Annotated in this window: 44 protein-coding genes and 2 pseudogenes (1 of these 46 running past the window's edge); 22 read left to right on the top strand and 24 right to left on the bottom strand. The window is 72.9% G+C overall.

Translation table 11 applies throughout. The features are described 5' to 3' along the window. Positions 1 to 1,319 carry the 5' portion of a sodium:solute symporter gene (locus ACFC1X_RS12205; RefSeq protein WP_376351699.1) on the bottom strand. 250 nt of this gene lie to the left of the window's left edge, so 1,319 of the gene's 1,569 nt are visible here — the first part of the coding sequence; it begins with the start codon at positions 1,317 to 1,319; the stop codon falls past the left edge of the window. A gap of 172 nt (positions 1,320 to 1,491) precedes the next feature. Between ACFC1X_RS12205 and ACFC1X_RS12200 the strand changes: the two genes are divergently transcribed. Further along, complete coding sequence (locus ACFC1X_RS12200) at positions 1,492 to 2,427, top strand: MurR/RpiR family transcriptional regulator (protein WP_376351696.1); 936 nt, start codon at positions 1,492 to 1,494, stop codon at positions 2,425 to 2,427. Between the two features lie 12 nt (positions 2,428 to 2,439). On the opposite strand, the gene ACFC1X_RS12195 is transcribed toward ACFC1X_RS12200, so the two are convergent. The 10 genes and pseudogenes from ACFC1X_RS12195 to ACFC1X_RS12150 all read right to left on the bottom strand — a co-directional run. Beyond that, positions 2,440 to 4,284, bottom strand: coding sequence for a Na+/H+ antiporter NhaA (locus ACFC1X_RS12195; protein WP_376352169.1), 1,845 nt, complete (start codon positions 4,282 to 4,284; stop codon positions 2,440 to 2,442). Between the two features lie 22 nt (positions 4,285 to 4,306). Beyond that, on the bottom strand, positions 4,307 to 5,512 hold the full coding sequence (locus ACFC1X_RS12190; protein ID WP_376351695.1) for an alanine--tRNA ligase-related protein: 1,206 nt from the start codon (positions 5,510 to 5,512) through the stop codon (positions 4,307 to 4,309). 317 nt (positions 5,513 to 5,829) lie between these two features. Next, on the bottom strand, positions 5,830 to 6,444 hold the full coding sequence (locus tag ACFC1X_RS12185; protein ID WP_376351692.1) for a dihydrofolate reductase family protein: 615 nt from the start codon (positions 6,442 to 6,444) through the stop codon (positions 5,830 to 5,832). Positions 6,445 to 6,474: 30 nt separating this feature from the next. After that, complete coding sequence (locus ACFC1X_RS12180; protein WP_376351689.1) at positions 6,475 to 8,475, bottom strand: hypothetical protein; 2,001 nt, start codon at positions 8,473 to 8,475, stop codon at positions 6,475 to 6,477. A 152-nt stretch (positions 8,476 to 8,627) separates the two neighbouring features. Then, positions 8,628 to 11,765 carry a discoidin domain-containing protein gene (locus tag ACFC1X_RS12175; protein ID WP_376352166.1) on the bottom strand — a complete coding sequence of 1,046 codons (3,138 nt, stop codon included), beginning with the start codon at positions 11,763 to 11,765 and terminating at the stop codon, positions 8,628 to 8,630. An 84-nt stretch (positions 11,766 to 11,849) separates the two neighbouring features. Next, positions 11,850 to 12,746, bottom strand: a complete 897-nt coding sequence (locus ACFC1X_RS12170; protein WP_376351686.1) for a GNAT family N-acetyltransferase — start codon at positions 12,744 to 12,746, stop codon at positions 11,850 to 11,852. An 80-nt stretch (positions 12,747 to 12,826) separates the two neighbouring features. Then, positions 12,827 to 13,534 carry an ABC transporter ATP-binding protein gene (locus ACFC1X_RS12165; protein WP_376351683.1) on the bottom strand — a complete coding sequence of 236 codons (708 nt, stop codon included), beginning with the start codon at positions 13,532 to 13,534 and terminating at the stop codon, positions 12,827 to 12,829. Between the two features lie 7 nt (positions 13,535 to 13,541). Next, positions 13,542 to 14,948 carry an ABC transporter permease gene (locus ACFC1X_RS12160; RefSeq protein ID WP_376351680.1) on the bottom strand — a complete coding sequence of 469 codons (1,407 nt, stop codon included), beginning with the start codon at positions 14,946 to 14,948 and terminating at the stop codon, positions 13,542 to 13,544. Between the two features lie 65 nt (positions 14,949 to 15,013). Further along, positions 15,014 to 15,643, bottom strand: coding sequence for an FtsX-like permease family protein (locus ACFC1X_RS12155; RefSeq protein ID WP_376351677.1), 630 nt, complete (start codon positions 15,641 to 15,643; stop codon positions 15,014 to 15,016). Between the two features lie 70 nt (positions 15,644 to 15,713). Continuing rightward, positions 15,714 to 16,289 (bottom strand): annotated as a pseudogene (locus tag ACFC1X_RS12150) (ABC transporter permease); the annotation flags it as partial. Between the two features lie 134 nt (positions 16,290 to 16,423). On the opposite strand from ACFC1X_RS12150, the gene ACFC1X_RS12145 reads away from it, so the two are divergent. Both ACFC1X_RS12145 and ACFC1X_RS12140 read left to right on the top strand, forming a co-directional pair. Next, positions 16,424 to 17,086 (top strand): response regulator transcription factor, encoded by a 663-nt coding sequence (locus ACFC1X_RS12145; protein WP_376351674.1) that lies wholly within the window; start codon positions 16,424 to 16,426, stop codon positions 17,084 to 17,086. Next, on the top strand, positions 17,077 to 18,282 hold the full coding sequence (locus ACFC1X_RS12140) for an ATP-binding protein (protein WP_376351671.1): 1,206 nt from the start codon (positions 17,077 to 17,079) through the stop codon (positions 18,280 to 18,282). Before ACFC1X_RS12145 ends, ACFC1X_RS12140 begins: the two co-directional genes overlap by 10 nt. Before the next feature lie 42 nt (positions 18,283 to 18,324). Here the strand turns inward: ACFC1X_RS12140 and ACFC1X_RS12135 are convergent, their stop codons facing one another. The 3 genes from ACFC1X_RS12135 to ACFC1X_RS12125 form a co-directional block, all read right to left on the bottom strand. After that, positions 18,325 to 18,726 carry a hypothetical protein gene (locus ACFC1X_RS12135; protein ID WP_376351668.1) on the bottom strand — a complete coding sequence of 134 codons (402 nt, stop codon included), beginning with the start codon at positions 18,724 to 18,726 and terminating at the stop codon, positions 18,325 to 18,327. A gap of 32 nt (positions 18,727 to 18,758) precedes the next feature. Beyond that, positions 18,759 to 19,598: a DUF4397 domain-containing protein gene (locus ACFC1X_RS12130; RefSeq protein WP_376351666.1), complete on the bottom strand. Its 840-nt coding sequence runs from the start codon at positions 19,596 to 19,598 to the stop codon at positions 18,759 to 18,761. Between the two features lie 78 nt (positions 19,599 to 19,676). After that, positions 19,677 to 20,324, bottom strand: coding sequence for a sigma-70 family RNA polymerase sigma factor (locus tag ACFC1X_RS12125; protein WP_376351663.1), 648 nt, complete (start codon positions 20,322 to 20,324; stop codon positions 19,677 to 19,679). A gap of 161 nt (positions 20,325 to 20,485) precedes the next feature. On the opposite strand from ACFC1X_RS12125, the gene ACFC1X_RS12120 reads away from it, so the two are divergent. From ACFC1X_RS12120 to ACFC1X_RS12095, 6 genes are all read left to right on the top strand, one after another. Then, positions 20,486 to 21,481: a MerR family transcriptional regulator gene (locus ACFC1X_RS12120; protein WP_376351660.1), complete on the top strand. Its 996-nt coding sequence runs from the start codon at positions 20,486 to 20,488 to the stop codon at positions 21,479 to 21,481. A gap of 117 nt (positions 21,482 to 21,598) precedes the next feature. Beyond that, positions 21,599 to 22,846 (top strand): NAD(P)/FAD-dependent oxidoreductase, encoded by a 1,248-nt coding sequence (locus ACFC1X_RS12115; RefSeq protein WP_376351657.1) that lies wholly within the window; start codon positions 21,599 to 21,601, stop codon positions 22,844 to 22,846. A gap of 112 nt (positions 22,847 to 22,958) precedes the next feature. Continuing rightward, positions 22,959 to 23,669: an SDR family NAD(P)-dependent oxidoreductase gene (locus ACFC1X_RS12110; RefSeq protein WP_376351654.1), complete on the top strand. Its 711-nt coding sequence runs from the start codon at positions 22,959 to 22,961 to the stop codon at positions 23,667 to 23,669. Next, a complete protein-coding gene (locus tag ACFC1X_RS12105; protein ID WP_376351651.1) occupies positions 23,666 to 24,901 on the top strand; it encodes a lycopene cyclase family protein in 1,236 nt (411 codons plus the stop codon). Before ACFC1X_RS12110 ends, ACFC1X_RS12105 begins: the two co-directional genes overlap by 4 nt. Next, positions 24,898 to 25,632, top strand: a complete 735-nt coding sequence (locus ACFC1X_RS12100) for a methyltransferase domain-containing protein (RefSeq protein ID WP_376351648.1) — start codon at positions 24,898 to 24,900, stop codon at positions 25,630 to 25,632. The genes ACFC1X_RS12105 and ACFC1X_RS12100 overlap by 4 nt, the downstream gene beginning before the upstream one ends. Positions 25,633 to 25,682: 50 nt before the next feature. Then, the gene (locus ACFC1X_RS12095; protein ID WP_376352163.1) at positions 25,683 to 27,233 is read left to right on the top strand and encodes an FAD-dependent oxidoreductase; all 1,551 of its coding nucleotides are present in this window, start codon (positions 25,683 to 25,685) and stop codon (positions 27,231 to 27,233) included. On the opposite strand, the gene ACFC1X_RS12090 is transcribed toward ACFC1X_RS12095, so the two are convergent. The 5 genes from ACFC1X_RS12090 to ACFC1X_RS12070 all read right to left on the bottom strand — a co-directional run bounded on the left by ACFC1X_RS12090 (position 27,182) and on the right by ACFC1X_RS12070 (position 33,497). After that, positions 27,182 to 28,189, bottom strand: coding sequence for a DUF5914 domain-containing protein (locus ACFC1X_RS12090; protein ID WP_376351645.1), 1,008 nt, complete (start codon positions 28,187 to 28,189; stop codon positions 27,182 to 27,184). The genes ACFC1X_RS12095 and ACFC1X_RS12090 overlap by 52 nt on opposite strands. Further along, positions 28,186 to 29,181 (bottom strand): phytoene/squalene synthase family protein, encoded by a 996-nt coding sequence (locus tag ACFC1X_RS12085; protein WP_376351642.1) that lies wholly within the window; start codon positions 29,179 to 29,181, stop codon positions 28,186 to 28,188. The genes ACFC1X_RS12090 and ACFC1X_RS12085 overlap by 4 nt, the downstream gene beginning before the upstream one ends. Further along, positions 29,168 to 30,745: a phytoene desaturase family protein gene (gene crtI, locus ACFC1X_RS12080; protein ID WP_376351639.1), complete on the bottom strand. Its 1,578-nt coding sequence runs from the start codon at positions 30,743 to 30,745 to the stop codon at positions 29,168 to 29,170. The genes ACFC1X_RS12085 and crtI overlap by 14 nt, the downstream gene beginning before the upstream one ends. Next, positions 30,742 to 31,887 carry a polyprenyl synthetase family protein gene (locus ACFC1X_RS12075; protein WP_376351636.1) on the bottom strand — a complete coding sequence of 382 codons (1,146 nt, stop codon included), beginning with the start codon at positions 31,885 to 31,887 and terminating at the stop codon, positions 30,742 to 30,744. The genes crtI and ACFC1X_RS12075 overlap by 4 nt, the downstream gene beginning before the upstream one ends. Positions 31,888 to 31,988: 101 nt before the next feature. Next, positions 31,989 to 33,497, bottom strand: a complete 1,509-nt coding sequence (locus ACFC1X_RS12070) for a cryptochrome/photolyase family protein (protein WP_376351634.1) — start codon at positions 33,495 to 33,497, stop codon at positions 31,989 to 31,991. A gap of 168 nt (positions 33,498 to 33,665) precedes the next feature. Here ACFC1X_RS12070 and ACFC1X_RS12065 point away from each other — a divergent pair, with 168 nt between their 5' ends. Next, a complete protein-coding gene (locus ACFC1X_RS12065; protein WP_376351631.1) occupies positions 33,666 to 34,232 on the top strand; it encodes a DUF4383 domain-containing protein in 567 nt (188 codons plus the stop codon). Positions 34,233 to 34,292: 60 nt separating this feature from the next. On the opposite strand, the gene ACFC1X_RS12060 is transcribed toward ACFC1X_RS12065, so the two are convergent. Beyond that, a complete protein-coding gene (locus ACFC1X_RS12060) occupies positions 34,293 to 35,528 on the bottom strand; it encodes a hypothetical protein (RefSeq protein WP_376351628.1) in 1,236 nt (411 codons plus the stop codon). After that, positions 35,510 to 36,748, bottom strand: a complete 1,239-nt coding sequence (locus tag ACFC1X_RS12055) for an endo-1,3-beta-xylanase (RefSeq protein ID WP_376351625.1) — start codon at positions 36,746 to 36,748, stop codon at positions 35,510 to 35,512. The genes ACFC1X_RS12060 and ACFC1X_RS12055 overlap by 19 nt, the downstream gene beginning before the upstream one ends. A 259-nt stretch (positions 36,749 to 37,007) precedes the next feature. Between ACFC1X_RS12055 and ACFC1X_RS12050 the strand changes: the two genes are divergently transcribed. The 5 genes from ACFC1X_RS12050 to ACFC1X_RS12030 all read left to right on the top strand — a co-directional run bounded on the left by ACFC1X_RS12050 (position 37,008) and on the right by ACFC1X_RS12030 (position 43,155). Beyond that, entirely contained in the window at positions 37,008 to 38,288 is a 1,281-nt protein-coding gene (locus tag ACFC1X_RS12050) for an extracellular solute-binding protein (protein ID WP_376351622.1), read from the top strand. 82 nt (positions 38,289 to 38,370) lie between these two features. Beyond that, on the top strand, positions 38,371 to 39,318 hold the full coding sequence (locus ACFC1X_RS12045; RefSeq protein WP_376351619.1) for a carbohydrate ABC transporter permease: 948 nt from the start codon (positions 38,371 to 38,373) through the stop codon (positions 39,316 to 39,318). Positions 39,319 to 39,345: 27 nt separating this feature from the next. Continuing rightward, the gene (locus ACFC1X_RS12040; protein ID WP_376351616.1) at positions 39,346 to 40,263 is read left to right on the top strand and encodes a carbohydrate ABC transporter permease; all 918 of its coding nucleotides are present in this window, start codon (positions 39,346 to 39,348) and stop codon (positions 40,261 to 40,263) included. A 26-nt stretch (positions 40,264 to 40,289) separates the two neighbouring features. Next, positions 40,290 to 42,017, top strand: a complete 1,728-nt coding sequence (locus ACFC1X_RS12035; protein ID WP_376351613.1) for a glycoside hydrolase family 43 protein — start codon at positions 40,290 to 40,292, stop codon at positions 42,015 to 42,017. A gap of 97 nt (positions 42,018 to 42,114) precedes the next feature. Further along, positions 42,115 to 43,155: a LacI family DNA-binding transcriptional regulator gene (locus ACFC1X_RS12030; protein ID WP_376351610.1), complete on the top strand. Its 1,041-nt coding sequence runs from the start codon at positions 42,115 to 42,117 to the stop codon at positions 43,153 to 43,155. Positions 43,156 to 43,165: 10 nt separating this feature from the next. Here ACFC1X_RS12030 and ACFC1X_RS12025 read toward each other — a convergent pair whose 3' ends face one another. Next, positions 43,166 to 44,857: an RICIN domain-containing protein gene (locus tag ACFC1X_RS12025; RefSeq protein WP_376351607.1), complete on the bottom strand. Its 1,692-nt coding sequence runs from the start codon at positions 44,855 to 44,857 to the stop codon at positions 43,166 to 43,168. Positions 44,858 to 45,067: 210 nt separating this feature from the next. On the opposite strand from ACFC1X_RS12025, the pseudogene ACFC1X_RS12020 reads away from it, so the two are divergent. The 7 genes and pseudogenes from ACFC1X_RS12020 to sbnA form a co-directional block, all read left to right on the top strand. After that, positions 45,068 to 47,398 (top strand): annotated as a pseudogene (locus tag ACFC1X_RS12020) (AbfB domain-containing protein); the annotation flags it as partial. A 54-nt stretch (positions 47,399 to 47,452) separates the two neighbouring features. Next, positions 47,453 to 47,896 (top strand): AbfB domain-containing protein, encoded by a 444-nt coding sequence (locus ACFC1X_RS12015; RefSeq protein WP_376352160.1) that lies wholly within the window; start codon positions 47,453 to 47,455, stop codon positions 47,894 to 47,896. 141 nt (positions 47,897 to 48,037) lie between these two features. Further along, positions 48,038 to 50,563 carry a Pls/PosA family non-ribosomal peptide synthetase gene (locus ACFC1X_RS12010; protein WP_376351604.1) on the top strand — a complete coding sequence of 842 codons (2,526 nt, stop codon included), beginning with the start codon at positions 48,038 to 48,040 and terminating at the stop codon, positions 50,561 to 50,563. Beyond that, positions 50,563 to 53,034, top strand: coding sequence for an amino acid adenylation domain-containing protein (locus tag ACFC1X_RS12005; RefSeq protein ID WP_376351601.1), 2,472 nt, complete (start codon positions 50,563 to 50,565; stop codon positions 53,032 to 53,034). Before ACFC1X_RS12010 ends, ACFC1X_RS12005 begins: the two co-directional genes overlap by 1 nt. A 25-nt stretch (positions 53,035 to 53,059) precedes the next feature. Next, positions 53,060 to 54,091 carry a TauD/TfdA family dioxygenase gene (locus ACFC1X_RS12000; RefSeq protein ID WP_376351598.1) on the top strand — a complete coding sequence of 344 codons (1,032 nt, stop codon included), beginning with the start codon at positions 53,060 to 53,062 and terminating at the stop codon, positions 54,089 to 54,091. Next, complete coding sequence (gene sbnB / locus ACFC1X_RS11995) at positions 54,088 to 55,158, top strand: 2,3-diaminopropionate biosynthesis protein SbnB (protein ID WP_376351595.1); 1,071 nt, start codon at positions 54,088 to 54,090, stop codon at positions 55,156 to 55,158. Before ACFC1X_RS12000 ends, sbnB begins: the two co-directional genes overlap by 4 nt. A 41-nt stretch (positions 55,159 to 55,199) precedes the next feature. Then, complete coding sequence (sbnA, locus tag ACFC1X_RS11990; protein ID WP_376351592.1) at positions 55,200 to 56,219, top strand: 2,3-diaminopropionate biosynthesis protein SbnA; 1,020 nt, start codon at positions 55,200 to 55,202, stop codon at positions 56,217 to 56,219. Here sbnA and ACFC1X_RS11985 read toward each other — a convergent pair. Both ACFC1X_RS11985 and sigK read right to left on the bottom strand, forming a co-directional pair. Then, positions 56,200 to 56,976 carry an anti-sigma factor gene (locus ACFC1X_RS11985; RefSeq protein WP_376351589.1) on the bottom strand — a complete coding sequence of 259 codons (777 nt, stop codon included), beginning with the start codon at positions 56,974 to 56,976 and terminating at the stop codon, positions 56,200 to 56,202. The two genes, sbnA and ACFC1X_RS11985, sit on opposite strands and share 20 nt — an antisense overlap. Further along, positions 56,973 to 57,584 carry an ECF RNA polymerase sigma factor SigK gene (sigK, locus tag ACFC1X_RS11980; RefSeq protein ID WP_376351586.1) on the bottom strand — a complete coding sequence of 204 codons (612 nt, stop codon included), beginning with the start codon at positions 57,582 to 57,584 and terminating at the stop codon, positions 56,973 to 56,975. Before sigK ends, ACFC1X_RS11985 begins: the two co-directional genes overlap by 4 nt. Positions 57,585 to 57,671: the final 87 nt, after the last annotated feature.

Genomic DNA, 57,671 nt, shown 5'->3' with positions numbered 1-57,671 from the left:
GCCACGACGGAGTCCACCTCGTTGGCGCGGGTCACCAGCCGCCCGAGCAGGAACGCGCCGAGCAGCGCGCCGTAGGTGTAGCCGGCGATGGTCAGCCCGGTCAGGTAGACGTTGCCGGTGCTCGCGCTGAACGCGCACGCGAAGACGGCCATCAGGGTCGCCCACACCAGCGTCATCCAGCGGGCGAGCCGCAGCAGTGACTCCTCGGACGGGGTGCTGCGGAAGAAGCTGTGGATGATGTCGGCGACCGTCGAGTTCGACATGGAGTTGAGCGCCGAGGACAGCGAGCCCATCGCGGCGCCCAGGATGCCGGCCACCAGCAGCCCGGAGACGACGACGGGCAGCCCGTTCAGGATGAACTCGGGGTAGAGGTTGTCCGAGCTGGACAGGCCCAGCTCCGAGAACGACCTGCCCTGGTTGTACGACCACAGCAGCGCGCCGACGAGGGAGAACGCGGCGAACTGGATGACGACGAAGACACCCGAGGCGATCATGGCCTTCTGGCCCTCGCGCAGCGTCCGGGTGGCCAGCACCCGCTGCACGATCAGCTGGTCGGAGCCGTGGCTGGCCATGGCGAAGATGGCGCCGCCGATGATGGCGGTGGGCAGGGCGAACGGGCTGGTGAGGACGTGCGCCAGGCCGAAGTCGGTGTCGAAGAGCGCGAACCGCCCGGCGTCCCAGGCGCGGGCGTAGCCGTCACCGCCGACGTGGGCGGACAGCACCGCGACGGCGAGGATCGCGCCGCCGAGGTAGAGGCCCATCTGGATGGCGTCGGTCCAGATGACCGCCTTGATGCCGCCCAGGTAGGTGTACACCACGGTGATCAGCGTGAGCACGATGATGATCACCCGGTAGCTGGCGTGCACGCCGAACTCGTCGAGCAGCAGCTTGATCGGGATGGCGGAGGCGAACAGCCGGACGCCCTCGGCCAGGAGCCGGGTGAAGACGAACGTCACCGAGGCGAGCCCCTGCAGCTTCAGCCCGAACCGGTCGCCCAGGTACTGGTATGCGCTGACGAACCCGCCGCGCTTGTAGAGGGGGATCAGCACGGTGGCGACGACGACGCGTCCGATGACGTATCCCAGGGCGAGTTCGACGTTGCCGAAGCCCTGGCCGCTGTAGGCGCCGCCGGGAACGCTGATCACGGTCAGGACGCTGGTCTCGGTGGCGACGACGGAGAAGGACACCGTCCACCACGGCATGTGGCCTTCACCGACGAAGTAGTCCTTCGCCGACTTCTGCTTGCCGGCCTTCCGCAGGCCGATCCAGGCGATCCCGATCAGATAGACCACGATCACGACGAGGTCGAGCTGGCGCACGCTTGCTCCTAGACACTGGCCGGTGGGGTCGCCGGCGTGGGGAGAGGGCCGTCCGAGTATGGGAATGCCGCACTCCGGATGTCAATAAGTAACGGCTGTTCGGACCGTACGTAAATTTTTGACCAACCCGGGTGGCCCCATTAGCCTGTGTCCACCACACTCAGGAGGGGCCATGGTCCGCCAGTCCTCGTCCGGCGCGCCGGAGCAGTCCGCACAGGACGCCCCGCTCGCCGACATCCTCACGCGAGTCCGTGCCGCCCTGCCCTCCCTGGCCCCCTCCGAACGCCGGGTGGCCGACGCCGTCCTGGCCGCCCCGGGGCAGGTCGCCGAACTGTCCATCAACGCGCTGGGGGAGCGGGCGGACACGTCGGCCGCCACCGTGATGAGGTTCTGCCGCACGATCGGCACCGGCAACTACCCCCAGCTGCGCCTCGCGCTGGCCGCCGCCGCCGCACGCGAACACGCCCTGGGCGGTGAGCGTCCGGAGCGCGGCGGCACCGACATCAGCCCGACGGACACGCTGGACCGCATAGTCGGCAAGATCATCTACAACGAGGTCCGGGCCCTGGAGGACTCCGGCGCCGGACTCGACATCGAGGCGCTGGGCCGTGCGGTCGACGCGGTGGCGGGGGCCCGCAGGGTCGACATCTTCGGCGTCGGGGCCAGCGCGTTCGTCGGCCAGGACCTGCATCAGAAGCTGCACCGCATAGGCCACATGGCCTTCATCTGGAGCGACCGGCACGCCGCACTCACCGCGGCGGCGCTCCTGGGGCCCGGCGACGTGGCGCTGGCCGTCTCCCACTCGGGCGAGACCGAGGACACCACCGAACCCCTCCAGGCCGCCGCCGAACGCGGAGCCACCACCATCGCCCTGACCAACGACCCCGGCTCCACGCTCGCCACCGGCGCCGACCTCGTACTGACCACCTGCGCCCGGGAGACCCCGTTCCGCTCCGGCGCGACCGTCAGCCGCATCGCCCAGCTCGCCGTCGTCGACTGCCTCTTCGTCGGCGTGGCCCAGCGCTCCTACGACGCGTCGACCGCCGCCCTGGAGAAGACCTACGGCGCCGTCCAGCGCCGCCGCCGCCCGGCCCGCCGCGGCACCTGACCGGACGTCACCTCATCCGCCGACCAGGGCCCTCCGCCGGGCTTGTTCGACCGCCCGCTTCAGGGCGTCGATGTCGAAGGCGCCGCGGTGGCGCCTGCCGTTGACGAAGAAGGTCGGCGTGCCCGACACGCCGCTCAGGTCCGCCGAGTCCACGTCCTCGGCGACCCGCCGGGCGCCCCGGCGCCGCGCCAGGTCCTCGCGGAACACCTCCATGTCCAGGCCCAGTTCGCGCGCGTGCCGCAGCAGATCCCGCTCGCCCAGCTCGTCCTGGCGGTCCAGCAGCAGGTCGTGCATGTCCCAGAACCTGCCCTGCCGCGCGGCCGCCTCCGACGCCTCGGCCGCCGCCTGGGCGTTCGGATGCACGTCGGTCAGCGGCAGATGGCGCCACACGTAGCGGACGTCGGTCTCGCTGCCCAGCAGGTCGCGTACCGCGCTCTCGGCCCGGCCGCAGTACGGGCACTCGAAGTCGCCGTACTCCACCAGGGTCACGGCGGCGTCCGCGGGACCGCGCACATGGTCGTGGCGCTCGTCGACGGCCACCCCGAGATCCGTCAGCGGTTCGGACGTGCCGAGCAGGGCCCGCGTCCGCCGCGCCGCGGGCAGGAGGCCGATCACCCCGGAGACCGCCCAGCTGACCGCGAACGAGCCGATCAGCGTGGCGATGATGCCGATGCGCGCCTGGTTCAGCTCCTCCCCCTCGAAGGCGAGCGCGGCGATCAGCAGCGACACCGTGAAGGCCGCCCCCGCGATCGATCCGGCGGCGGTGACCGAGCCCCAGCCCACGTTGGGCCGCAGCCGCCGCCCCGACAGCAGCTGCGCGCCGGCCATGGAACCCACCACGCCGACGATCTTCCCCACCACGCAGCCGCACAGGATGCCCAGCGTGACGGGCGAGGTGAACGCGTCGGCCAGCCGCGCGCCGCTCAGCTCGATCCCCGCGTTGGCCAGGGCGAACAACGGCACGATGCCGAAGCTCACCCAGGGCAGGAACCGCTGTTCCAGCCGCTCGTTCGGCGAGATCGCCGAGGCCAGGCCCCGCGCCGCCGAACGCTGCAGCTCGGGCGTCGGCTGCTCCCGGAACAGCCGGAACAGACGGCTCGCCCGCTCCAAATCCCCACGGGGCGCCGGGTAGGCGATGACCAGGGCCCCGACCGCCAGACCCGTCACGACCGGATCGACCCCGGCCTCGTGCAGCGCCACCCACACCACCACGGCCAGGAAGGCGCAGAACAGACCGCGACCGGCGTCCGCCAGCCGCAGCACGACGACGATGACCAGCAGCGCGCCCAGGGCGACGAGGAGGGCCGGGACATGGATCTCGTCGCTGTAGAAGACGGCGATGACGAGCAGCGCCACCAGGTCGTCGACGACCGAGATGGACAGCATGAACGCCCGCAGCGAGGCCGGCAGCCGATGGCGCAGGACGGCCAGGATGCCCAGCGCGAACGCGGTGTCGGTCGACATGGCCGTGCCCCAGCCGTGCACCGAGTCGTGCCCCGCGTTGATCACGACGTAGATCACGGCCGGGACCACCATGCTGCCGAGGCCGGCCACCGCGCTCAGCAGCACCCACCGCCGGTCCCGCAGTTCCCCCATGTCGAACTCGCGCCGCGCCTCCAGCCCGACCACGAAGAAGAACAGGCTCATCAGCCCCGCGTTGATCCACTCGTGGACCGTCAGCGACAGGTGACGGGTGTCGAAGCCGACCGTGAAGTGGGCCTGCCACACGGCCTCGTAGGAGTGGAAGTCGATGTTGGCCCACAGCAGCGCCGCGACGACGGCCACCAGGAGCAGGGCCGCGCTGCCGGTCTCCGTCTGCACGAAGGTGCGCCAGCGGGTACCGCTCCTGGTGGACATCTCCTGCGCTGTCGCGTGGGGCTCACTCTCGCTCACGCGGGCGATTATGGCCGCCCGGGACCGGTTCCTCGCGCAGGCTCGTCACCAGGTCGCGCGGCAGTCCGTGGGTGTCGTGGAGGTAGTGGAGGTCGTCCTCTCCCAGCGGGCCGCGGAAACGGGGCCGGGAGAGCACGTTCCGGCCGCGCTCCAGGAGCCCGCGGAAGCGGCGTTCCTCCTCCAGCAGCAGTCGCCGTACGGTCTCGGGGTCCCCCTCCTGCCGGAAGTGGTCCAGGGTGTGGGAGACCAGCTCCTCCGGGAGGTCACCGAGGCCGCGCGACGGATCGTCCCGCCACAGCACGGTGAGGACGCGTCGCACGAGGCGGCGCAGCACGTACCCGCGGCCGGTGTTGGCCGGGCGTACGCCGTCGCCGATGATGACGACGGCCGAGCGCAGGTGGTCGACGACCAGCCGCAGCGACGGTTCGTCCAGCGGCCACAGGGACGGCACCAGTCGCCGCCACGGGTCGAAGACGTCGCACTCGAACACCGACGACCTGCCCTGGAGCAACGAGGAGAGGCGTTCCAGGCCCAGGCCGGTGTCGATGTTGCGCTGCGGGAGCGGCACCAGGCTGCCGTCGTCCAGGCGGCGGTGACGCATCATCACGTGGTTCCACACCTCGACCCAGCGGTCGTCGCGGGTGGGTGTCGACCGGGGCGGTGTGTCACCGGTCCACAGGAAGATCTCCGAATCGGGCCCGCACGGGCCGACCGGACCGTTGGACCACCAGTTGTCCTCCACCGTCAGCTCCACCGGCACACCCCGCTCCTGCCACAGCCGGAGCGAGTCGGTGTCCGGGCCCACCTGGTCCCCGCCGCCGTACACCGTGGCGTGCAGCAGACCCGGATCGATGCCCAGGCCCTCGGTGAGCAGCCGGTGGGCCCAGTCGAGGCTCTGCGAGCTCTCGTAGTCGCCCAGGGACCAGGTGCCGAGCATCTCGAAGACCGTCAGATGCGTGCTGTCGCCGACCTCCTCCAGGTCCGTGGTGCGCAGACAGCGCTGGACGTTGACCAGCCGCCGGCCCAGCGGGTGCGGACGGCCCTCGAGGTACGGGGTGAGCGGATGCATGCCGGAGGTGGTGAACAGCACGGTGTCGCCCGGCGGGGGCAGCAGGGTCGAGCCGGTGATCCGGCGGTGGCCGTGTTCCTCGTAGTACTCGACGAACGTGCGGACGATCTGCTCGGTGTCCATGGAGGTGACTCCTTCGCTGCGAGGCGGGAGGCACCGGAGAACGGGACCGTGCGAGCGGGGCGGCGAGGCGAGGGGCCGGAACGCCACGAGACCACCGACGGGCCGTTTCCGGTCGCCGGTGGGAAAGGGAGAAGGTCAGGCGGCGGCGGCCGGCGAGCTGGTCGCTCGCGCGGTCGCGAAGGTGCTTCGGCCGATGACGTTCATGCGGACGACGGTAGCGCCCGCCGCCGCTCGGTGCACGCGAATATCCGCGGGACGGCCGAGACGCGTGGGACGGCCGAGACGCGTGGGACGGTCGAAGGCCGGGTCGGTCGGCGTCAGAGCACGTCGTAGGTCAGGTGGGTCGCGGTCGACGTCGGAGTCACGCTCCGCTGTACCAGCGAGCGTGGGGCCCGGCCGGGGAACAGCGGCGTCCCGGCGCCCAGCACGACGGGTGCCAGGTGCAGCGTCAGCGAGTCGACCAGTCCCGCGTCCAGCGCCGAACCGATCAGGGCGCCGCCGCCCATGAGGACGGCGTCGAGGTCCCGCCCGGCGGCCGCCGAGGCCGCCTCGGCACGCTCGCGCGCGGTGGCCACCGCGTCGGCCAGGCCGGTCGTGACGAAGGTCCAGTCGAGGCCGGTGAGGCGCACCGACTCCGGTCGTGAGCCGGTCACGACGACGAACGCCGGCTTGCCGACCTCGCCCGCGCCGTAGCCGGTCGTGTCGTCCCAGCCGCCGGGTCCGTCGACCACGTCGAAGAGGTGGCGGCCGAGGACGACCGCACCCGACCGGGCGGTGGCCTCGCGCAGGATCCGGCGGTCGTCGGGATCGTCGGAGAACGCCCAGGTGTGCAGGGGCTCGCCGCCGGTGCCCAGCCCGTTGTCCGGGCCGGGGTCGGGTCCGGTGACGAAGCCGTCGAGGGAGACCGAGATGTCCGCGATGATACGTGTCATGTCAGGGTGGACCCGTGCCGCCGGCAGAACTCATCGGTCGCCGTCGCCGGTGAGGGCGGCCAGGTCCTCGCCGGTCCGCAGCAGGCCCGTGACCTTGGCCTCCGCCTCCCGGGGTGCCCGTACCGCCAGGGTCCGGTCGTCGCTCTCGGCCGTGACGTCACCGGTCACGCGCAGGCCCGTCACGGCCCGGCTGCCGGCGGCGAGGACGTACCAGTCGCCGTCGGGGGAACGCCAGTGGGTGTCGGCCACCACGTGCTGACCGAACCGGCTGCACGCCGCCGTCCCGCGGGCCCGTACCACCGGCTGGGCGGCGTCGCCGGTGCGCAGGTCCACGGAGACCTCGTCGGTGCCGCGCCACGTGACGGCGCGGGCGCAGGACCACACGGCGCGTCCGGCGTCCTGGGGGAGTCGCTGGTCGGCGAAGTCCCAGAGGTTGACGGCGCGGACCGGCTCGCCCTCGTCGGAGAGTCCGTCCAGGCCGCACGCCAGCCGGGACCAGGCCACCAGGGCGGCGCTCCCGGTGGCCTCCCTGGGCTGGCGGGCCGGGGGAGTGCCGGCACCGGGCAGCGGCGTGTAGGTGAGGTGCGCGGGGGAGAGACCGCCCCGGTCGGCCAGGAGGAACGAGTGGTCCTCGACGATGCGGGAGGACGACCGCAGTTGCAGCACCGTGCGCCGCTCGCAGGACCCGCCCGCCGGTGTCACCGGCACCGGCTCGGTGACACCGTCCGCCGAAACGTCGAGGTCGCGTGCGGCGTCGTCCGGGCGCAGCAGGTCACGGGTGCCGGCCTCGGCGATCCACGGGGCCAGCAGGTACCTGGCCGCTCCGTCGCGTTTCGTCACGGCGACCGCGGCGGCGGTGGTGACGTCCGCGTCGTCGACCCGCGCCACGGACAGGGCGGCGGGCTCACCGCCGGAGGCGTCCGGCTCCGTGTACCGGGCCAGCCGTCGGCCGTCGTGGAGGAGGACGACCGTGCGGGCGTCCACCTCGCCCGCGTAGAGCAGTTGTGGGGAGCCGGGCGGAGGATCCGTCGGGGTGCCCGGGGCGAAGGAAACGTTTGTGTTCCCGCGTGGTGGGCGCGACCAGGTCTCCAGGGCGCGGGTGAGCAGCGCGGCGTCGTCGGCCCGGTCGCCGCGGGCGGGCCAGGCGGTGAAGTCCACCCGCGAGGTGTCCGCCCACAGCGCGGGGTCCGTGCGGCGCAGGTCCTGTGCGGCGGGTGCGTAGGCGGACCGCGCGGCGTCGGACCCCGCCACGTCGGAGCCCTCGGTGTCCTGGTCGGTGGTGGCGACGAGCGCCGTCGCGGTGACGAGTGCGGCGAGCACCAGCGCGCCTGCCAGCCGCGTCCGCCGCCTGCGGCGCAGCAGGTCCGTCGGCTGCGCCCGCACGGTGCACGCGTCGAACTCGCTGGGGCCCGCGGCCGACAGCACACTCGCCGCCGCGGCACCGTTGCCGAGGTCGAGCCGGTTCGCGGCGCGCAGGGCCCCGGCCGGATCGTCGGCGCCGGCGGCCCGCAGCATCTCCAGCACTTCCGGCTCGGGCAGCCCGTCCACGTGCCGCAGGACGAACGCGCCCCGGGTGGCCGGTTCCGCGCCGGACAGCACCCGGCCCAGGGCCATGTCGTCGGCGTTGCCCGACCTGGGAAACAGCCGCAGCCCCAGCACGATCGGCAGCCGGCGCGGCGGCCACACCGCCGCCGCCCGGCCCGCCCAACTGCCCGCGCGCCGCCCGTCCTTGAGCGCGGCGCGCAGGACGGCCACGCGCAGGTCGTTGCCGATGAGGGCCGCGACCGGCTCGGCACCGCCGCGCGGAGCCGGCACACCGGGCGCCGGCCGTGCTCCACCGCCGGTCCGGGGCAGTGCCCGCTGGGCGAGGGAGTGGGCCCTGAGGACCCTGCGGTGTCTGCCCAGCGAGGCCGGCAGCACCAGGTACGCCAGGCGTACGAGGCCGCCGTACTGCTCGACCAGCACGGACTCGGCCCTCTGAACACGCCTTGAGGCCGGGCGACTTCTCTCACGGAACCGACTGACGGGCATAAGCGGTGCCCTCCACGACCGAGGATCTGCTGTTGCTGATCTCTCAAACGAGTGAATCGCGTGATGGTCACACGACGGTCGTGACCCGGCTTCACCCGAAGGGGGTCGGCACGGCGTTCCTGGGCGGCGTCCTTCCCGTCACCCGGTCCTCCTCAGTTCACGGAGAGCCGCACCAGCCCTTCGTGCGCGTGGGGCGTCCCGTCCACCGTCACCGCGACGTAGCGGGCCGAGCCCCGGTACGCGACCGCGCGCACCCGCCCGTGACCGGTCAGCGTCCCCACCCGCCGGTACCGCACGCCGTCGGTGCTGAACTCCACGCGGGCCGCCGGGGCCGCGCCGGTCCTCCACTCCGCCTCCACCCGGCGCACCTCGGTGCTCGCGCCGAGGTCGACCACCATGCGGCCGTCGCGGCCCGGCCGCCACGCCGTGTCGGGGGCACCGTCGACGGCGGCACCCGGGCTGGACATCCCCGGCGGCAGCGGATTGGTCGGGAAGGTGTTCCGGCCCAGGGCGTGGTCGTCGTGCGGGTAGGGCCGCGCGCCGCGCAGCGTGACACGGACCTCGTGCCCGTTGCGCACGTTCGTGACGGTGCTGCGCCCCTGGGCCTCGATCCGCACCCGGCAGCGGGGGCCCGACAGGTGCAGGGTCGCCCCGTCACTCACCCTGACCCGCAGCCCCGGCGGCAGGCTCCTGCCCGAGAGCGGGACGAGCGTGAACCGGGGCGGGAGCAGCAGCGCGGACGCCGCGTCCAGGCGCGCGGTGTAGCCGAGGCCCTGCCGGGTCACCGTCTGCTCGCCCTCGTACACGTGCCGGTGCCGCCCCTCCTGCGGCACCTCGACCCCGGTGTCGACCGCGTCCGCCGACAGGTTGAACAGGCTCAGGTGATCGTCCACGAGGGCCGCGCGGACCCGGGCGTCCTCGGCGACGGGGGCCGGCCGGCCCGCCAGCGCGCGCAACTCGGCGGGGGACGCACCGCAGTGCCCCTCGATCACGAGAGCGTCCCGCGCCCCTTCGGCCGGCACGATCGTGTCGCCGTACACGGCCACCGTGTGCTCGCCGTCGCCGCCACGGACGACCAGACCGGCGCGGCCGTCGATGTCGAGCCAGCCGCCCTCGCTGCGCAGCGCCGGGGCCGGTCCGGTGGCCAGGTCCGTCCACCGCTCGCCGTCGGACGAGCCCTGGATCAGGTAGGAGCGTCCGGCGGCCGCCTCCCAGCGCAGGGTGACCCGGTCGACCGCACGGGCGGCGCCGAGGTCCACCGCCCACCAGCTGTCCGCGCGCTTCCTGTCCTCGCGGGAGACCGCCCAGCGGGTGCCGGCGTCGCCGTCCGCCGCCAGGTCGGCGGTCATGCCGGCCGACTGCGAGGAGGCCGTGGCCGCCTTGCCGCGCGCGAGGTCGTCGGTGCCGTCCCCGGCGCGGACCTCGACGGCGTACAGCGAGTACCCGTACGTCGGGTCGGGCCGCACGCCCAGCATCCTGATGTGGCGCACCGTCGCGGCCGGGAAGGCCAGTTCGTCGACGCGTCCCTTCGCCGTGGGCGAGGCGTCCTGCGCGCGGACCGTGGCCGAGCCCTCCGCGAACCGGTAGGTGCGGCTGCCGTCCAGGCCGGCCACACCGGGCATCGTGAGGTTGTGCACCTCCAGCCGGGAGCCGCCCGCTCCCGCCGCGTCGGAGGCGTGGACGACCCCGCCCGAAGGGAGTGTCGCGTATCCCGCGAAGCCCTCGCCCAGCCGCAGCACCGTGGCGCTGCCGTCGAACCCGTCGCGCAGGGCGGTGTGCACCCGCACCTGCCTGCCGGTGACCTTCGCGGACGTCGAGGGCAGGAACATCGGGGTGCCGCCGCTGAGCCGGAACAGCCAGTCGTCGTGCCCGGGCTGCCAGCCGAACTTGACGAACCCGGGCTTCGTCACCACGCCCGCCCAGGCGGCGGGGGACTGGTGGGAGACCAGACCCGGGCCGGTCCCGAAGTCGGTGACGCCCGCCGCGTGCGCGAACAGCTCCTCGCGCGACATCGGGCGCACCCCGCGGCCGGCGGTCGGCCACACGTGCAGCAGATAGCTGATCGCGAGCTCCGCGCGTGCCTCCGGCTCGTACTTGGGCTCGCCCGAGAACTTCGCGAGCCGGTACTCCGGCGGATACTTCTGGTACGCCTCCAGCCGCTCGGCCAGGTCCGCCTCCGCGCGGGCCGCCGCCCGGTCCCCGGCCACCCGGGAGAGGAAGGCCAGCGGGATCACGTCCCTGCCGTACAGGTGCTCCCGGTCGTTCACCATGGGCATCAGCGGCTCGCCCGCGTCCGACATGACACCCAGCAGCGTGCGCCACAGCGGTTCCGCGTTGGGCTGCCTGGTCAGGACCTCGGGCAGCGGCTCGCCCGCCGCGAGGAAGTGCGCGGCGTTGCGGCCCGAGGTGCGCCACATCTCCGCCTGGTAGTGCGGCCCGAACGAGCCGTGGTTCTCCACGATGAAGGTGTCGTACGTGTTGTGCGCGGTGTTGCGCGAGACCGGGACGCCGTCCACGCGCGCCGGGTTGGCCAGGTCGGCGGCGGGCAGCCCGCCCTCGTTGCGCGACCAGGTTCCGTAAGCGGTGGCCCAGTCGGCCCGGCGCCGGTCGTCCGGTGCCCAGGCCAGCGCCGGGGCCAGGGTCTGCGCGTACAGGCCCATCTCCTCCAGCTTGGTGTCACCGGCGTACCCGCCCTCGAGGCCGTTCGGGGTCCAGTCCCCGGAGGCCGGGTCGTCGCCGGTGCCCAAGGAGTGGGTGTACGCCGCCTGTTCGCGGGTGATGGTGTCGACCGCGGCGCGCGTGCCCGCGTCCAGCTCGTCCCAGAGCAGGCGCGCCGCGAGGATGAAGTACGACTGGAACGTGGTGTCGAAGAACAGCGTGCGGCCCCACTCGGTGCCGCCGGTGAGCCGGTTGGAGGAGGCGAAGTGGCGCAGGGTCGCCAGGGTCCGCCGCCTGAGGGTCTCCCGGTCGACGCCGGCCTCGCGCTCGTCGAAGGTGCCGTGCGTGAGCAGCACGGCGTGTCCGAGGACGACGGCGAAGCCGAAGTACTCGTCCGTGTAGGTCCCCTTGGCCTCGTCCCACTGCGTCTCGGACCAGCGGGTGTGCCTCAACAGGACGCGGTGGTACGTGGCGGCGACGTCGTCGGGCGGATCGACGGACCGGGCTGCGGCGGAGCCGGAGGCGGCGGCCGAGGGCGTGTCCAGCGCCGGCTGGAGCGCGGCCGCGGCGCCGGCCACGCCGAGCAGTTGGAGCAGGAGCCTGCGGCCGACAGGGAGGGAAACGGGGCCCATCATGGTCCTTCTTCACCAGGCGACAACGTTGTCAACGAGGGTCATCCTTGAACGGCCCGGAGAGGCGTGTCAATGGTCGTGCGTTCATCCGTCCCGGCGGAGGCGGGGTGCGGGAGCGTCCGGGTGGGAGAGGTCGTAGCCGGTGAAGTCGGCGTACGGCAGGTATCCGATGCGCCGGTAGAGGGCGTTGCTGGTGAGGTTGGCGGGGTTGGTGAACAGGACGACGTCCGTCGCGCCCGCGGTGAGCGCGGCCCGGGTGACCTCGACGGTCACGGCGCCGGCGTAGCCGCGGCCCCGGAGCCGGGCCGGGGTGTAGACGGGGTCGATGCGGACCTGGCCGCCGACCAGCGGGTTGACGCCCGCCATGGAGACGGGCGTGCCGTCCGGGGCCTCCCAGTAGGTGTACCGCTTCTCGGCGAAGCGGGTGCCGGCCCAGGAGGCGGCGTCTATGGAGACGGTTTCCCCGACGTCCGCGGCGAACTCGCGGCACCAGCCCATGAGGTGTTCGTGCTCGTCCTCGTCCACCGACCGGCCCCGGCCCGCCGGCGGCGGCTCCGGCGGCGTGAGCGTGCCCAGGCGGTGGAGCCGGCCCCGCCAGCTGTGCGCGGACGCGGCGCCGGTGTGCCGCTGCCAGGCTTCGGCGAACGCGGTGGCGGTGTCGTGGTCCGCGGTGACACGGGTGACGGAGAGACCGAGGCCCGTCAGGTGGGTGGCGAGGACCTCGGCCTGCTCGGGGGAGAGGGCGGTGAGGGTGAGGCGCCGGGACGGGAGGCGGTAGAAGGCCGCGTGGACCTCGCCCCCCGCCTCCAGCAGGCCGAACACGACGGGTTCGGTGCCGAACACCTCCGCGCCCCAGGTGCGCATCTTCTCCAGCGTGGTCAGCGGCGTGGTGTGCAGGGCGGGGCGTGAGCGCAGGAAGTCTCCGGCGCGGGCGAGGAATTCGTCGAGGTCTTCGGTGACGTGCCAGTCGTCCGGTCGCATGCTTCATGATCTCCGACGTACCCCGGTCCGGGCGAGTACTTGTCCGAAGTACGGTCTCCGGGCGCTCGGAAACCGTTCTCTCAGGGCCGGTTCACCTGTTCCGTCAGCCTGCCCTTGCGCAGGGTGAGGACGCGGTCGGACTGGGCGGCGAGCCGCTGGGAGTGGGTGACGACGACCACGCACTTGCCCTGTGTGTGGGCGAGTTCGCGGAAGATGTCGATGACGCCCTGCGCGGTGTCCTCGTCGAGGTTTCCGGTGGGTTCGTCGGCGAAGAGGATGTCGACGTCGCAGGCCAGCGCGCGGGCGATGGCGACGCGCTGCTGCTGGCCGCCGGACAGCCGCAGTACGTTGCGCCGGGCGGTGTCGGCGTCCAGGCCGACGCTCTCCAGCAGGCGCAGGGCCCCGGACCTGCGGCTGCCCGTCGCGGGCCGGACACCGGTGATCTCCATCGCGGTGGTGACGTTCTGCAGGGCGGTCATGTAGGTGAGGAGGTTGTACTGCTGGAAAACCGTCGCCGCGTGCTTGTTGCGGTAGCGGCCGAGGCCCAGCTCGGTGAGGTCCCGGCCGTCGAAGCTGACGGTGCCCTTGGTCGGGGCGTCGAGTCCGCTGGCGAGGCTGAGCAGGGTGGTCTTGCCGCTGCCCGAGGGGCCCAGGACGGTGTGGAAGGTGCCGCGGTCGAAGGCGCAGTCGATGTTCTTGAGGACGGTGGTCCGGCGGCGCTGGTCCGCGTAGGTGTGGCTGACGCCGTCGAGCCGCAGGACGGGTCGGGTGGTGGTGGCCCGGGTCATGGTGAGGTCACTTGCCTTTCGTGAGGATGGCCCGCAGGCTGAGGCGCAGGACCGCGGCGGCGGGGAGGGCGGTGGCCAGGAGGGCGATGCCGAGGCCGACGCCGCCCACGGTGGCGAGGTCCGCCCGGTCGAGACGTACGGTGATCCGGTCGATGGGGTCGGCGTTCTCGACCGGCTTGTCGTCGGGGTCGAGGCCCTGGTCGAGGCCCGTGCTGCCGGGGGGCGGCGCCTCCCAGGAGTCGATCTTCCGCTGGGCCGCCGCGGCCTCCCGGCCGAGCAGCGACTGGCCCGCGTACTGCGTGAGGGCACCGGTGAACAGGGAACTCAGGCCCACGGCGACGGCGGCCACCACGACCATCTCCAGCGCCTGCTGGACGACGAGTTTGCCCTTCTTCTCGCCCATGGCCAGGAGCACGCCGTACTCCCTGCGGCGCTGCTTGACCGCGAGGTCGACCAGCAGGGCGAGAACGGCGGCGCCCGCGACGCCGATCAGCCACATGGCGAGGGTGGCGGTGGAGCCGATGCTCTTGAGCGGGCCCGTCATCTGCCGCAGGGCCTTGTCGTTGGCGTCGAGCGCGAACCCGTCGAGCGCCGGCCCGGCGACGGTCTTGGCCTCCTTCTTGAAGCCGCTCAGGTCGTCGGCGTCGCGGAGGAGGAAGGTGGCCTCGGCGACCTGGAGGGAGCCGCCCCCGGAGTCCTTCGCGGCCCCGTCGCCGCCGGAGTTGAGGCCGGCGAAGGCGCCCACCGACGCGTAGAGCATGTTGGCCGGGTTGACGCCGTACTCCGGGTCGGGTTCGGAGGCGGGCCGGGGGTCACGGTAGATCCCGGCCACGGTGAAGTCGGCCGAGGACTTGCCGTCGTTGCTGCCCAGCGTGATCCTGCCGCCGACCCGCAGCCCGTTCTTCCGGGCCAGCCGCTCCTCGATCAGCAGGAGCTTGTCGTCCTTGTCGGCGGCCGTCAGGTGCCGCCCGGACAGGAGCCGGAACCTGCCGCTGCGGAAGTCGGCCCGCAGCGAGGAGTCGAGGACGCCCACAGTCGCCGTCCCGCCGGGCCCCATGCCGCCCTGCGCGCCCTCGGTGACCAGCTCGGCGTCCCCCTTGAGGATGCCGCGGTCCCACATCGAGTAGGTGTACTTCCGCACCTGCGGCAAACCGCCCAGCTCGTCCACGGTGGACGCGTCGATCCGCGGTGCCTGGAAGCCGCCGCCGCTGCCGCTCAGGTCGTCCAGGTCCATCCCGAGGCTGACCTCGGCGCCCACGGAACGCGTGGCCTCCCGCCGGGCCTGTGCCGTCGCGTCGTTGATCAGCACGCCGGCCAGCACCATCACGGAGATGACCAGGAAGGTGCACAGGGTGATCAGAGTCCTGCCCTTGCGCGCCCACAGGCTGAGGCCGGCGCGTTTGACGAAGTTCATGAGGTTCGGTTCTTCCCGTGGGTATCGGTGTCGGAGCCGCTGTCGGGCTCGGTGCTGTGCGGTGGCTATGCGTCGTCGGTGAGGATGGAGCGCGGGTGCAGGCGCAGGATCCCGATGCCGGGGACGACCGTGGCGACCAGGGAGATGCCCAGGGCGATGCCGGCGACCCCGCCGACGTCGGAGAGTTCGACGCGGGTCACGGGCGGGTCGACCGTGGTACGCGGTGCCCCGGTACGGGCGGCGGGCTTGTCCGCCCCGCCGGGCAGGAGGGCGTCACCGGTTCGCGGGCCGGCCGCGAGAGCGATCTGGGCGGCGAGGAACACGGCGGGCAGGGCGACGGCGGTCACCTCCACGACGTGCTGGCCGACGAGCCTCCACTTCCGCTCGCCCATCGAGAGGAGCACCCCGAGTTCGGCACGGCGCTCGCGGGTCTGCGACAGCACGACGAGGCCCAGGACCAGCGCACCCGCCAGCGCGATCAGCCAGACGATCAGCTCCGCGAAGGTGCCGACGCGCTGGACCGGCCGGACCTGGTCCCGATACGCCTTGTCGTTGACGCGGAACTCGAAGGCGCCGGCGCCGAGGAGCCGTTCGGCCTCGGCGTGGAGGTGTTCGGCCTGTTCCGGCGACCCGATCCGGTAGACCGCCTCGGTGACGTCCGCCGTACCGCCGCCCAACTGCCGCACCGTGCCCACGGGAACGTAGACCGTGTTGCCGGGCAGTTCCCGCCGGTGTCCACCGGGCCGGGTCGGGCGTCGGATCCTTGAACACCCCGACGATCGTGGCGGACGTGGTGCGCTCGCCGTCGGCCGACCGCACCCGCACGGTGTCGCCCACCGTGAGGCCGTTCCGCTGGGCGAGTCGCTCCTCGACCAACGCGACGCGGCGGCCGGCGTCCCGTGGTGTGATGGCGCGACCCGCCGTGATCCTGGCCGAGCCGTAGGAGAAGGGCAGCAGCAGGCCGGAGTCCCGCACGCCGTCGAGTGCCAGCAGGGGCCGTTCCTCGCCGTTCCCGGCGCGGGTGCCACCGGGCGCCGGCACGTCGGACTCCAGGGGGGAGAAGCCGCTGGCCGCGGCCGCCGACGGGAGCAGCGGGTTGTAGCGGCGCACCACCTCCGAGGAACCGAGCCGGTCCGCGAGGCCCGGGGTGAGGCCCTTGCCCCGCACGGTCACGTCGACGCCGATGACGCGCCCCACCTCGGCCTCCTGCCGGGCCGCGGCGCCCTGGAGCAGGAACCCGCCCAGCAGCAGGGTGCAGACCACCAGGAAGATCCCCAACAGGGCGGCGGTCCTGGACTTCCGGACCCGCAGGCTCGTCCCGGCGCGCTTGACGAAGTTCATGGGGAGGAGGAGAACAGGCGGCCGTTCGCAGCCGGATAAGCGCGTTACAGCGGCATAAGCGCCGAGCCCGATGGTCTGCCCGAGGCGTCCCCGTCCTTATCCCGGTGCAATGGTGACCTTGCTTTCATGGGCGCATGAGAGTTCTGGTAGCCGAGGATCACCGCGTTCTCGCCCGCACCGTCGCCACCGGCCTGCGCCGGCAGGCGATGGCCGTCGACGTGGCCGGCTCCGGGGACATGGCCGAGCGGATGTGTCTGCACACCGACTACGACGTGCTGATCCTCGACCGCGATCTGCCCGTCATGACCGGCGACGAGGTGTGCCGGCGGCTGCGCGCGGCCGGCGACGCGCCGCCGATCCTGATGCTGACCGCGGCCGGGGAGATCGCCGACCGGGTGTACGGCCTCACCGCCCTCGGCGCCGACGACTACCTGCCCAAGCCGTTCGACTTCGCCGAACTGGTCGCCCGCGTGCGGGCGTTGAGCCGCCGTGTGCCCAAACCCCCACCCGTGGTCCTGCGCCACCAGGGCATCAGCCTGAACCGGACGCGCCGGGAGGTGTCCGTGGAGGGCCGGTCGCTGGACCTGACGCCGAAGGAGTTCGCGGTCCTGGAACTGCTGATGGCCGCGACGGGCGCACCCGTGCCGCACGGCGAACTCGTCCGCACCGTCTGGGACGAGCATCTCGACCCGCGCACCAGCGCGGTCCGCGCCACCGTCAGCAGGCTCCGCGGCAAGCTCGGTCCCGCGGCGCTCATCACCGTGGACGACGGACAGGGCTACCGGCTGTGCGACTGAACCCCGTCCGCCGGTACCGGGCCCGCCTGAGCCGCATCCCCTTCCGCGCCCGCCTCGCCACGGCCATCGGCGCCCTGGTCCTGCTCGCCGGCGTGGCGCTGCTCGCCTTCGTGGTGCTCCTCGTGCGCTACGGGACGGCCGAACAGGTCGAGGGCATGGAGATCACCTACGGCAACACCCTGACCGGCGGCGCCTCCTCGGCCGGACCGATGCGGCCGACGGGCAGCACGCCCCACCGGGTCCGCGCCGACGGCGACGTCGCCATGGTCCGGAAGATCGACCAGACGGTGCAGGCCGTCCAGGACACCGCGCTGCGCCAGATGGTGCTCTGGTCGGCCGTCGGCCTGCTGTTCACGGCACTGCTGGCCGGGGTGCTCGGCTGGTGGCTTGCGGGACGGGCCCTGCGGCCGGTCGTCTCCATGACGGACGCCGCGCGCCGCATCAGCGAACAGAACCTCGACCAGCGCCTGGCCCTGACCGGCCCCGACGACGAACTCCACCGCCTCGCCGACACCTTCGACACCATGCTGGACCGGCTGGAGCGTTCCTTCGAGAGCCGGCGCCGATTCGTCGCCAACGCCTCCCACGAACTGAAGACCCCCCTCGCCGTCCAGCGCACCAGCATCGAGGTGGGCCTGGCCGGACCGCTCACCGACGATCTCGCCGAGGTCCGCGACGACCTGCTCGCCGCCAACCGCGAGGCCGAACAGCTGATCAACGCACTGCTGCTGCTCGCCCGCAGCGACCGCGGCCTGGACGAGACGGAGAGCGTCGACCTGGCGGACACGGCCCGGCTCGTGACCACCGGACACGCCGAGCACGCCGCACGCGGCGGCGTGACCCTCGCCGTCACGGCGGACTCACCGCTGGTCGTCGTGGGCAACCCGCTTCTCCTGCGTCATCTCCTGACCAACCTCGTGCGCAACGCCATCCAGTACAACCACACCGGCGGTCACGTGCGGGTCCGACTGGACGGCCGCTGCCTGACGGTCACCAACACCGGCCCTCGTATCCCCGCCGAGCACGTCACCGACCTCTTCGAACCCTTCCGCCGCCATGCCCAGGACCGTACGGCCACCACGGGCCACGGACTGGGCCTCTCCATCGTCCGCTCCATCACCCAGGCCCACGACGCCCGGCTCACGGCGGAACCCGGCCCGGAGGGGGAACTGGCCGTCGGCGTGCGCTTCCCGTGACCGGCGGCGGGGACGTGCCCCCCTGCCGCGGGCCGACCGCGCTCACCGCTTCCGCCACCACCGGACGACCGCCGCCCCGGCGAGGAGCCCGAGTGCGGCTCCGACGGTGCGGCGCCCACGGGTGCGGGGTCGGGTGGGGTGTCGCGCGGTGGATGTCGTGTGCGGGTGACGTTGCGCGTCCACGGGTGCCGCGGGTGCGGGTGCGGCGGGTCCGTCCGCCTCGGACAGGCCCTGGGCGATGCGCTGCCACACGCGTGCCGGAGGGGCGCTCGGGAGGTCCGGCTCCTCGACTCCGCGTGCCGCCATGACGACGCGGGTCATGAGGTGCAGTTCCTCCCGGCAGCGCCCGCACGCGGCGAGGTGCTGGAGGGCGCCGACGTCGTCGTGCGTGACGTCGTTTCCGAGTGCCAGTTCCACCAGATGTGCGGGGTCGACATGTGGCACCGCTGCCCTCCTGCCGGTGTGCCGGGGCCGGTTCACCCACGGTGCTCCGTGGCCCTGCGGATCACCAGGACGCCGGTCAGGGTGACCATGCCCGTCACGGCCGCCCAGGCCAGCCACTGCTCCGAGGAGTTCGGGGTGAGGCCGGCGGCGTTGGCGCCCGAGTAGCCGCCGCTCGGTGAGGCTTCCGTGGTGTCGAGCGTCTGGGTCGCCAGTGCCAGGTTCTTGTCGGCCGCGCTGCCCCAGGCGTAGGCGACGTTGCTCGTGCCGTTCTTGAGGTTCAGGTCGGCCGGGCCGATCGCCACGGTGTCGGTGCCGGCGAGCACCACATCGGCGGAGACCGTACCGGCGTCGACCACGGCGGTGTCCTGCTTCGGGTTCTCCAGTCCCTTGAACACCGGCTGACCGTCCGCGCGGACGTCCACGGCGGGTGCGGCGGCGACGTGGCGTACCGTCAGCCGCGACTGGCCGTCGTCGACCGCGGAGACGTCGTTGGTGAAGGCCGTCAGCTGGGGTGTGCCGTCGGCGGACAGGTGCGCGGCGATGGTGGCGTTCGCTCCGGCGGGTACCTTGACCTCCTTCTCGATGGCCGGGGTGCCGTCGGGGCCCTGGCCGGCCTCGAAGACCTGGATGTTGTAGGTGCCTGCCTTCAGGGACTGCGGGTCGGTCACCGTGCCGGGCTTGAAGTCGCCGAGCAGCTCGTCACCGTTGGCGTAGACGTCGACGGTGAGTCCGGGAACGCCGTGGAAGACGGAGACCATGGCCGAGTCGTCACCGCCGCCCGCGGGTGCGGACACGGCGGGTGCGGCGGCGGTGAGGGCCAAAGCGCAGGCTCCGGCCGACGCGCCGAGGATGAGCGGGATTCGGGAAGCCATGAGGATCATCCCTTCTTCGAGAGTGGCGCCCGTCGGGGCGGTCTCGTTGATGGCTCGTATCTGGTTCGGGCACGGGCGTCACGACGGATGCGCCGTGCGGTGCGGTTTCTCTTCGCGGGCCGCCGCCGCGTGCTCGTCGGCCCGGCCCTGCTCGATCCCCTCGCGCAGCCGGTGCAGACCGCGGCGGGTGTGGCTCTTGACCGTGCCCAGCGGCGTGCCGGTGCGCTCGGCGATCTGGGCCTGGGTGAGGTCCTCGTAGAAGGCCATGCACAGGACCTCACGCTGGCCCCGGGGCAGCCGCGACAGCGCGTCGACCAGCAGCACCCGGTCCAGGACCTCGTCCACGCCCGCGTCGTGGCGGTGCCCGTCGGCGTCGTACGCCACCGATTCGACCAGGGCGAGGCGGCGTGTCCTGGCCGCCAGCGCGTCGACGATCTTGCGGCGCGTGATGCCGACCAGCCAGCCGCCGAGCGGCCCCCGCTCCGGGCGGTAGCCCGCCCGTCCGCGCCAGGCGCCGATGAACACCTGCTGCGTCACGTCCTCGGCCTCGTGGGGGTCACCGAGCGAGCGGCTGGCCAGGGTGTGGACGAGTGAGCCCCAGCGCCGGTAGACGGCCGCGAAGGCGATCTCGTCGGACGCGCACAGACCACGGGCCAGCTCCTCCTCGTCCGGCGGGCTCGCCGGCGTGCCGGCGGGGACGTCGGAGTGTCGCGCTTTCGTGCTCATGACCTGTTCCTCCTGCCGTCTGCGCTGTCCGAGGCGGAGAGCCACCCGCGCGGCGGGTTCCGGACGGTGTGGGATTCGTTGGCAGCAGCCCTTGGAAAACAGTCTTGTGAGAGCGAACGACGCACACAACATGCGTCGTTTATGCGTCGTAAGATGGGAACATGCGTCTGAACAGGGACGATGAGACGGATGCCGAGGCGGATGCCCGGCGCGGTGGCGGGCTGACCACCGGCGAGGTGGCACGGCGTCTCGGGGTGGCGCCGACCACCGTCCGGTCGTGGGACCGCCGCTACGGGCTCGGTCCCGCCGCGCACACCGGCGGCCGGCACCGCCGCTGGACCGCCGACGACCTCGCCCGGCTGGAACGGATGTGCGCGCTGACCGCGACCGGGCTGCCGCCCGCCGAGGCCGCCCGCCTGGCCCTCGGCGAAGCCGCCCCCGACACGCCCCCGCGCCGGACCGCTCCCCGGCCGCCGCCGCCCCCGGAACGCAGCCGCGCCGGCACCGGCATGCGGCTCGGCGACGTACGCCAGGAATGCAAGGGCATCGCCCGCTCGGCCCTGCGACTCGACGCCGCCGCCCTCGACAAGCTGCTGGAGGACGCGATCGAGGAGCACGGCCTGGTCGCGGCCTGGACGGAAGTGATCATGCCGACGCTCCAGGCCGTCGGACGCAAGTGGGAGACCGCGGGCGAGCGGTACGTCGAGGTCGAGCACTTCCTGTCCTGGCACGTCTCCGGCGCCCTGCGCCGCCACGCGCCGCCCGTGGTCGCCGACCGGCCCGGCGCCACCACCGTGCTCGCCTGTGTGCCCGCGGAGAACCACACGCTGCCCCTGGAGGTCCTGGCCGCCGCGCTCGCCGAACGGGGCCTGCCGGTCCGCATGTTCGGCGGTGCCCTGCCCGTCGAGTCGCTCGTGGCCGCCGTACGCCGGACCGGACCGGCCGCGGTGGGGCTGTGGGCGCAGTCCCGCACCACGGCCAGCCGGCCGCTCGCCCAGCACGTCTCGGCGATCGAGTGGGGCGTGCGCGGCGCCCGCAGGAAGCCCGTGGTGCTGACGCTCGGCCCCGGCTGGGCCGGGCAGACCTCACCGGGGCTGCCGCACCCGCCAGGCCTGTCGGAGGCCGTCGCGGTGGTGGAGTCGGTCGTACACAGGTGACGTCGCTCGTCCTCTCGGGTACCCGACGGCGGTGCCGCCTGGCCTCACCGGGCGGAACGTGCTCGGGTGGATCCGGTCTCCCGACGGGCGGAGGCCGGTGTCGAAGGAGGGGTGCGCATGACGACTCACCACCACGGGACTCCGGACACGGTCGTCGTCGGAGCGGGGCTCGCCGGTCTGGCCTGCGCGCTGGACCTGTGCCGGGCCGGACGGCGGGTGGCGCTGCTGGAGGCGTCGGACGGGGTCGGCGGCCGGATGAGCACGGACCGGCGGGACGGGTTCCTGCTGGACCGCGGGTTCCAGGTGTTCAACACCTCCTACCCCCAGGTCAAAAGGCGCCTCGACCTGCGCGCCCTGCGACTGCGGCCGTTCACCCCGGGCATCGTTGCGCACACCCCGGCCGGTGCCGTCCGCCTCGTTGATCCGACCCGGCGTCCGCGGGCGGCGGGAACGCTGCTGCCCGGGAAGGTGCTGGACGCCCGTGACCTGGCCGCCCTCGCCGCGCTCACCGCCCGGGACACCCTGCTCCCCGCCGGTCTGCTCAAACGGGGCCCGGACCGGTCCACCGCCGACGCCCTGACCCGCGCCGGAGTCTCCGACGCGGTGGTCACCGACATCCTGCGGCCCTTCCTGTCCGGGGTGTTCCTGGAGGACCGGCTGGAGACCTCCGCGCGCTTCTTCCACCTCGTCTGGCGCAGCATGGTCAGGGGCACCCTCTGTCTGCCCGCCGGTGGAATCGGCGCCGTCCCCGCCCAGTTGGCCGACGGCCTGCCCGCAGGAGTTCTCCGGCTGGAGACGCCCGTCGAGGCGGTCACCGACTCCGGAGTACTCCTGACGGACGGCCGGGAACTGCGGGCCCCGTCCGTGGTGGTGGCGACGGACGCCGCCACGGCGGCACGTCTGCTGCCGGGCCAGGAGGTCCCGGAGACCCGGACCGTCACCACCTACTACCACGCCGCGCCCCGCACACCGCTGGCCGAACCCACGCTGGTCGTGGACGGCACCGGCGAGGTACTGAACACCTGCGTGCCGACCGAGGTCGCGCCCACCTACGCACCCCCCGGCACCGCGCTGGTCTCCACCTCCGTCCTCGGCCCCGACCGCCCCGGAGCGGACGGGACCGTCCTGCGCCGCCTGGCCGAGCTGTACGGCACCGACACCGGCGACTGGACACCGGTCGCCACGTACACCGTCCGGGGTGCACTGCCCGCCATGACGCCGCCGTGGCCGACGAGCCGCACGACGCGTGTCTCCGAGGGCCGCCACGTCTGCGGCGACCACCGGGCGACCGGCAGCGTGCAGGGCGCCCTCGCCTCGGGCACCCGGGCCGCCCGGGAACTGCTCGCCGACCGGGCCGGCGACTGACCGCCGACCGGACGGCACCCGCCGCATCCACCACGGGCCGGGACACGGAATACCCGGACGACACCGACGACGGGCGAGACCGCCGCCCTGACCCTGCGATCGGGAGTGGACAGTGAACCTCGACGGCGCGCGCGTGCTGGTGGCCGGTGCCACCGGCGTCCTCGGCGGTGCCCTCACCGCCGAACTCGGGGGCCGCGGAGCGCGGCCGGCACTGGCGGGACGCGACCCCGCGCGGCTCGCGGCGGCCGCACGCGCCCACCCGGGCGCCCCGACCGTCACGTTCGACGCCTACGACCCCGCGTCCTGCGCCCGCGCGGTCGACGACGCGGCGAAGGAACTGGGCGGGCTGGACGCCGTCGTCACCGCCTTCGGGTCGGTGGCCTTCGGCCCGGCGGCGGAGGTCGGCGACGAGATCGCGGAGCACCTGACGGCCGTCAACGTCCTCGCGCCCACCGCCTTCTTCCGCGCCGCCTTCACCGTCCTGGGTCCCGGCTCGGCGATCGCCGCCTTCACCGGGATCGTCGCGCGGCGCCCCCAGGCGGGCATGGCCGACTACAGCGCCTCCAAGGCGGCGCTGAGCGCCTGGCTCGACGCGGCCCGCCGCGAGGTACGGGCCGGCGGCATCCGGGTCCTGGAGGTCCGGCCGGGACACCTCGACACGGGCTTCGCCGACCGGCCCGTCGCGGGCACGGCCCCGCCGATGCCGGCCGGCGGCGACCCGCACCGGGTCGTGGCGGCCGTCGCCGACGCGCTGGCGGCGGACGCCGAACTCGTCCGCACCGACCCGGACGGAACACCCGTCGTCGAACGGCGCACCAGGTGAACCGGCCCGCCCCCGCGCCCGACGCGACGTCGGACGTCGTCATCGTCGGCGGCGGTGCGGCCGGACTCAGCCTCGCGCTCCGGCTGACGGCCCCCGCCTCCCCGACCGTCACCCTCGTGGAGGCCCCGGACGGCCCACTGCGTCCCCCCGAACGGACCTGGTGCTACTGGGACCACGACACCCGCGACACCGATGACTTCGAGGAGGCGATCGGCGCCTCCTGGTCCCGGCTGCGCGTCCACGGCACCGACGGCCGCGCCGTCACCGTCGACCCTGCACCCCTGCGCTACCGCATGCTCCGGTCCACGGACTTCGAACGGCTGGTGCACGCGCGGCTGGCCCGTTCCCCCGGCGTACGGGTCCTGCGCGCGACGGCGGACACGGTGCGCAACACCGCCGACGGCACGGCGGAGGTACGCTGCACCACCCCCGACGGCGGCACCCGGCTGCTCCGCGCACGCCAGGTGTTCGACTCCCGCCCCAGGCCCGCCCTGCCCCCGGCCCGGACTCAGCTGGCGCAGCACTTCCGGGGCTGGTTCCTGCGCACCGACGCCCACCGGTTCGACCCCGGCGTGGCCGACCTCATGGACTTCCGCGTCCCGCAACCGCCGCACGGCCTCGCCTTCGGCTACGTACTGCCCCTGGCACCGGACCGCGCGCTCGTCGAGTACACCGAGTTCTCCCGGACCCCGCTGACCACCGAGGCGTACGAGGCGGCGCTGGCCCACTACACCCACGACGTCCTGAAACTCGGCGCGTTCACCGTGGAGTCGGCGGAGCAGGGAGTCATCCCGATGACCGACGCGCGCTTCGCCCGCCGGGTGGGCCCCGCAGTGTTCCGGATCGGCACCGCGGGCGGTGCCACCCGGCCCGCGACCGGCTACACCTTCGCCGCCGTGCAACGGCAGAGCCGCGCGATCGCCGCGGCCCTGCAAGAGGGCCGTGCCCTCGTGCCGCCTCCGCACGGACGGCGGGCCCTCGCCATGGACGCGGTCCTGCTGCGGGCCCTGGACACCGGCCGGATCAACGGCCCCGACTTCTTCACCGGCCTCTTCCGGCGGATCCCGCCGCACCGGCTGCTGCGCTTCCTCGACGGCGACACCACCCCCTGGGAGGAATGGGGCATCGGCCTGCGCACCCCCGTGCGCCCGATGCTCCGCACCGCCCTCGAACTCCCCTTCCTGCCCCGGCGCCCGCACGGCACCCCACGAACCGGAGACAACCACCGATGACACTCCTGCGCGACCACGACCTGGCACGCGCCTTCGACCACGCCTCGCACACCTACGACCGGCTCACGGCCCTCAACCCCGGCTACCGCACCGACCTCCTGCGCTCGGCACGCCGACTCCAACTGCCCCGCGCCGGCGCCGGCCTGCACGTCCTGGACCTCGGCTGCGGCACCGGTACCTCCACCCGGGCCCTGCTGCGGGCCGCACCCCGCGCCCGGATCACCGCCGTCGACGCCTCGGCGGGGATGCTGCGGCGCGCCCTCGCCAAACCCTGGCCGGCCCGCGTCCGTTTCCGGCACCTGACCGCCGAGGAAGTCGTCACGACCGGCGAGGGACCGTACGACGCGGTCTTCGCCGCCTACCTGTTCCGCAACGTCACCGACCCGGACGGCGTCCTCGCCGCGGTCCGCACCCTGTTGCGGCCGGGCGGCCGGCTCGCCGTCCACGAGTACAGCCTGAGCGGCTCGGCCGCCCACCACGCCCTGTGGACCGCCGTCTGCCGGGGTCTGATCATCCCCGCGGGCACCCTGAGCGGCGACCGCGCCCTGTACCGGCACCTGTGGCACAGCGTCGTCCACTTCGACACCGCTCCCGCCTTCACGGCGCGCCTCACCGACGCCGGGTTCACCGGCGTACGCGCGGCCCCCGTCGCCGGCTGGCAGACCGGCCTCGTGCACACCTTCCTGGCCCGCAACGGTGTCGCCGCCCGACCGCTGGAGGTGGCCCGGTGAGCGCCGCCCGGCCGGCGGCCCGGCGCGGACGCGACCGCAAGGCCGAGATCATGATGCCCGCGCCGGGCCGGGCCCGCTTCGACCCCGGGGACGCCCCGGCGGTCGCCGTGGTCGGCGGGGGAATCGCCGGACTGGCCGCGGCCACCCTGCTGGCCGAACGCGGCGCCCGCGTGACCCTGTACGAACGCGAGGACACGCTCGGCGGCCGGCTCGCGGGCCGGCCCACCCGCCTCGCCGACGGGTCCGCGGCCACCATGAGCCGCGGCTTCCACGCCTTCTTCCGCCAGTACTACAACCTGCGCGGCCTGCTGCGGCGGACCGACCCCGGGCTCGACCGGCTGCGCCCCCTGCCCGACTACCCGCTGCGGCACAGCGGCGGGCTGACCGACAGCTTCGCCCGGGTCCCGCGCACCCCGCCGCTCAGCGCGCTCGGCTTCGTCGCCCTGAGCCCCACCTTCGGCTGGCGCGACCTCGCCGCCATGGACGCCGGGGCCGCGCTGCCGCTCCTCGACGTGCGCGTGCCCGAGGTCTACGACCGCTTCGACTCCACGAGCGCCACGGAGTTCCTCGAACGCGTCCGCTTCCCCGAGGCCGCGCACCATCTGGCCTTCGAGGTGTTCTCCCGCAGCTTCTTCGCCGACCCGCGGGAACTGTCCGCCGCGGAACTGCTGCTGATGTTCCACATCTACTTCCTCGGCTCGGCCGAGGGCCTGCTCTTCGACGTGCCGGACGAGCCGTTCCCCCAGGCCCTGTGGGACCCGCTCGGCGCCTACCTCCAGCGCCTCGGCACCGACCTCCGCACCGGCACATCCGTGCGCGGCGTCCACCCGGACGACGCCGGGGGAGTGGAGGTGCGCACCGACGACGCCCTGGACCGGTACGACGCCGCGGTGCTCGCCCTCGACCCCGGAGCCCTGCGCGGACTGACCGCCGCGTCACCCGGGCTCGGCACACGGACCTGGCGCGAGGACATCGCCTCGCTCGGCACCGCACCGCCCTTCCTCGTCTCCCGGCTCTGGCTGGACCGGCCGGTCCACGCCGACCGCGCCGGGTTCCTCGGCACCAGCGGCTACGACGGACTGGACAACATCAGCGTGCTGGAGCGCTACGAGGGCGAGGCCGCCCGCTGGGCCGCCCGGACCGGAGGCTCGGTGGTGGAACTGCACGCCTACGCGGTCCCCGCCCACGCCCACCCCGAGACCGTGCAGAACCGCCTCCTGGACAGCCTGCGCCGGGTCTACCCCGAGACACGGCGAGCCCGGATCGTCGACGCCCGGCACGAATGGCGCGCGGACTGCCCCCTCTTCCCGGTCGGCTCCTACTCCCGGCGGCCCACCGTCCTGACCCCCCACCCGAACGTGACGCTCGCCGGCGACGCCATCCGCTGCGACCTGCCCGTGGCCCTGATGGAACGCGCGGCCACCACCGGATTCCTGGCGGCCGGAGTGCTCCTCGCGGGCTGGGGGGTGCGGGGCCAGGTGCTGTGGACCGTGCCCCGGGCCGGCCGGTCACCCGTACTGCGGGCGCTCGGCCGGGCCGGGAACCGCGCTCAGCCCGGGAACCGGCCCGTGCTGCGCAGCGCCCACCGCCGCTCCGCGTAGGCGAGGTCGTCGCGCCACAGCCGCCCGGCCGTCCGGCGCATCAACGGCCGCAGCACCGGCGCGGCGGCCCGCGCGAGCGCGAAGCCCCGCCGGTCGGAGGCCGCGACGACCGCCTCGACGACGGCGGTCCGCGGACGCGCCGCCCCCTCGGCGGTCAGCGGCGTGGCATGGGTCTCCACGACGGACGTGGACCCCTCACCCTCCGTGATCCGCATGACGACCGTGCGCGGCTCCGGCGCGGTGAACTCCGCCCGGACCGGCACCACCAGACGGCCCGTCACCCGGAACGACACGTCCACGACGAACGCGTCGTCCGCGTCGCCCAGCGGCGGCCGGGCCACCGTCAGGTCCACGAACGAGTACGGGTGGAACCACGAGCCGTGCCACGGATCGAGCCGGTTGGCGACCACGTCCTGGGGCTCGCACCGCCCCACCGCCGTGAAGACGGCGTCCACACCGCCGTCCGGCGCGGGCCGTTCCGGGACCACGGGACGCTCCGAGGGCTCCTCGCCGCCGACCGCGTCCAGCCGGACCCACACCAGGACTCCGTCGTCGTGGACCGGGAACGGCTCCCAGCCGGCGAACGGCCCGCCGTCCAGGGCCAGTCCGTGCCAGTGGCACACCAGCGTCCCGCACACCACCCGGCTCTCCCGCAGGGGAGCGCCCAGATGCGGGCACGCCCCGGGGCCCGCGCGCAGCTCACCGGTGTCCGAGCGCCACAGCACCACCTCGGTGCCGCCCACGGTCCTCCCGCAGGGGCGGCCACCGGTGCGCACGTCCCGGGAGGCACCGACGACGAACCAGTTGCCCGAGGGACGCGCCGAGGCCCGTTTGAGGGCGTCGTCGATCAGTGCCGGGCGCGCCTCCCGCCAGGTCGGGGTCTGGGTCGCCCAGTCCGACCGGCCGCGCCGCCGCAGCGGCGGGGTCCAGCCCGCCCGGTCCGCTCGGTCACTCACTGCACGGGTCCTTTCGTCCGGGGCGCCGCGTCGCCCGTCCGCGGCGCCGGGTGCGTGCCGCGGGCACGTCGGCGCGCGCGTACGACGCCCACCACTCCGGCGGCGGCCGTGGCCGCGCGACGCCCGCGCGAGACCACGGCACGGCGGTGCACCACGGTGTAGTCCTGCTCCGCGATCGCGTCGAGAATCCCGCCGTAGAGCGTGAACGCGGTGCGGATGCAGGGACGCACCCGTGGATCGAGCATGGCGATGCCCGGCTCCGCCGCCCGGTACACCTCCCGCGTCATGGCCTCGGCGGCGACGAGCGCCGCGCGGATCCGGGGGTCCCTGCGTCCCGTGCGGCGGCTCCACTCCAGCAGCGGCCGGTCCACACCGTGCGCGGCGAGCAGGTCGGCCGGCAGGTACACGCGGCCCCGGTCCAGGTCCTCGCCGACGTCCCGCAGGAAGTTGGTGAGCTGGAAGGCGACCCCGAGGTCCGCCGCGTGCGGGGCGGCCTCCTCGCGGGGGACGACCGTGCCCAGCACCGGCAGCATCTGGAGGCCGATCACCGCGGCCGAGCCGTGCATGTAGGCGCGCAGGTCGGCGTAGGTCGGGTAGTCCGTGACATGCAGATCGCTGCGCATCGACACGAGGAAGTCGGCGAACAGCGAGTGCTCGATGCCGTGCCGTGCGGCGGTGTCGGCGACCGCCCGGACCACCGGCTCGGTCCCCTCACCGGTCCGCAGCCCGTGCGCGAGGTCGCTCTCCAGGACCCGCAGCAGCCGGTCGCGTTCCGTCGGTGTGCGGTGCCGGTCCAGGTCGTCGACGATGTCGTCGGCCCAGCGGGCGAAGCCGTACAGCGCGTGCACGCGGGCGCGGCGCTCCAGCGGGAGCAGCCGGGTGGCCAGGAAGTAGGTCTTGCCGTGACGGGCGTTGAGCCGTCTGCACAGGGTGTAGTCGGCGCGCAGGCCGGGATCGGTGATGTGCGCGGCATCCAGTTCACGACGGGCCATGGGAGCCTTCCGCGGTCGGGGTGACATCGGCACGCTCGGCTCGTGGCGCCGTACGGGGGTGCACCGTACGGGCGGCGGCACGGGCCCCGCCGGTGACCCGTGCGGCGGCGAGCTTGCCACTGATCAGTACGGTCGGCACGCCCACGCCCGGGGTGGTGCCGCAGCCCGCCAGTACGACGTTGTCCACGCCGTGCACCAGGTTGCGGGGGCGGAACGGGCCGGTCTGGGCGAAGGTGTGGGAGACCGAGAAGGGGCTGCCCGCCGCGTGCCCCTGTGCCGCCCAGTCCAGCGGGGTGACCAGCAACTCCTCCTGGACACCGGCCGCGAACCCGTCCAGTCCCCGCCGCTCCAGCTCGGCGACCAGGCCGTCCCGGTAGCGGGGACCCAGGTCGCGCCACGCGGCGGCGGAGGGCCCCACCTCGGTGTTCGGGCACGGCGCGAGGACGTAGTGGAGGTGGCGGCCCGGCGGTGCGAGGCCGGGGTCGTGTGCCGTCGGCCGGGTGATCAGCAGGGACGGGTCGCTCATCAGCCGCCCCGTGCGGGTCAGTTCGTCGAAGGTGGCTTCCCAGGCGCCGCCGAAGGACAGCGTGTGGTGGGCGAGACCGGGCCACGTCCGGTCGGTTCCGGCGTGCAGGACGACCGCCGAGGGGGAGTGCCGCAGCCGCACCGGACGCCTCGGCGCGCGCCCCAGCAGCCGGTGCGCGGCGGGCAGTTCGCAGGTCAGCACCACGGCGTCGCAGGGGATCCGCTCCCCGGAGGCCAGCCGCACGGCCCGCACCCGGCCCGCCGACCGCTCCAGCGACGTCACCTCGGACGACCAGCGGAACCCGGCCCCCGCCGCACCCGCCGCGTCCGCCATCCCGCGGGGCAGCGCGTGCATGCCGCCCTTGGGGAACCAGACCCCGGCCACGGTGTCCATGTAGGCGATCACTGCGTACGCCGCGAGGGCCCGGGCCGGGGCCACACCGGCGTACAGCGCCTGGAAGGAGAAGACACGGCGCAGCCGCGGGTCGGCGATGAAGCGGCCGATCCGCCGGTCCAGCCGCCCGAAACCGCCCAGCGCCGCCAGCCGGGCCAGGTCGGGGTGGAGCAGCTGGAAGGGCGAGTCGAAGTTCGTGTCGATGAAGCGCCGCATCTGCGCCCGGTACAGCCGCTCCAGCCAGTCCCGCAGCCCGCGGTAGCCGGCCGCCTCGACAGGACCCGCGAACCGCCTCACCTCCTCCTCCATCGCCTCGCCGTCGGTGTGGACGTCGAGGGCGGTCCCGTCGGCGAAACACGCCCGGTACGCCGGATGCAGGGGCGTCAGCTCGACATGGCGGTCGAGGCGGTCACCGACGGCGGCGAACGCCTCGTCGGCCAGGTGCGGCATGGTCAGCACCGTGGGTCCCGTGTCGATCTCGTAGCCGCCCAGGCTCACCCGGCCCGCCCGGCCGCCCGGCCCGTCGTCCCGTTCGACGACCGTCACCCGGCGGCCCGCGCCCAGCAGGTGCAGCGCGCAGGCCAGCCCGGAGAGCCCGGCGCCCACCACGACCACGTGATCCGTCGGCCCCGTCACCGTCCTCACGCGGCCTCCCCGGTGGTGCGCCCCGCGACGACACCGGACGCCCGCTCGACCAGGGCGGTGAACTCATGGCGTACGGCGGGCTCGGCGCCGGTCCGGGCGAAGTGCCGCAGACTCTTCGCGGCCAGCTCCGTGATGGTCGCCTCGACGACGGCCCGCGCCCCGGTGCGTTCCAGGGCGTCGCGCATCCGGCGCACCACGTCGTCCGGGGCGGGCCGCGCCCCCGGGGCCAGCGCGTCGGCGGCGTCCGCATCGCCGCCGGCCTCGGCGGCCCTGAGGCCGACGGCGAGCAGACACGTCAGCTTGCGCGTGCGCAGGTCGTCGTCGGCCGGTTTGCCCGTCACCGCCGGGTCGCCGAAGGCGCCGAGCAGGTCGTCGCGGAGCTGGAAGGCGAGCCCGGCACACCGTCCGGCGGCCCGCAGCGCGTCCAGGGCCGGCCCGTCGGCACCGTTCAGCACCGCGCCCAGCGCCAGCGGGCGTTCGACCGTGTACAGGGCGCTCTTGAGGGTGGCGACGCTCAGCGCCTCGTCGACGCCCAGCGCCCCGGTGGCCTGCGCGTGCAGGTCCCGGTACTGACCGGCGACCATCTCGCCGCGCATGTCCTGCCACTCGCGGTGCAGCCGGGCGCCGTACGGCGAGCCGAGCGCCGTCTCGGTCAGCAGGTCGTCCGCCCACGCCAGGGCCAGATCGCCGACGAGTACGGCGGCGGACGCGCCGAAGGCGTCGGCGGAGCCGCTCATCCCCGCGGCCCGGTGCGCGCGGGCGAGGTCGACGTGGACGGCGGGCGCGCCGCGGCGCAGCGGTGATCCGTCCATCACGTCGTCGTGGACGAGCGCGCACGCCTGGACGAGTTCGAGGGCCGCGCCCGTGCGCAGGACCGCCGTGACGTCCCCCGCTCCGCCGGCGGCCCGCCACCCGCACCACGCGAACGCCGTACGCAGCCGTTTGCCGCCGCGCCGGACGAAGGCGGCGACGCGCTCGGCGACGTCGTGGGCGTAGACGGGATCGACCTCGCGGGCCTGCCGCAGCCTGGCGTCGAGGACGGCGTCGAGCTCCGCCTCGGCGGCCTGGACGGCGTCGCGGGCCGTGAGCGGGCCGTCGGCCGGTCTGACCGGCTCGGCCACCGTGGACGGCGGTCCCAGCATGCACAACCCCTTCTCGCTCTCGGTCACCTGCACACCCGTGCTTCCGCCGGGCGGGCCCGAACGGATGCGCCGGATTCCCGCCCGTTGCTCAAGGCCCTTGCTCAAGGGGGCGCGTCGCCGCGGGCCCGTTCCTGGCGGCGCACGTCGGCCAGGTCGGTGAGCCGGTCCAGCTGCCGCACCGGACGGGCGGTGCGGTGGTTGTGGCCGAGCCGCTCCCGGTGGCGGTCGAGGAAGGCCCAGTAGCCCGCGGTGTAGGGGCAGGCGTGCTCGCCGGTCCGGTCGCCCGGCCGGTAGCGGCACGGCCCGCACAGGTCGCTCATCCGGTGCACGTAGGCGCCGCCCGACGTGTAGGGCTTGGTCGTCATCCGGCCGCCGTCGGCGTACTGGGACATGCCGACGACGTTGGGTACCATCACCCAGTCGTAGCCGTCCACGAAGCAGCGGTGGAACCAGTCGGTGACCGCGGCGGGGTCCCAGCCGCGCTGGAGGGCGTGGCTGCCGAGGACCATCAGCCGGGGGATGTGGTGGGTCCACCCCGTGTCCCGTACCTGGGCCAGCACCGTGTGCAGGCAGCGCGCCCGCACCGCGTCCGCGTCCAGCTCACTCCACCAGTCGGGGAGCGGGGCGGTGTGGCGCAGCTCGTTGGACCGCCGGTACTCCTCGCCGAAGTACCAGTACAGCTGCCACACGTACTCGCGCCATCCGGCGATCTGCCGGACGAATCCCTCCACGCTGCCCAGCGGCGCCCGGCCCGCCCGCCACTCCGCCTCCGCGCGCTCCACGCACTCCACGGGGTCGAGCAGGCCGAGGTTGAGCGAGGACGACAGCAGGCTGTGGCTCATCACGGGGTCGGCGGTGAGCATGGCGTCCTCGTACGGCCCGAAGCTGCCGAGCCGACGCGCCAGGAAGCGTTTGAGCGCCGCCCGTGCCTCGGTGCGGGTGGCAGGGAACAGCCGCGGTCCGTCGCGTCCGACGAAGGAGACGCCGCCGTCCTTCTCCCACCGGTCGAGGTCGTGGCGGACCTCCTGGTCGATCTCGTCCTCGCGCGGCCGGTAGGGCGCGGGAACCGGCAGGGTGTCGGTCTCGCGCGGGGGCGGCCGCCGGTTGTCGTGGTCGAAGTTCCAGCGACCGCCCGCCGGGCTGTCGGCGTCCATCAGCAGCTCGTGCCGCCGGCGCACCCAGCGGTAGAAGTCCTCCTGCCGCAGCCGCCCGCCACCGTGTTCGTCCGCCCACGCGGCGAAGTCGTCCGTCGGGACCATGAACCCCCGCGCCGGGCCGACGGTGACCCGGGGGAGGGAGCGCACCAGCCGGACGGCGGCGTACGAGGTCGGGTGGTGGACGGTGACCGGCCGGCCGCGGGCGGCCCGGTCCAGACCCTCCCGGTAGGTGTCGGCCCGCACATAGGTCACCCGGTCGCCCAGTTCGGCGGCCCGGTGCCGCATGGCGGAGAGCACCAGGTGCGCCTTGGCCCGGTGGAAGCGGCGCCGCCGGAACACCGACCGGGCCTCCACCATGAGCAGCGGAGTGTCCCGGCCGGGCCCGTGTCCGCCCGGCGTGAGGAAGTGCGGCCCGAGCTGGTCCCCGAAGAGCCAGTGCACGGTGCTTCCCATGACCGCTTCCTCCCGGCGCTCACTCCGATTCCGTCCCTGGTACGAGATCATGAGGGCAACGGCGCGACCGCGCCCGTCGCGGCGGGAGCACGCGGCGAGCCCCCTGCTCCACCCGGGTGAACGGCGTACCGGCGCATCCGATCCGGGCGCGGCCGGCGAAACAGGGGCATGAAGCTACGAGACGAACTGCCCGTCGATCACCACCTCGCGAGCGTCTACCGCTACGGTGCCGGATTCTGCGGACTCGTCCTGCTGGCCTTCGCCGCCCTCGGTTTCGCCGACGCCCTCAGCCCGTTCCGCACGGAGGGCGACACGGTCGCCGGAATGACCACGAACGTCGCCCTCAGCGTCATCTCCACCGTGGTGGGACTGGCGCTGCTCGGCGGGGCGGTGATCGGCGGCAACTTCGCCTCCACCCTCAACATCGTGGTGGGCGCGCTCTTCTTCCTCAGCGGCTTCGCCCACGTCTTCGTGCTGGACCGCCCGGCCAACATCCTGGACTTCGGCATGAGCAACGTGATCTTCAGCTTCGTCATGGGACTGTTCATCGCCACGTTCGGCATGTACGGCCGGGTCTCCAGCAAGCTCTCGCACGACAACCCCTACTGGGCGGCGAGACACCCCGAGCAGGCGGCGAGGGAGGAAGCGGCCGCGCGGAGCGCCCTGCCGAGTACGGCGGACGGCGCCCCGGCGCTGCCCGCGGCGGCGAAGGCTCCCCGTCGCGGGAAGCGGTGAGCACGGGGGAAGGCGGGCGGACCGCGGCCCACCCGCCCGTCGGTCCGCCGGTTCGCCCCGTCACCGGCAGCGAGCGGTGAATCCGTTCGCCGCCAGCCCCTGACAGAACGAGGCCTTGGCCGCGCCGTACCGGGAGAGCCTCCCGTCGACGAACCAGGTGGTGTCCGGCGGGAAGTCGAAACTCCCGTCGTCGATGCCGTCCCAGCCGTAGCGGAAGTCCAGGTTGATGTAGGCGATCGAGCGGATCACCCCGGTCAGGTCGTGCGTCCCGGGCAGGTTGGGAATCGGGCCCCGGTAGTTCATGAGGGAGAACAGGCGCTTCACCCACAGGTCACCGGCCTGCTGCTCCAGGCCGTCGGTGGAGGTGCCGTCGGCCGTGAAGTTCATCAGCCCCGCCTCGGAGAGCACGACCGGCCTGCCGTGGTCCCTGGCGAACTTCAGCAGCTTCAGCACGTTGGCGTCGTGGTCGAAGTTCCGCCACACGGCGGCCGGATTGCCGTGCGCGTCGGTGCCGATGTAGGCGTTGCGGCACTGCTTGGCGGCCACGTCGTAGTTCTGCGGCGGAGTGCCGTTGTACAGGGGGCCCCGGTCGTGGATGGGCAGGCACAGTTCGTGGGCGAAGACCGAGACGCCCATCCAGTCGACCGCGGCGTCACCCGGGTACATCGTCTCGAACTCGCCGCGCACCGGGTGGAAGACGTACTCCAGGTTGTGCGCGGTGGACCGGCTGTCGAGATAGCCCGCGAGGCGGTTGAAGGCGTTCTTGTACGACGAGCAGCTCGCGTCGGTGCAGTGGTAGAAGCCGCTCACCTCGTAGTCCAGCCGCAGCTTGAAGCGGACCCGGGGATGGGCCTCGGTGAAGGCCAGCAGCCGGTCGAGGGAGGCCGTGTGGGCGCCGGCGGCCAGCTCGGCGGTCACCGCCCGGGACCGTGCCGCCTTGGCGTTCTCGTCGCCGCCCTCGAACCCGGGCGGGTTGTCCTTCCAGCTGATGCCGACCTGGACGGTCTTCCCCTGCTCGGCGAGGAGGGTGGCGTACTCGCGGTGGGCGGGGTTCACCCAGTCGCCGCCGCGCAGCTCGTAGTAGACGGAGCCGCCGTCGGCGTGCTGCCCGAAGGTGTGGAAGTCGTCCCAGGCGCCCCTGGTGGACTGGCCGAGGAGCAGTTCGGGCGGCGCGGCCGCGGTGGTCGTGGTCCCGGCGGCCCGGGCGGATTCGGTGCCCACGGGCAGGAACAGAAGTCCCGCGAGGGCGGCGGCGGTCAGGGACCGCAGGACGGTTCTCACTCGTTGTGCGTCCATGTCGGCTTCCTGATCTCGTCGAGGAATCGGGCGAGCACCGTGGGGTCGGCCTGCACGCGCGAGTCGCCCCAGTTGCCGTTGACACAGCCGGGACCGCCGGCCTGCGCGCCGTTCGCGCACTGCCACTGGGTCTGCGCGTCCCAGTGGGTGTTGATGTAGGCCGCGGCGCGGATGACGTCCTTGTTGCGGTCCACCCAGTCGAAGTACCCGGCGTGCCAGCCGTCCCAGATCGCCTGGCCACTGGACGGCGCCGGGTTGTTGCGGAAGATGCAGCTCGTGGTCCCGGCGCCGGTGCGGGCGCCCTGCGGCGCGGCCTCGGACACCATGGCGGGCTTGCCGTGCGCGCGGGCGAAGTCGAGGAGCCGGTCCTGGAGGCCGACCGGATCGGTGTCGTACGTCCCGCAGCCCCACTGGGTGCGCACCGAACGGGAGTTGTAGAACGAGGAGAGCCCGACCCAGTCGACGTACTGGTCACCGGGATACCAGTCGTCCAGATGGCCGGGGTCGGTCACGATGTAGTTCCACTCGGGATGGTCCGGGTGGGTGTTCACCGGCCAGGCGGCGCTCTGCCACACGGTGGCGACCCGGGTGGCGCCGAGGGCGTCGACGCGCCCCTTGATGTAGCGGAAGGCGTCCTTGTAGAACTCGGAGTTGTAGCAGTTCCAGGGGCCGTCGAACTCGTAGCCGATGCGCAGCAGGATGTCCCGGTCGTAGTTCTTGAACCGGTTGATCATCTCGTCGACCTTGGCGCGGTACCGCGTGACGAGGTTCGGGTTGCCTGCGGTGACGTCCGCGTCGTCACGGCCGATGATGGCGCGCAGCGGCTGGTTGGTGCAGCCGGAGGTGGCGTCGGAGAGGTACAGGCCGACGGCGACGGTCGCGTTCGGGTACTCGCGCATCGTCCGGGCGAAGTCGACCGTCCCGGCGCCCCAGTCGGCCGGTCCGGTCATCCCGGCCAGGGCCTCGGGGGAGCCGCCCAGGACCAGGTTGGTGTACAGCGTCACGCCACCGGGTTCCGGTGCCCCGAGCGCCGGGTCGTCCAGCACGTCGGTGCGGTAGTCGCTGAGCGTGTCGCTGTCCTGGCCCATCACCAGCATGACCTTGCCGTCGGCGGGGGCCGACGGGGCCGGATCCGCCGCGGCGGTCGAGGGCAGCCCGGTCAGGGCGAGCAGGACGGCGGCGGCGACGCCCGCGCCGAACGCCCGTCTCTTGTGCGTCATGTGTGTCTCCGCTTCGTAGGGTCACGGCGCTCGCATGGTGCGGTGGGCGCGAGGCCGGGTCAACCGGACGCGAAATTTTCGTAGAACCGAGCAGCTCGCGGGCCTGACACTACGAAACTTTGCAGAACGCCACCCCAGTTGGGGCGAACGCGCAGGTCGACCGGCCGGCTACTAAAGTTTTCGCGAAACTATTGACTTTGTTTTCGGAGGCGGCGACCTTGTTGCCACTCATCCACACCCCCTGCTCCGGAGGACCACCATGGGCCGTACGCGTGCCCGCAGAACCGCCGCCGCGCTCTGTGCCGCCACCGCTCTCCTCGCCCTGTCCGCCTGCGGCTCGGGCTCCGGCACGGCCGACGGCAAACTCACCCTGACCGTCGCCACGTTCAGCGACTTCGGCTACAAGCCCCTCATCGAGGAGTACGAGCGCACCCACCCCGACGTCGACGTCAAGGAACGCATCTCCCAGTTCGACCAGCACCACAACCAGCTCTCGACCCAGATCGCCTCCGGCAGCGGTGCCGCCGACGTGGTCGCGATCGAGGAGGGCTATCTGCCCAAGTTCCGGGCGGTGAAGGACAAGTTCACCAACCTCGCCGACTTCGGCGCCCTGGACCGCGAGGACGAGTACCTGGACTGGAAGTGGGAGCAGGGCACGCTCGGCACGCCCGGCTTCGTCATGGGTTACGGCACCGACGTCGGCAGCCTCGCCATCTGCTACCGCAAGGACCTGTTCGAGCAGGCCGGGCTGCCCACGGACCGCACGGAGGTCGGGAAGCTCTGGCCCACCTGGGACGCCTACTTCGCCACCGGGGAGAAGTTCCAGGACCGGGTGAAGGACAAGGCGTGGTTCGACAGTTCGGGCAACATCTTCACGGCGATGATGAACCAGACCGAGTTCGGTTTCTTCGACGCCCGGGACCAGTACGTGGGGGAGACGAACCCCAAGGTCCGTGCGTTCTTCATGGCGAGCGCCGAGGCGACGGCGGACGAGCAGTCGGCCAACCTCCAGCCCTTCAGCCAGCAGTGGAACGCCGGCATCAAGCAGGGCCGGATGGCCACCATGACCTGTCCCGCCTGGATGACCGGACAGATCGCGACCGCCGCCGGCGAGGCGGGCGCCGGGAAGTGGGACATCGCCGCGGTGCCGGGCGGCGGCGGCAACTGGGGAGGCTCCTTCCTGACCGTGCCCAAGCAGAGCGAGCACGCCAAGGAGGCCGCCGAACTGGCCGGCTTCCTCACCTCGGCCGCCGCACAGAAGAAGATCTTCACCGGTCCGGTCGGCGCACTGCCCTCACTCGTCCCCGTCCTGGAGGACCCCGAGGTGCGGGGCACGAAGTCCGAGTACTTCAACGACGCCCCGACGGGGGAGATCTTCGCCTCCTCCGCCCAGAGCCTCAAGCCCAACTACCGGGGCACCAAGGACCAGCAGGCCCGCATCCCGTTCGGCAACGCCCTGCAACTCGTCGAACAGGGCAAGGCGGACCCGGAGGAGGCGTGGGACAAGGCGCTCGACGAAGCCGCCAAGAACCTCCGCTGACGTCGGACGGGCGGCGCCGCCCCCGGCGCGCTGCCACCTTCCCTCCCCAGCCCTCCAGCCCCTCCCCGTTTCGGAGACCAGCATGGCGCTCCAGGCCACCACCACAGACCCGCCCACCGGGGCGAAGCCCTCTCGTCGCATCCGCGGGGAGCGCCATCTGCTCCCCTACCTGTTCATCGCCCCCTTCTTCCTCGTCTTCGGTGTCTTCGGGCTCTATCCGCTGCTCCAGACGTTCTGGGTGTCCCTGCACGACTGGGACCGCCTCGCCGGCGCGGGGGAGTGGGTCGGTCTCGCGAACTTCAGCAGGCTGCTGGAGGACTCGGACTTCTACACGGCCACCTTCAACACGCTCAGCATCTTCGTGCTCTCCACGGCGCCGCAGCTGCTCGCGGCCCTGGGCGTCGCCTGGCTCCTCGACCGCCACCTGCGCGCACAGAGCGTCTGGCGGGCCCTGGTCCTGGTGCCCCAGTACGTCTCCGTGGTGGCCGTCGCCCTGGTGTTCTCGCAGCTCTTCGGGCGGGACTTCGGCATCGTCAACTGGGTGCTCGAGGGCACAGGACTGATCAGCGACCCGATCGACTGGACCGCGGACACCTGGAGTTCGCACCTCGCCATCAGCTTCATGGTCATGTGGCGCTGGACGGGCTACAACGCGCTGATCTACCTCGCGGCCATGCAGGCAGTACCGCGCGACCTGTACGAGTCCGCGCAGATCGACGGCGCCGGCCGCCTGCTCACCTTCCGGAAGGTCACCCTGCCCGCCATCCGGCCGACCATCGTCTTCACCGTCGTCATCTCCACCATCGGCGGCCTGCAACTCTTCGCCGAACCCTTCCTGTTCGACCAGCAGGGCAACGCGGAGGGCGGTGCCGAGCACCAGTTCCAGACGCTCACGCTGATGCTGTACAAGTACGGCTTCATCAACAACGACGCCGGGTACGCCTCGGCCGTCTCCTGGGTGCTCTTCCTCGTCATCGCGGTCGTCGCCGCCGTGAACTTCCTGCTGGCACGCCGCTCCGAGCGCGGCTGACCGCCGCCCCGCAACCTGGAGACCCCCATGGCCGTCACCACACCACCCCGCGTCCCGGCACCCGGTCCCGGTGCCACCGCCCGCCGCCGCGCCCTCCGGACCGTCCCGAAGCGCGGACCGGGCAGGCTCGACCATGCCGGACCCCTCGCCTACGCCCTCCTGGCGGCGATCACCGCCGCCTCCGTCTTCCCGCTCTACTGGAGCGTCGTCGTCGCCTCCCACGACGACAACTCCGTCCTGGCCGGCTCCACACCGCCGCTGGTGCCGGGCGGTCACCTGATCGAGAACATCCAGCGCGTCTTCGAGCTGTCCGCCTTCTGGCAGGCCCTCGGCAACTCCTTCGTCGTCGCCGGCACCACCGCCGTCAGCAACGTCCTGCTCTCCTCCCTGGCCGGCTTCGCCTTCGCCAAGCTCCGCTTCCGGGGCCGCAATCCGCTGCTGGTGTGCGTGGTGATCACCGTCATGGTCCCGACCCAGCTCGGCATCATCCCGCTGTACATGCTCGTCACCGACATGGGCCTGTACGGCAAGCTGTCCGCGCTGATCGTGCCCGCGCTGGTCTCCGCCGTGGGCGTCTTCTGGATGCGCCAGGCCATCGAGGAGAACATCCCCGACGAACTGATCGAGGCCGCCCGCATGGACGGCGCCGGACTCCTGCGCACCTACTGGCACGTGGTGGTGCCCGGGGTGCGGACGACGGCGACGGTCCTCGCCATGTTCACCTTCATGTTCGCCTGGAACGACTACTTCTGGCCGCTGATCGCGCTGCCGCCGGAGAACGGCACCGTGCAGATCGCCCTCAACCAGCTGGCCGCCGGCTACTACACCGACTACACCCTGATGCTCGCCGGCGTCGTCGTCTCCGTCCTGCCCGTCCTCGCGGCCTTCACCCTGCTCGCCCGGCGCATCGTCTCCGGCGTGATGGCCGGCGCCATCAAGGGCTGACGCACCCCTCACCCCCGGAGAGACACATGACTGCCGTGCCCACCGCTCCCGGCCAGGACCGGTCCGAGAGCCGAAAGCCCGACGGGCGGCGAGGCCCCGACATCGTCAACCCCGTCCTGCCCGGCTTCCACCCCGACCCGTCGATCCTGCGCGTCGGCGACGACTACTACATCGCCACCTCCACCTTCGAATGGCTCCCCGGCGTCGCCGTCCACCACTCCCGCGACCTCGTCAACTGGCGGTCGCTCGGCGGCATCCTGCGCGAGGAACGCCTCATCGACCTGACCGGCCGGCCCGACTCCGGCGGCGTCTGGGCACCCTGCCTGACCCACACCGACGGCCTCTTCCACCTCGTCTACAGCGACGTCACCAACCTCTCCGGCGCCTTCAAGGACGTACGCAACCACGTCATCACCGCCCCCGCCCTCGACGGACCCTGGTCCGACCCCGCCCCCTTCCCCTCGCACGGCTTCGACCCGTCCCTCTTCCACGACGACGGCCCGGACGGCGACGGACGCAGCTGGGCGCTGTGGATGGAGTGGGACCACCGTCCCGGCCGCCACCCCTTCGCGGGCATCCTCCTCCAGGAATGGGACCGCGGGGAGCGCCGGGTCACCGGCCCGCTGCACCGGATCTTCGGCGGCACCCGGCTCGCCCACACCGAGGGCCCGCACGTCTACCGACGGGACGGCTGGTACTACCTGATGACCGCGGAAGGCGGCACCTCCTGGTCGCACGCCGTGACCGTCGCCCGCGCCAGGAACCCGACCGGCCCCTACGAGGCCGACCCGGCCGGTCCCCTCCTCACCTCCGCCGGACACGACCGGCTGCCGCTCCAGAAGGCCGGACACGGCAGCCTCGTCACGACCCCGGACGGCGAGTGGTACCTCGCCCACCTCCTGGCCCGGCCGCTCGGCCCCCTCGGCCCGTGCGTCCTCGGCCGGGAGACGGCCATCCAGCGTGTCGTGTGGACGGCCGACGGCTGGCCGCGCCTCGACGGCGAACCGCCCGCCGGTGACCGGGGCGGCCCACTGCCGCGCACCGTCGTGCCCGGACCCGCCCTCCCCCCGGCCCCCGCACCCCGCCCACCCGCCCGCGACGACTTCGACCGGCCGCGTCTCGCCGCCCCCTGGGCGACCCTGCGCCGCCATCCGGACCCCTCCTGGCTGAACCTGACCGAACGCCCGGGCCACCTGCGGCTGCGCGGCGGCCAGTCACTCGGCTCCACCCACGGCCAGAGCCTGGTGGCGCGGCGCCAGCAGGCCAAGGAGTTCGACTTCTCGGCCCGCCTCGACGCCGCACCGCGCTCACCGCTCCAGATGGCGGGCATCGTCCACTACTACAACTCGAGCCTCTGGCACTATCTGCACCTGACCTGGGACGAGAACCTCGGCCGGGTGCTGCGCGTCGGACTGTGCGCCCACGGCCGGTACTTCGAGCCCGCACCCCCGGTGGCGGTACCGCCGGGCGCCGTGGACCTGCGGCTGACGGTCCGCGGGGCGCAGGGCGCCTTCGCCTGGCGCGGCAGCCGGGCGACGGGCTGGCGGCGGACCGGCCCCGACCTCGACGTCACCCGGCTCTCCGACGAGAGCGCGACCCTCGGCGACCCGTCGACCGGACACTTCACGGCGTGGGGGTTCACCGGAGCCTTCGCCGGGCTGTGCGCCCAGGACCTCACCGGTGCCCGGATGACCGCCGACTTCGCCTGGGCGGAGTACCGGCACACGCCGTCCGGCGCCGACGAGGCGGGGTGAGCCCGGCGGACGGACCATGGCAGACTCCTGCGTGGCGGCCCCCGGAGTGGCGGAGTACGCACCACCCAGTGGAACGGACACCTCGAATGACACTCGTATGACGGCGGAGAAGCCCGACGCCCGGGGCCGGGTCACCCTGAGCATGATCGCGTCCGAGGCGGGGGTGTCCGTGTCCACCGTCTCCAAGGTCCTCCACGGGCGCTCCGACATCTCCACGGACACCAAGGACCGCGTCGAGGCGGTCATGGAGCACCTCGGCTACCAGCGCCGGCCCACCCGCCGCCGCGGCGCCGTCATCGACCTCGTCCTGAACGAACTCGACAGCCTCTGGTCGGTGGAGATCATCCGCGGGGTCGACGAGGTGCTCCACGAGGCAGGGGCGAGCATGGTCCTGTCCGCGGTGCACGGACGCAGCTCCGACACCCGGGAATGGATCGACCAGCTCGCCGCCCGCCGCAGCAACGGAGCGATCCTCGTCGTCTCCGACCTCACCCCGCAGCAGCGCAAACGGCTGGCCGCGCTGGAGGTCCCCTTCGTCCTGCTCGACCCTGTCGGCAGCGTGGACGCGCTGGTCCCCACTGTCGGCGCCACCAACTGGGCGGGCGCGGTGAGCGCCACCCGGCACCTCATCGACCTCGGCCACACCCGGATCGCCCACCTGGCCGGCCCCCGGCATGTGCTGTGCAGCAGAGCCCGCGCCGACGGTTTCCGCGCGACCATGGAGTCGGCCGAACTCCCCGTACCGGCCGGCTGGGTGCCGCACGGGGAGTTCAACGACACCTCGGGCCGTGCCGAGACGGCCCGCCTGCTGGACGCGGCCGAGGCCGCCGGGGAGCCGCCGCCCACCGCGGTCTTCGCCGCCAGCGACCTCCAGGCCCTCGGCGCCTTCGAGGCGCTGCGCGAACGCGGTTACGCCATCCCGCACGACGTCGGGCTCGTCGGCTTCGACGACCTTCCCGTGGCCCGCTGGACCCACCCACCGCTGACCACGGTCCGCCAGCCCTTGCAGGACATGGCCTCGATGGCGGCCAACACCCTGCTGCGCATCATCGACGGCGAGCCCGCCGACCGGCTCCGGCTGGAACTGCCCACGCACCTGGTGGTGCGGGGCAGCACCGCCCGGCGGGCCGCACCGTGATCCGCCCCGGTCAGACCCGCTGCAGCCGCCAGAGCTGCGGCTGCAGGCCGTTGCAGGTCCACTGCTGGACGTTGCCGCCCGGTGCCCGGGAGCCCTGGGCCACGTCCAGGCACTGGCCACTGGAGCGGGCGACGAGCCGGTAGTAGCCCCGGCCCGCGTTCTCCAGCCGCCAGTCCTGGGCGGCCGACCCGTTGCAGTGCCACTGCCGGACGTTCGCGCCCGGGGTTGCGGAACCGTTCTCCACGTCCAGGCAGTGGCCGCTGTTCCGGCCGGTCAGCGTGTAGTGGCCGCCGCCGCGGGCGCGCACCGTCCAGTCCTGCTGACCGAGCCCGTTGCACGTCCACTGCTGGACGTTGCCCCCGGGCTCCCGCGAGTCGGCCGCGACGTCGAGGCAGTGCCCGCTGTTCGCGTTCACCAGCCGGTGCAGCGCGCCGTCCACGACGCCCGCCGCGTCACCGGTGCCGGTGAGGCTCCCGGTGGCGAAGTACGGCTTGCACACCGAGCCGTCCCAGTCGGTGGCGATCTCCAGCACCCGGCGGCCGTCCGCCGACGGCAGCAGCGGCGAGCTGTAGTTCTGGCAGTAGTTGACCTCCGGCGCCGGCACCGCGACCGGCGCCTCGATCTCGTACCAGGGACCGCTGCCGTTCTCCGTGTTGGCGAGGATGGTGCGGCCGCTGTCCGCCGCGGGCGTGCCGTCCTTGTTGAGCAGCCGCTGTCCGATCAGCAAGAGCCGTCCGTTCGGAGCGCCGTCCGGGGAGGGTGCCCAGGCGACGGTCGGCGCGGCGCGGAGGTACTTGCCGTCCACGGTCTCCGGGCGGTACCCGAGGAAGGCGGGGTCGCCCCAGTTCCAGCCGTCCGCCGAGGTCCGGAAGTGGACCACGCACTGGTACTGGCCGCCGGGGTTGCAGATCTCGAAGCTCATGAAGTAGCTGCCGTCGGGCAGTTGCCGCACCATCGGCATGCCCGGCCGGTCCGCGGACCAGCCGCTCGCCACGGTGTCGTGGTGGCCCTGCCAGTGGACGCCGTCGTAGCTGCGCGCGGCGACCAGCTTCTGACTGTGCCCGGGGTCCGTCTCGTCCGAGTAGTGGCAGACCAGCGCGCCGTCCGCGGCCACCGAGAACTCCGGTTCCCACAGGCCGCCCGTGCCTCCGGCGACGGCACAGGAGGAGAGGTAGGACCAGGTGCGTCCCACGTCGTCGCTCCGCCAGATCCTGAGCGCCATGCGGCGGTTCTGCTCGTCCTGACCGGCCGACGAGGCCCACAGCAGCGTGCCGGCCCGCAACCCGCCCACCTGCCGGGGCAGTTCGAAGAGCGTGGCGCAGCACAGGCCCTGCCCCGCCGCGGAGTCCGGGTCGACGACCCGGCCGACCTCGCGGAAGCTCGCACCCTGGTCGGTGCTCTCGTGGATGGCGCCGACGCCGTTGTTGCCGTCGAACGTGACGACGCTCGCGAGGACGCGCCCGTTGGCCGCGCCGTTGTGCGCGAGCCGGACGGCGCGCGGGTACAGGCCGGTGCCGTCACGCAACGGCGTTCCCGTGGCGGCGGGGGACACGGTGGGGGAGACGGCGGAGGACCGGCCGGACACCTGCGGTGCGTCGGCGGTGGCGGGAACGGCCAAGGACAGGCTGAGGGCGCCGGTCAGCAGAGAGAGCGCGGCCCGGGCACGGGCGCGCCGGAGGAGGTGGTACAGGCGGAGGATCACGACGGTCTTCCTTCCTGCGAGGACGAAATCCGCGCCAGGGTAGAGCCGCGTGTACATCGATGTAAACAGAAGAGACGCCCTGGCTCTCGTTGAAGGAAAATGTTTGTTTCTAGCTCTTACTGAGGGACTTCGTTGAAGTCTGTTTCCGTGCTACGTTCCCCGCGTCTCAGTCGCTCACCCACGTGTGCCCCTGCGCTCAGGAGGAGTTCGATGCGACGCTTCATCGCCTGTCTGGCGGCTCTGCTGATGTTGACCGGAGGTGCCGTACTCCTCGGCGGCGCCGCTTCTGCGGTTGTCATGCCCAAGACACCTCCGCTCTCGACTCCGTGGACCGACCAGGTGTCCACCACCAACCCCCTGCCCGAGTACCCGAGACCCCAGATGACGCGGCCCGAGTGGCAGTCGCTCAACGGGGAGTGGGAGTTCCTCAACCCGCCGGCCGACGGCTCGGGCAACGTCGACCGCAACGCCGCACCGCCGACCGGCCAGACCCTGCCCGAACGCATCCTGGTGCCCTACCCGGTGGAGTCGGCCCTGTCCGGCATCATGCGCAACGACAACCGGGACCTGATGTTCTACAAGCGCTCCTTCACCGTCCCGGAGAGCTGGAACGGGAGACGGGTGCAACTCCACTTCGGGGCCGTCGACCACGAGGCCACCGTCTGGGTCAACGGCACCCGGGTCACCTCCCACAAGGGCGGCTACGACCGCTTCGAGGCCGACATCACCCCCCAGCTCAGGAGCGGCGCCAACGAACTGATCGTGCGCGTGTACGACCCGACCGACGGGCGCGGCGAGAAGCAGACCGTCGGCAAGCAGGTGAACAACCCCGGCGGCATCTTCTACACGCCCACCTCCGGAATCTGGCAGACCGTCTGGATGGAGCCCACACCCGCGTCGTCGGTCCACTCCGTCGATATCCGGCCCAGCCTGTCCGACAACACCGCCCGGGTCCGCGTCTTCACCCGGGGCAACGTCGACGGCCACACCGTGCTGGCCGAGGCGATGAACGGCTCGACCGTCGTGGGCCGTGCCACCGGCGGCTTCACCGAGTTCTCCGTACCCGTCCCCGACGCCCGCCGCTGGTCGCCCGACGACCCCTTCCTGTACGACCTGCGGGTCACCCTGCGCAACGCCTCGGGCGCCGCCGTGGACACCGTCACCAGCTACTTCGGCATGCGTGAGATCGGCACCAAGAAGATCGACGGGGTCATGCGCCCCACGCTCAACGGTGAGTTCGTCTTCCAGATCGGCACCCTCGACCAGGGGTTCTGGCCCGACGGCCTCTACACCGCGCCCACCGACGACGCCCTCGCCTTCGACCTGCGCAAGCACAAGGAACTCGGCTTCAACATGGTGCGCAAGCACATCAAGGTCGAACCGGCGCGCTGGTACTACCACGCCGACCGGCTCGGGCTGCTGGTGTGGCAGGACATCCCGTCCACACCGGCGTTCGACCACGCCCGGACCCCGGCGCAGACCGCGCAGTTCGAGACCGAGGCGCGCGAGATCATCGACGAACACCGCTTCTCACCGGCCGTGGTCGCCTACGTCCCGTTCAACGAGGGCTGGGGCGAATGGGACCTCGCCGCCACCCGGCGCGTCACCACCGGTCTGGAGAACCAGGACCCGACCCGGCTGATGAACCCGCACAGTGGCTACAACTGCTGTGACTCCAGGGGCGATCCGGGCACCGGCGACATCATCGACTGGCACGTCTACACCGGCCCCGACGCACCCCGCCCCTCCGACACCCGCATCTCCGTGCTCGGTGAGTTCGGCGGCGTCGGACTGCGCACACCGGGCCACGAGTACAGCCCCAACGGCCAGTTCTTCGCCTACGAGCAGGTCACCAGCCGCGAGCAGCTGAACGACCGCTACACCGGCATGGTGCGCGACGTCCGGCAGCTCATGACGGCCAAGGGGCTGTCCGCCTACGTCTACACCGAGATCACCGACGTGGAGGGCGAGTACAACGGCCTGCTCACCTACGACCGGCGCGTGCAGAAGGTCGACACCGAGCAGGTGCGCCAGGCCCACACGGCGCTCCTCGACGCCTCCCGCAACCTCAACGCCCCGGCCGGCCTCACCCTCGGACACGTCCGCTCGTTCCGGGTGACCACACCCGGCCACACCGACCGCTACCTGCGGCACGCCGACTCGGTGGCCCGCACCGACGTACTGAGCACCGGTTCCGCGGACGGCGCACGCCAGGACGCCTCCTTCCGCACCGTCGCGGGACTGGCCGACCCGCGCTGCTTCTCCTTCGAGTCGGTCAACCAGCCGGGCCGCTATCTGCGGCACGCCGACAGCAGGGTCCGGATCGACACCGACACCGGCGGCCCGTTCGCCGCAGACGCCACCTGGTGCTCCCGGCCGGGCCTGGCCGCGGGCGGCGTCTCCTTCGAGGCGTCCAATCAGCGGGGCAGCTACCTGCGCCACTACGCCGACCAGGTGTACCTGGCCCGCGTCGGCGGCCCGGACCCGTGGGACACCAGCACGTCCTTCGCCGCGGACGCCACCTGGAACGCCGGTGAACCGGCACTGTGGCGCAGCTCCGTCCTGCTGCCCACCGACCGGCGCCAGTCCCTGCGGGTGACCACGTGGGGCCACACCAACCGGTACCTGCGGCACGCCGACAGCCTCGCCCACACGGAGATCGTCGACGCGAACAGCGCCGGCCTGCTCAAGCAGGACGCCACCTGGACCCTGCGACGCGGGCTCGCGGACTCGTCGTGCTACTCCTTCGAGTCGGTGAACTACCCGGGCCGGTTCCTGCGCCACGCCGACAGCCGGGTCCGCACCGCGACCGACGACGGTTCGGCCCTCTTCCGGCAGGACGCCACCTTCTGCGCCCGCCCCGGAATCGGCGGTCCGGGCGTCACCTTCGAATCGATCAACATCCCGGGCTCCTACCTACGGCACTTCGCGTCCGCGGTGTACATCGCCTCCGGAAGCGGCGCCGGAGACGCCTACAACCGCCCGCAGACCCTCACCGCCGACGCGACGTGGAGCATGGCGGCGCCCTGGGCACCCTGACCGAACGCGCACCGAGCGGCCGCGGACCTCTCCGGGCAAGAAAACCCGCGCTCCCCTCATACCTCTCCCTCCCGGCGACGAATACCTGGCAGACGGCAAGACGTCCGACAGGCAGGACCGACAGCGGCCCAGGGAGCCCTCATGACGGGACAGCGGCTAGAGGTGCGGGAGACAGCCCCCGCCCACCTTCCCGGAGAGTCCGCGGATTCCTCGGCCGACCATACGCAGGAGATATTCGGCAGGCTGCTCGCCGACGTGGTCCACGTGGAGGAGGTGCACCCCGACAGCCACTTCTTCAACGACCTCGGCGCCGACTCCCTGGTGATGGCACATTTCTGCGCCCGGGTCAGGAAGCGGCCGGACCTGCCGTCGGTGTCGATGCGCGACATCTACCGGCATCCGAGCGTCGGCGCCCTGACCGAGGCGCTCGCGCAGCCGCCGACGCCGGCTTCCGAGCCGGCGACGACCGTGTGCGAGGCGCCGGCGACACGGGAGCCGCCGCCGGCCGGCCGGCCCCACCACGTGCTCTGCGGCGTACTGCAAGTCCTGAGCTACTTCGGCTACGCGGGGCTCCTCGCGGTCGTCACCGCCCTGGGCTACGACTGGATCTCCGCCGGAAGCGGCCTGCTCGACACCTACCTGAGGTCCGTCGCGTTCGGCGCCGTGCTCCTCGTCGTCCTGTCCGCCCTCCCCGTGATCGCGAAGTGGCTGCTCATCGGCCGGTGGACGCCGACGCGGTTCCGGGTCTGGAGCCTCCTCTACGTCCGCTTCTGGCTGGTCAAGACGCTGATCCGGGCGAGCCCCCTCGCCCTGTTCGCCGGCACACCGCTGTACCCCCTGTACCTGAGGGCGCTGGGGGCGCGCGTCGGCCGAGGAGTGACGTTCCTGTCGCGCGGCCTGCCCGTGTGCACCGATCTGCTGACGATCGGCGCCGGCACGGTCGTCCGCAAGGACTCGCTGCTCAGCTGCTACCGCGCCACCGACGGAGTGATCGAGACCGGCCCCGTCGCCCTCGGCCCCGACGCGGTCGTCGGTGAGGCGACCGTGCTGGACATCGGCAGCTCACTCGGGCGCGGCTCCCAGCTGGGCCACGCCTCCTCGCTCCACACCGGCCAGGCGGTCCCGGACGGCGAGCGCTGGTACGGGTCACCCGCGCAGCCCGGCGGACCGGACTTCCGCCGGGTGGAGCCCGCCCGCTGCGGCACCGCACGGCGCGCCGGCTACGGAAGCGTCCTGCTCCTGACGGCGCTGCTGGTCTACCTGCCGCTCGCGGTGGGGATGCTCGACGTACTGGGCTCCCGCGTCCTGGAGGGTGCCTCGCTGCCGGGCCAGGGACCTGTGACACCGGTCGGCTGGGTGTTCTACGCCGACCTGCTGGTGATCACGTCCGTGACCTTCTTCGGCGCCGTGCTCCTCGCGATCGTGCTCGTGGGGACCGTCCCGCGTCTGATGAGCCGATGGGTCGTCCCCGGCCGGACATATGCGCTCTACGGCCTGCACCACGGCCTGCACCGGGCGACGGCCCTGATCAGCAACCGCAAGTCCCTCACCCGGCTGTTCGGCGACAGCACGAGCATCGTGCACTACCTGCGCTGGATCGGGTACGACCTGTGCCGGATCGAGCAGACCGGCTCGAACTTCGGCACCCAGGTCAAGCACGAGAGCCCCTTCGTCAGCGTGGTCGGCACCGGCACCATGGTCGCCGACGGCCTCTCGCTGATGAACGCCGAGTACTCCGGCTCCTCGTTCCGGCTGACGCGGACCGCCGTCGGCGCGCACAACTTCCTCGGCAACCGGATCGCCTATCCGCCGGGCGGCAGGACCGGCGACAACTGCCTCCTGGCGACCAAGGTGAACATCCCCCTCGACGGTCCCGTGCGGCACGACGTCGGCCTGCTCGGCTCCCCCTCCTTCGAGATCCCGCGTTCGGTGCCGCGGGACAGCACCTTCGACGAGCTGAAGGAGGGCGACGGACTGCGCCGCCGGCTGGCGGCCAAGAACCGCCACAACGCGACGACGATGGCCCTGCATCTGTTCACGGGCTGGCTGTTCTTCTTCTGCGTCAGCCTGCTCTACGCCTCGGCGGCGAGCCTGTACCCGCAGTGGGGCACGGTGGTCATCGCGCTGGCCAACGCCGTCCTGCTGCCCTTCGCCCTCGTGTACTTCGTCCTGGTGGAGCGGGCCGTCATCGCCCTGCATCCCCCGGGACCGCTGTTCTGCTCGATCTACGACCCCCGGTTCTGGCTGCGGGAGCGCTACTGGAAGATCCCCTCGGAGACGTACTTCCGGATCCTCAACGGCACACCGTTCAAGAGCGTCCTGTGGCGCATGCTCGGTGTCCGGGTCGGAGCCCGGGTCTTCGACGACGGCTGCAGCCTGACCGAGCGCCAGATGGTCACCATCGGCGACGACTGCACCCTCAACGCGGGAAGCGTCGTGCAGTGCCACTCGCAGGAGGACGGCACCTTCAAGTCGGACCGCAGCGCGATCGGTTCCGGCTGCACCCTCGGAGTCGGCGCCTTCGTGCACTACGGCGTGACCGTCGGCGACGGGGCGGAACTGGCGGCGGACGTGTTCCTGATGAAGGGCGAGACCGTGCCCGACCGCGCCCACTGGACGGGCAATCCGGCCCGCCCCGTATCCGACGGCGGCGGAGGCGAATCGTGATGGCGACCGCGACGACCGAACGGCACGCCCCCGTTCCCGAGGCTCCGGCCGACGGCGGCGGAACGGCCGTACCGCGCTGGACGCGCACACCCGTGCCCGGCACGGCCGAGCACACCGTCCCCCTCCCCGACGCCCTGACGGCGGCCCTGGACCGGCAGGCCGGTGAACTCGGCGTGCCGCCTGCCGCGATCGTGCTGGCCGCGCACGCCAAGGTGCTGTCGCTGCTCTCCGGCGACCGCACCGTCCGTGCCGGGCACCTGACGTCCGCCGGCCCCGGACCGCTGCCCTGGGAGCTGACGATCCGCCCCGGCACCTGGGGCCGGCTCGTCCACGCGGCCCGGCGGGCCGCGCCGACGCCCGCCACCGGCCCGACGCCCGTGCCCGGCTTCGAGGCCGTCCTCGACCCGACCGGTGACGCGTCCACCGCCCTCCCCGACGGCACCGTCCTCGCCGTCACGGCGGGGGAGCGGGACGGCCGCCGCGTGCTGCGCCTGCGGTACCGCACCGACGCGCTGGACGCGGACTGCGCCGCCCGGATCGGCGGCTACCATCTGGCCGCCCTCGAACAGATCGCCGCCGACCCCGACGCTCCGCACGACCGCCGGACCCTGCTCTCCCCGGACGAGGTCCGCTGCCAGCTCGACGGACTCGCCGGACCGCGCAGGGACCTGCCCGACCGCCGCGTCCACGAACTGTTCGAGGAGCGCGTCCGGATCCACCCCGAGGCCGTCGCCGTCGTACACCGCGACCGGCACTGGACGTACCGGGAGCTGGACACCCGCGCCAACCGGCTGGCACGCGCCCTGCTCGCGCAGGGGGTGCGCCCCGAGGACGTGGTCGCGGTGGCGACCGAGCGCGACCTGAACTGGACCGCCGCCGTACTCGCCGTCCTCAAGGCAGGCGCCGCCTACCTCCCCGTCGACCCCCACTACCCGCCCGACCGCATGACCACCATGCTCGGCCGCGCCGGCTGCCACCTCGTCCTCACCGAACCGGACAGCACGGCCAACCTGGACCGGGCCCTCACCGCCCTGCCCCGCACCCGCGCACTGCTCGTCCCGGACGTGACCGAACGGCCCACCGACGGGACGGCCCCCGGGCTGCGCGTACCGGCCGACGGGCTCGCCTACGTCTTCTTCACGTCGGGCTCCACCGGGGAACCCAAGGGCGCGATGTGCGAGCACGCGGGCCTGCTCAACCATCTCCACGCCAAGATCGACGACCTGGGCATCGGCGAGGGCACGGTGGTGGCGCAGACGGCGTCGCAGTGCTTCGACATCTCCCTGTGGCAACTGCTTGCGGGTCTGCTGGCCGGCGGACGCACCCTGCTGATCGGCCAGGACGCGATCCTGGACGCCGACCGCTTCCTCGACACGATCACCGAGGGCCGGGTCGGCGTCCTCCAGCTCGTCCCCTCCTACCTCGACGTCGTCCTGAGCGCGCTGGAACGCCGCCCCCGCGAACTGCCCGACCTGCGGTGCGTGTCGGTCACCGGCGAGGAGCTGAAGGGCGAACTCGTCCGGCGGTGGTTCGACTCCGGGCCCGGTGTCCGCCTGGTCAACGCCTACGGACTGACCGAGACGTCGGACGACACCAACCACGAGGTGATGGACGAGCCGCCCGCCATCGGCCGGACCCCACTGGGCCGCCCCGTCCAGAACGTGCGCGTCTACGTCGTCGACGACCACCTCGCCCCCGTCCCGCTCGGAGCCCCGGGAACCATCGCCTTCTCCGGCGTGTGCGTCGGCCGCGGCTACGTCAACGACCCGGAGCGCACCCGCGCCGCCTACCTGCCCGATCCGCACCGGCGGGGTGAACGCCTCTACCTGGGCGGCGACATCGGCCGCTGGCGGCCCGACGGCAAGCTGGAATTCCTCGGCCGCACGGACGCGCAGGTGAAGATCCGCGGATTCCGCGTCGAACCCGGCGAGGTCGAGAACGCGCTGCTGCGGGTCGCCGGGGTCCGGGACTGCGCCGTCGTCGTGACCGGCGCCGAGGGGCACGGCCGGCAACTGGCCGCCTTCTGCGCGGGCGAACCGAGCCTGTCCGCCGACGGACTGCGCGAGCGGCTCGCGAACCTGCTGCCCGCGTACATGGTCCCCGCCTCCTTCCACCTGGTGGAGCGCCTGCCGCTCACCCCCAACGGCAAGACCGACCGGAAGGCGCTGGCCGCACTCGCCGAGGAACCCGGCGCCCCCGGCCACGACGACCGGACCCCGCGCACACCCACCGAGGAACGGCTCGCGGCGGCCTGGGCGAACGTGCTCGGCCTGCCACCCGACCGGATCGGCCGGGGCGACGACTTCTTCGCGCTCGGCGGCACCTCCCTGTCGGCGGTGCGGCTCGCCGTCGCCCTCGACCGGGCGATCTCCCTGCGCGACCTCACCGGCCACCCGGCACTCGCCGATCTGGCCCGCCTGCTCGACACCCGGACCGGTGCGGGATCCGCCGCACCGGCGTCCGGGACCTGAAGAGACACCTCCGAAGGAGGAACCCATGCTGTCCGCACTGTTCCGCAAGCACCCGGCCGCCCCGACGCAGGCCCCGCCCACCGGGATCACCCCGGCCCCGGACAGCGACGCACCGCCGGTCCTGGAGGCCGCGGGCTCTGCCGACCCCGCGGCCTGGGTGGCCGAGCACCGGGACACCCTGCGCGGCCTCGTCGCCGAGCACGGCGCGCTCACCGTCCGCGGTCTCGGCCTGCGCGACCCGGCCGGTGTCGAGGCGGTCCTCGACCGGCTGGCCGCCCGTCCGATGACCGAACGGGAGGGCTTCGCCGCCCGCGACCGCCACGCGGAGGGCGTCTACTCGTCGTCGGCATGGCCGCAGAACCAACCGATGTGCATGCACCACGAGATGAGCTACGCGACCTGCTGCCCCGGGCTCCTGCTCTTCGCCTGCCTCCGGCCGCCCACCGCGGGCGGCGCCACCGCCGTGGCCGACTCGGCCGCCGTACTGCGGTCGCTGCCCGCCGAGGTGGCCGACCGGTTCGAGCGGGAGGGCTGGATACTCACCCGGGCCTACCACGACGAGATCGGCACCACGCCCGCCCAGTCCTTCGGCACCGACGACCGTGCCGGGGTCGAGGCGTACTGCCGGGCCCACGCCATCGACTGGTCCTGGCAGCCGGACGGTTCGCTGCGCACCCGGCAGCACCGCGGCGCCGTGGTCCGCCACCCCGTCTCCGGTCTGCGCTGCTGGTTCAACCAGATCGCGTTCCTCAACGAGTGGACGACGGCCCCCGAGGTCCGGGAGTTCCTCGTGGAGGAGTACGGGCCCGACGGCCTCCCCTTCAACACCCTGTACGGCAACGGCGACCCGGTCTCCCCGGACGTCGTGGAGCAGATCAACAAGACCTACGAGGCGCACACGGTACGCCGGCCCTGGCAGGCCGGGGACCTGATGATCGTGGACAACATCCGTACCGCGCACAGCCGGGAGGCGTACGAGGGACCGCGCGACGTACTGGTGGCGATGGCGGACCCCGCACTGCCGCACGCCCAAGGATCCGAAGGGACAGCGACATGACCACCGTACGACCCGGCACAGCCGCAACCGCGCTCGCGGACACACCGTCCGTGCCGCCCTTCGCCGTCATCCCCGGCCGTCAGGTCCAGGAGGCCCTGCAGGGACAGGAGAAGGCCGTGGTGGACGTGGTGGAGGAGACCTACCGCCTGCACGGCGCCGGCCACACCGTCAACCCGCCGTCCTCCTTCCTCCGTTTCACCGACCGGCCCACCGCACGGATCATCGCGCTGCCCGCCTCCCTGGGCGGCGACCACGGGGTCGACGGCATCAAGTGGATATCGAGCTTCCCCACCAACGTGCCCTCCGGCTTCCCCAGGGCGTCGGCCGTCCTCGTCCTCAACGACCACGACACCGGTTACCCCTTGGCCTGCCTTGAGAGCTCCATCATCAGCGCCGCCCGGACCGCCGCGTCCGCCGCGTCGGCCGCCGACCGGCTGAGCCGGGGGCGAGTGCGCCCCGCCCGAGTGGGTTTCGTCGGAGCGGGCCTGATCGCCCGGTACATCCACACGTACCTCGCGGCCACCGGCTGGTCGTTCGACGCCGTCGGCGTGCACGACGTGTCCGCCGAGAGCGCGGCCGGCTTCCGGACCTACCTGGAGCAGTCCGGGGCCGCCGGCCGGGTCACCGTGCACCGCGGCGCCGAGGAACTGGTCCGCAACAGCGACCTGATCGTCTTCGCCACCGTCGCCGACCGGCCGCACATCGACGAACCGTCCTGGTTCCGCCACAACCCGGTGGTGCTGCACGTGTCCCTGCGCGACCTGGCCCCCCAGGTGCTCCTGTCCGCCACCAACGTCGTCGACGACATCGACCACTGCCTCAGGGCCTCGACCTCGCCCCACCTGACCGAACGTCTCACCGGCAGCCGCGCCTTCCTGGACGGCACGCTCGACGACGTGATGGCCGGCCGGGTCACCGTTCCGGCCGACCGGCCGGTGGTCTTCTCGCCGTTCGGCCTCGGCGTGCTCGACCTCGCCGTAGGCAAGTTCGTCTACGACGAGGTGGCGCGGTCCGGGGAGCTGCGGATCATCGACGACTTCTTCCACGAACTGAGGCGGCACGGCTGAGGTCGTCCCGCCGGCCACCGGACATTACCGAGGAGAGCATCGTGCCAGTCATCACCACCCCCCAGTCCTTCAACGAGGAAGACCTCTACGTCGACCTCGCCCCGATGCTCGGGCACCGGCTCTTCCTCAAGTGCGAAGGCTTCAATTTCGCCGGTTCGATCAAGCTGAAGGCCGCGAACGAGATGGTGGAGTCCGCCGAACGGAGCGGAATCCTCTCCCCCGACTCCATCCTGGTGGAATCCTCCTCCGGCAACCTCGGCGTCGCGCTGAGCATGATCGCGGCGAGCAAGGGATACCGGTTCGTCTGCGTGACGGACTCCCGCTGCAACCTGACCACCCGGCTGATGATGGAAGCCCTCGGCAGCCAGGTGCACGTCGTCTCCGACGAGCACGCCACCGGCGGCCTGCTGGGCGCGCGGCTGGCCCATGTACGCGCCCTGTGCGCCACGGACGACCGCTATGTGTGGCTGAGTCAGTACACCAACGCCGACAACTGGAAGGCCCACTACTTCCGGACCGCTCCCGCCATCGCCCGCCGCTTCCCGCGACTGGACGTGCTCTTCATCGGCGTCGGGACCACCGGCACCCTCATGGGATGCGCCCGCTGGTTCCGCTCCTGGCACCGGCCGGTGCGGATCGTCGCCGTGGACAGTGTCGGCTCCGCCATCTTCGGCGACCCGCCGGGCCGCCGGATGATCCCGGGCCTGGGCATGAGCACCCGGCCGCCGCTCCTCGACGAGGCGTACGTGGACGAGGCGGTGCGCGTCGACGAGGTGGACACCATCCGCACCTGCCGGAGTCTGGCGCGGCGCGGTTTCCTCTTCGGCGGTTCCACCGGCACCGTGGTCAGCGGTGCGGCGAGCTGGCTCGCCCGGCACGGGACGCCCGGCCTCACCACTGTGGCCATCGCACCGGACCTCGGTGAGCGCTACCTCGACACCGTCTACCAGAGCAACTGGGTACAGGCCCTCTACGGCGACGACGCCCTCGACGCCCTCGACGCGGAGCAGCAGTCCTCGCGGGTCACGCGGGTCACGCGGGTCACGCGGGGAGGGAGATGACGCCGAGAGGCTTGGTGGTGGGCTGGGGCGAGCCGCCGGCGGGTTCCACCGTGATACCGACCGTGGTCGCCCCGCGGAGCGGCGCCTCCATCACGTGGGCCAAGTCCCCGCCCGTGCCGGGCAGCAGACCGGCGGGCCAGTGCTCCTCCCCCTTGCCGTACCAGAGTTCGTAGACCTGGTCACCGCTGAGCGGCGGGAGGCCGGCCGCGATGAACGCGGCCTCGCCCTCGGTGCGCGAGGTCACCACGCTCGCTGCCGCGCCGTCCGACAGTGTCGTGGTGCTGATGGTGGCGTCGGGAGCGGCCAGCACACTGGCGAGCGCCTCGGCGCCGGCCTGGGCCTCGTGGATCTGTTCCCGTGCCGTGTCCGCTTCCGAGTGCTGCCACCAGGCGATTCCCCCGAGGGTCGCGGCCGCCGCGACGGACGCCGCGAGGGCGAACCCCAGCGCACGTTGGCCCCTGCGTCGACGCCGCGCCGCCAGAGCCGCGGCCCCGGCCAGGTCACGGTCGGGGGCGACGCGGCGCTCCTGGCCTACGGTCCCGATCTGCGCGAGCACCCGCCGCCGCACTTCCGGGGAGGGCACCCGGAGCTCCGCCGCGGCCAGCAGTGCCGCCGTCGCCGCCAGTTCGACGGCCTCCTCGCGGCAGGCCGCGCAGCTCGCCAGGTGGTTCTCGAAGGCGGCCTCCTCGTCGGCAGGCAGAGCGTGCAGCGTGTAGGCACCGACGTCGAGATGCGGGTCGCCGCCGCCCACAGTCATGATCCCGTCTCCACACACTCGCGCAGGCGCCGCAGCCCCTGACGCATCCGTGACTTGATGGTGCCCGCCGGGGTGGCGAGCGAATCGGCCACCTCCGCGTAGGTCAGCCCCTCGTAGTAGGCCAGCACCAGGGGCAGCCGCAGTTCCCGGGACAGCTTCGCCAGGCAGCGGAAGACCGTGCGGTGCTCCTCCCGCTCCTCGACCTCCTCGGCGACGGCGTCGAAGGGCCGGTCCAGGTCCGCGGCGCCGCTGCGCAGCTCACGGGCCCGGCCGGAGACCACGGACCGCACCCGGTCCACGGCCCGCCGGTGCGCGAGGGTCAGCACCCAGTTCCGGGCGGCTCCCCGCTCCGGGCGGAATCGGTCGGCGGTACGCCACACCTCCACCATCACGTCCTGGGTCACCTCCTCCGCCTGCGCCTCGTCTCTCAGCACCCGGAAAACCAGTCCCATCACCGGCGGCGCCAGGGCGTCGTAGACCCCGGCGAACGCCTGTTCGTCGCCGGCGGCGGCACGGGTGAGCAACTCGTCCACCCGGCTCTCGCCGGATGACCGTCTCGTGCCCGGCCGGCCGTCGCTCTCCGCGCCCGTTTCGGCTCCGTCGTCCATGCCCGCTCCTCCGTGCTCTGCTCGACACTGGGGCATCCCAGCGGGGAGCGCACGCGGTCGGGAGCCGTCCGCCTGACGCGTTCACCT

The organism is Streptomyces sp. NPDC056128, from assembly GCF_042263835.1.
Taxonomy (GTDB): Bacteria; Actinomycetota; Actinomycetes; order Streptomycetales; family Streptomycetaceae; genus Streptomyces.
Note: the sequence above shows the minus strand (reverse complement) of the source record. Positions and strands in the feature narration are given on the sequence as shown.

Coding starts and splice junctions, on each gene's coding strand:
- ACFC1X_RS12200 (WP_376351696.1), top strand. CDS start 1,492: ATGGTCCGCCAGTCCTCGTCCGGCGCGCCGGAGCAGTCCGCACAGGAC.
- ACFC1X_RS12195 (WP_376352169.1), bottom strand. CDS start 4,284: ATGTCCACCAGGAGCGGTACCCGCTGGCGCACCTTCGTGCAGACGGAG.
- ACFC1X_RS12190 (WP_376351695.1), bottom strand. CDS start 5,512: ATGGACACCGAGCAGATCGTCCGCACGTTCGTCGAGTACTACGAGGAA.
- ACFC1X_RS12185 (WP_376351692.1), bottom strand. CDS start 6,444: ATGACACGTATCATCGCGGACATCTCGGTCTCCCTCGACGGCTTCGTC.
- ACFC1X_RS12180 (WP_376351689.1), bottom strand. CDS start 8,475: ATGCCCGTCAGTCGGTTCCGTGAGAGAAGTCGCCCGGCCTCAAGGCGT.
- ACFC1X_RS12175 (WP_376352166.1), bottom strand. CDS start 11,765: ATGGGCCCCGTTTCCCTCCCTGTCGGCCGCAGGCTCCTGCTCCAACTG.
- ACFC1X_RS12170 (WP_376351686.1), bottom strand. CDS start 12,746: ATGCGACCGGACGACTGGCACGTCACCGAAGACCTCGACGAATTCCTC.
- ACFC1X_RS12165 (WP_376351683.1), bottom strand. CDS start 13,534: ATGACCCGGGCCACCACCACCCGACCCGTCCTGCGGCTCGACGGCGTC.
- ACFC1X_RS12160 (WP_376351680.1), bottom strand. CDS start 14,948: ATGAACTTCGTCAAACGCGCCGGCCTCAGCCTGTGGGCGCGCAAGGGC.
- ACFC1X_RS12145 (WP_376351674.1), top strand. CDS start 16,424: ATGAGAGTTCTGGTAGCCGAGGATCACCGCGTTCTCGCCCGCACCGTC.
- ACFC1X_RS12130 (WP_376351666.1), bottom strand. CDS start 19,598: ATGGCTTCCCGAATCCCGCTCATCCTCGGCGCGTCGGCCGGAGCCTGC.
- ACFC1X_RS12125 (WP_376351663.1), bottom strand. CDS start 20,324: ATGAGCACGAAAGCGCGACACTCCGACGTCCCCGCCGGCACGCCGGCG.
- ACFC1X_RS12120 (WP_376351660.1), top strand. CDS start 20,486: ATGCGTCTGAACAGGGACGATGAGACGGATGCCGAGGCGGATGCCCGG.
- ACFC1X_RS12115 (WP_376351657.1), top strand. CDS start 21,599: ATGACGACTCACCACCACGGGACTCCGGACACGGTCGTCGTCGGAGCG.
- ACFC1X_RS12100 (WP_376351648.1), top strand. CDS start 24,898: ATGACACTCCTGCGCGACCACGACCTGGCACGCGCCTTCGACCACGCC.
- ACFC1X_RS12095 (WP_376352163.1), top strand. CDS start 25,683: ATGATGCCCGCGCCGGGCCGGGCCCGCTTCGACCCCGGGGACGCCCCG.
- ACFC1X_RS12085 (WP_376351642.1), bottom strand. CDS start 29,181: ATGGCCCGTCGTGAACTGGATGCCGCGCACATCACCGATCCCGGCCTG.
- ACFC1X_RS12075 (WP_376351636.1), bottom strand. CDS start 31,887: ATGCTGGGACCGCCGTCCACGGTGGCCGAGCCGGTCAGACCGGCCGAC.
- ACFC1X_RS12070 (WP_376351634.1), bottom strand. CDS start 33,497: ATGGGAAGCACCGTGCACTGGCTCTTCGGGGACCAGCTCGGGCCGCAC.
- ACFC1X_RS12065 (WP_376351631.1), top strand. CDS start 33,666: ATGAAGCTACGAGACGAACTGCCCGTCGATCACCACCTCGCGAGCGTC.
- ACFC1X_RS12060 (WP_376351628.1), bottom strand. CDS start 35,528: ATGGACGCACAACGAGTGAGAACCGTCCTGCGGTCCCTGACCGCCGCC.
- ACFC1X_RS12055 (WP_376351625.1), bottom strand. CDS start 36,748: ATGACGCACAAGAGACGGGCGTTCGGCGCGGGCGTCGCCGCCGCCGTC.
- ACFC1X_RS12050 (WP_376351622.1), top strand. CDS start 37,008: ATGGGCCGTACGCGTGCCCGCAGAACCGCCGCCGCGCTCTGTGCCGCC.
- ACFC1X_RS12045 (WP_376351619.1), top strand. CDS start 38,371: ATGGCGCTCCAGGCCACCACCACAGACCCGCCCACCGGGGCGAAGCCC.
- ACFC1X_RS12040 (WP_376351616.1), top strand. CDS start 39,346: ATGGCCGTCACCACACCACCCCGCGTCCCGGCACCCGGTCCCGGTGCC.
- ACFC1X_RS12035 (WP_376351613.1), top strand. CDS start 40,290: ATGACTGCCGTGCCCACCGCTCCCGGCCAGGACCGGTCCGAGAGCCGA.
- ACFC1X_RS12030 (WP_376351610.1), top strand. CDS start 42,115: ATGACGGCGGAGAAGCCCGACGCCCGGGGCCGGGTCACCCTGAGCATG.
- ACFC1X_RS12010 (WP_376351604.1), top strand. CDS start 48,038: ATGACGGGACAGCGGCTAGAGGTGCGGGAGACAGCCCCCGCCCACCTT.
- ACFC1X_RS12005 (WP_376351601.1), top strand. CDS start 50,563: ATGGCGACCGCGACGACCGAACGGCACGCCCCCGTTCCCGAGGCTCCG.
- ACFC1X_RS12000 (WP_376351598.1), top strand. CDS start 53,060: ATGCTGTCCGCACTGTTCCGCAAGCACCCGGCCGCCCCGACGCAGGCC.
- sbnB (WP_376351595.1), top strand. CDS start 54,088: ATGACCACCGTACGACCCGGCACAGCCGCAACCGCGCTCGCGGACACA.
- ACFC1X_RS11985 (WP_376351589.1), bottom strand. CDS start 56,976: ATGACTGTGGGCGGCGGCGACCCGCATCTCGACGTCGGTGCCTACACG.
- sigK (WP_376351586.1), bottom strand. CDS start 57,584: ATGGACGACGGAGCCGAAACGGGCGCGGAGAGCGACGGCCGGCCGGGC.